The sequence below is a fragment of the Allopusillimonas soli genome (assembly GCF_004153445.1).
GTDB lineage: Bacteria > Pseudomonadota > Gammaproteobacteria > Burkholderiales > Burkholderiaceae_B > Allopusillimonas > Allopusillimonas soli.
In genome coordinates, this window is the sequence record NZ_SDQC01000003.1 from 1 (window position 1) to 54,676 (window position 54,676).

Genomic DNA, 54,676 nt, shown 5'->3' on the forward strand with positions numbered 1-54,676 from the left:
CCGCCCTTGCCACACCGGCGCGCGCCCCCCGGGGCCCGCCCACACGCGCCCCATCGGGCGCCACGCCGCAGGCTGCGCCACACCGCCCGCTACGGCCGGCAAAAAGAAAATTAGATGCGCGCGGGGTCAAATGCCCGCGGGGCGCGGCCCGGCAATGCCCCGCCCGCAGTCGCGGCGCGGGCGCAAGCGCCGCGCTGTCAGGCCTGCTCGGACAATATCCAGCGTGCAGCCTTCTCGGCAATCATCAATGTTGGGCTGTTTGTATTGCCACTGGTAATGGTGGGCATGATGCTGGCATCCACAATACGCAACCCGGTGACACCGATAACGCGCAAATGCGGATCAACCACGGCCATGGGGTCGTCAGCCTTGCCCATTTTCGCCGTACCCACGGGATGGAAAATGGTGGTGGCGATATCTCCCGCCAGCCGGGCCAGTTCCTCCTCTGTTTGATACTGGACACCGGGCTTGTATTCCTGCGGCTGATACTTGGCCAGCGCTGGCTGGGCCACGATATTTCGCGTGACACGCAGGGAATCGGCAGCCACCTTGCGATCCTCGTCCGTGCTCAGATAGTTGGGGCAAATGGCCGGCGCGTCATTATGGCCGGGGCCCTGTATGTGCACCGATCCGCGGCTAGTCGGATTGAGATTGCACACACTGGCTGTAAAGGCATTGAAGGTATGAAGCGGATCGCCGAAAGCCTCGAGGCTGAGCGGCTGCACGTGATACTGAATATTGGGATGCGCCCGGCCGGGGTCGCTGCGCGTGAAAGCGCCCAACTGCGATGGCGCCATGCTCATGGGTCCGGTGCGGCGCAAGGCGTATTCCAGCCCCACCAGCGCCTTGCCCCAAAGACTGCCGACCACGGTATTCAGTGTTTTTACACCGCTGACCTTAAAAACAGTCCGGATTTGCAGATGGTCCTGCAGGTTCGCGCCTACGCCAGGCCTGTCCAGGACGATGGGAATTTCATGCTGGCGCAGGATATCCGCCGGCCCGATGCCCGAACGCTGTAGCAATTGCGGCGTGCCTATGCTGCCGGCGCTGAGAATGACTTCCTTGCGGGCGCGAACCCTGATGCGATGTCCGTCCTTCAGGACGGTAACGCCCGTGCAGGTCATACGGCCATCGGCGCGCGGATTGAAATCCAGCCCGACCACATGCGTGTTCACCCACAACGTGAAATTTGCGCGGCCATTGCAGGCAGGCCTCAGGAACGCCTTGGCGGCATTCCAGCGCCAGCCGTTCTTTTGATTGACTTCAAAATAGCCAACCCCTTCGTTGACGCCCTGGTTGAAATCATCCGTGGCAGGAATGCCCGCTTCCTGGGCCGCCTGGGCGAAGGCGTCAAGAATATCCCAGTGCAGCCGCTGCTTTTCCACACGCCACTCACCCGCCGCACCGTGCGCATGGAAGAATTTTTCGCTTGCCGCATTGGACCGCGCTGCATCCAGCCGGTAATGGCTTTCGTGGGCCTTGAAATCGGGCATACAGTTTTCCCAAGTCCACGCATCGTCGCCGGTTTGGGCCGCCCAGTCGTCGTAGTCGCGCGCCTGTCCGCGCATATAGATCATGCCGTTGATGCTGGAGCAGCCGCCCAGGGTCTTGCCGCGCGGATAGCGAAGCGTGCGGCCGTTCAGTCCCGGATCGGGCATGGTGTTGTACAGCCAGTCGGTTCGGGGGTTTCCTATGCAATACAGATAGCCAACTGGAATGTGGATCCAGTGGTAGTTGTCATTGCCGCCAGCCTCTATAAGCAGCACCCGGTTGCCGGGATCCGCGCTGAGGCGATTGGCCAACAGACAGCCGGCCGTGCCCGCACCGACAATGACATAATCGTAATCCTGGTCCGACATCTTGCTGTCCTTATGTGTCGCGTAATGCATGGTCTCCATGCACCTAGATTATCAGGCGGACCGCCAAAAATCCATGCCGACGCCGGCTATACAGGCACTTCCGCGCGTTCCTTTATGCGCTGCAGTGCGAAGCTGGAACGCATGTCGACCACGGCGGGATGCTGCATGACCTTGTCCATGGCGAAGCGGGAGAATTGGCTGAGATCCTCCACCTGGACGCGCAAAAGGTAATCCATGTCGCCCGACATGGCATAGCACTCGACGACCTCGGGCCATTCCTGCACATCGCGGGCAAAATCCGACATGGAGGCGTGGCTGGACCGCAATACCTTGTTCAGTCGTATGGATACATAGGCCAGCAGCCTCAGCCCTATCTTGTCCGTATCCAACAAGGCGGCATAACGCCGGATATACCCGGCCTCTTCAAGGCGACGCACACGCCGCAGACAGGGGCTGGGCGAAAGCGAAACGCGGTCCGCGAGCTCCTGGTTACTGAGCCGTCCATTGCGCTGCAGCTCGGTCAGAATGCGCCGGTCTGTCCTGTCTAGATCATTTTTCATAATTTCTGACCCTATATTCTGGATAAAAAGCAATAATATTGCCTCACAAGGGTGACAGTAAGCAAGATTTGCAATTTTCTGCTCCGCCATATTCTCTAGAATTCTGTTTTCGGCACCGCCACCCGCCCAGCCTTCGGAACAGGGCTTGCAGGACTGCGCGGCGCATCATTGCAAATACATGCTGGAGCGAGCCATGAACATGAAATTCGAGCCCTGGGAAAATCCCATGGGCACCGCTGGATTTGAATTCATTGAATATGCGGCACCTGACCCCGCGGCACTGGGCAAGGTATTCGAGACTCTTGGCTTCAAGGCAGTGGCCAAGCATAGAAACAAGAATGTCACGCTGTACCGCCAAGGCGGCATTAATTTCATCATCAACGCCGAGCCGGACTCCTTCGGCCAACGTTTTGCGCGCCTGCACGGGCCCTCGATCTGCGCCATTGCATTCCGCGTCCAGGATGCCGCCAAGGCTTATAAACGGGCGCTCGAGCTCGGAGCATGGGGCTTCGACTCCCGCAGCGGACCGATGGAGCTGAATATTCCCGCCATCAAGGGCATCGGCGACTCGCTGATCTATCTGGTCGATCGCTGGCACGGGAAAGACAGCCATGGCGGGATCGGCGACATCAGTATCTATGACGTGGATTTCGAGCCCATCACGCCGGAAACGGCGCAGGCCGACGCTGCGCATCAAGGCGCGGGCCTGGCTCTGGTGGACCATCTGACGCATAACGTGCACAAGGGCCGCATGGCCGAATGGGCGGAGTTCTACGAAAGGCTCTTCAATTTCCGCGAGGTGCGGTACTTCGACATCGAAGGCAAAGTGACGGGTGTCAAATCCAAAGCCATGACTTCCCCTTGCGGCAACATCCGCATCCCCATCAACGAGGAGGGCACCGAAGAAAAAGGCCAGATCCAGGAATATCTGGATCTTTATCGGGGTGAAGGCATACAGCACATTGCACTGGCCACCCAAGACATCTATGGAACGGTGGAGGCGCTGCGCGCAAACGGCCTAAAGTTTCTGGATACGCCCGATACCTATTACGAACTGCTCGAAGGCAGGCTGCCGGGACACGGCGAGGATGTCAGCCGTCTCAAGAAAAATCGCATACTGCTGGATGGCGCACCCGATGGCGGCCTGCTGTTGCAGATATTCACCGAAAATCAGATAGGGCCCATTTTTTTCGAGATTATCCAGCGCAAGGGCAACGAAGGGTTTGGAGAAGGAAACTTCAAGGCGCTGTTCGAATCCATAGAGCTGGACCAGATGCGCCGAGGCGTGCTGAAAAGCGCCGATTAAAGTTCGCCGCGTCGGCCTATAATGGCCGGCTGTCGGGGAAACTTCATGCAATCTTATCCGCTGGCGCTCCTGCGCCGCAGCTGGCGCATGTTCATGGCCGTGGCCAAGGTCATGGTGCCGGTTATGCTCGCCGTGCAAATCGCACAGCAATATGGTCTCGTCCATCATATCGGCGCGCTGATCGCGCCAGCAATGTCGCTGCTGGGCCTGCCCGCCGAGGCGGGCATCATCTGGGTTACCACTGTCTTTACCGGCATCTACGGCGGGCTGGCCACGTTCGCCGGACTGGCGGGTGGCCTGGATATGACTGCCGCGCAGGTAAGCGCCTTATGCGCCATGATGTTGTTCGCCCATTCCATTCCCGTGGAACAAGCCATCGTACGCCGCGCTGGCGCGAGCTTCTGGGCCACCGCCTTGCTGCGGCTGGCGTCCGCCGTGCTCTACGCCGCGCTTGTCACCTGGCTCTGCCGCCTGACCGGCCATCTCTCGGAAAGCGTGTCGTTCGCGTGGCTGACGGGTTCGTCCTTCACCCATGACGGCCAAGGCCAGGGAGCCGTGCAATGGCTGCAGTCCACGGCGTGGTCCATGGGACTGACCTTTCTTATCATTATGGTGCTGGCTGCCGCGCTCGATCTGCTCCAGTACTTGGGCATCACGCGCCGCATTACCGCGCTGCTTATGCCCATACTACGCGTCTCCGGTCTGGACGCCAAGGTTGCGCCCGTTACCACAGTGGGCGTGCTGCTGGGCCTGACCTACGGCGGGGCGCTGATCATCGAAGAATCGGAGAAGCAAAACTTTCCGGCACGAACCCGCTTTCTTGCGCTATCGTGGCTGTCGCTTTCCCACTCGCTTATCGAAGACACCCTGCTCTTGCTGGCGCTGGGTGCAAATATCTGGGTGATTCTGGTCGGCCGCCTGGCGGTGACGCTGCTGATCGTGGCACTGCTGGCCTGGCTGACAAACAGAGGCAACTGGCGCACCGCCGGGCTCGCCGCGCAAAGCTGAACGACCTGACCTCAGGTGCGCAATAGTTCTGCGTATTGTTTGCGGAATTTGGCGAGCTTGGGCGAGATTACGGCCTGGCAATATCCTTGATATGGGTTACGCGCGTAGTAATCATGGTGGTAGGCTTCAGCCTGCCAGAACGGGCCGGCATCAAGCACTTTGGTCACGACAGCTTCGCCCAGCTCGGCCTGCACCTGGTCGATTGTGTCCCGGACCACGGCCTTCTGGCTGTCTGAGCCGCAGAATACCGCCGACGCATATTGCGGCCCCACATCTGCGCCTTGGCGATCAGGCGTGGTGGGGTCATGGGTGGCAAAGAAGACCTGCAGCAGTGTGCGCAGGTCGAGCACTTCGGGATCAAACTCAACCTTCACGACCTCAATGTGTCCGGTCTGCTTGCCGCATACCTGCTCGTAGGAAGGGTTATCGACATGGCCTCCCGCATAACCGGGCACGACCGATACGACACCTCTGAGATTCTTGAAGACCGATTCCGTGCACCAGAAACAGCCACCACCCAGTACGATCGATTCAGACATACATTTCTCCAGAGTTATTTCGCGGTGGCGGCAGGCGCGCCATCGTCCGACGCTTGCGCCAGAGACAGCACCCACGCCGCCAGTTGCTGTGCTTCGGACTCACTGACCTGGGTCTGCGCCGGCATAGGCACTGGCCCCCAGCTGCCTCGACTGCCGCCGCGGATGACGCCGGCAAGATAATCCCGTGCGCCCTGGCTCCCCGCAAAACGCTGCGCGATGACGGTAAAGGCGGGCCCAACCCGCTTGCGGTCCACCTGATGGCAGCCCATGCAGTTGCGGGCCTTGGCCAGATCCATGCCGGTGGTCTGCGCCGCGGCCGGCGCCGCCGCGGCGCAAAGACAGGCCATGGCCAAGCCTGTGAAAAGCGTGTAGCACAATTGTCGAGGCGTCATTCGATTAAGCTGCATCGTCATCATTCATGGAACACGCTATTATCGGCGATATCGAGACAGGACGACACCCATATGCTTCATTATCCCGACTTCAATCCCATCGCGCTTCAGATCGGGCCTCTGGCCGTGCATTGGTACGGCATCATGTATCTGGTCGGATTCGCACTGGTATGGATACTTGGCCGGTGGCGCATACAGCATGGCAAGACGGATCTGTCCACGCGCGATCTGGAAGATATTATTTTCTATTGCGTACTGGGTGTGGTCGTGGGCGGCAGGCTGGGCTATGTGCTCTTCTACAAGCCCGATGAGTATCTTGCACACCCCATCGAGATCTTCTACCTGTGGCAAGGCGGCATGTCGTTTCATGGCGGCCTTATCGGCGTGCTGGTCGTGCTGTTTCTTTTCGCGCGCTCGCGGGGTAGGACGCTGCTCGAAATCGGAGACTTCGTCGCGCCGCTCATCCCCCTGGGCCTGGCCGCCGGACGCCTTGGCAACTTCATCAACGGCGAGCTATGGGGCCGTCCCACCACGCTGCCCTGGGGCATGGTGTTTCCCCAGACGCAGGATGGCATTCCTCGCCATCCCTCGCAGCTTTATGAAATGTGCCTGGAGGGCTTTCTGCTGTTTGCAGTCGTATGGTGGTTTGCCCGCAAACCGCGCCCCACGGGCCAGGTGAGCGCCGTATTCCTGATGGGCTACGGCTTGCTGCGGTTTCTGGTCGAATTCACCCGCCAGCCAGACGCCTTTCTTGGTTTGCTGTTCGCGGACCTTTCCATGGGGCAGCTCCTGTCGCTGCCCATGGTACTGGCCGGCGCGCTTATTTTTTATCTGAGCGCAAGAAAATCGAACCGTTCACCGACACAATAACTTTTTCGGTGCCCGCCTCAAGCGGCACTTTGGCGGCGGCGCCTGCGGCAAAGCTCATGCGCTGCGGCGCTGATGCGACCTCATAGCGCGCGCCTTCCCCGCTCAGGTCGATTTGCCGAATGTCATAGCGATCGTAGCCGAACGCCGTCGCCAATGCCTGGGCCCGGTCTTTGAAGGCCTGGGCAGCCTGTTGAAGCAAAGCGGCTTCCTTTTCCGAACGGGCCTGCGGGGATACGGAAAAATCCAGATTATCAATGGGCATCCTGTCGCTCAGGTGCGATGCAAGATCCGACGCCGCGGCAAAATCGGTGGACTTCAGAATGATTTCCGCGCGGCCGCGCCAGTTGCTGATCTTGCCATCCTTGTCGCTCATGGGCCAGATGCGGTAATTGCCTGAACTTGCCTTGACCTTGTCCTTGCCTTCAGCCTTGGCCTGGGCCATGACATCATCCAGCGCCTTGCTGAGCTGCTGCGCCACAGCGGCCTGAGAGGCATCGCTGATCTCGGTTGCAAGCGTGATCGTGACCGTGTCCTGAGCCACTTCGGCAACCGCCTGCGCCTGCAAGGCTGCCTGCGGCCATTTGTTTTTCTGATGTTCATGGGCATCATGCGCAAGGGCCGGTTGCATCGCAGCGCCAGCGCACAGGAACATGGCCAACAGCCAATTACATTTTCTGCGGGAAAGAAACATATTTGCGCCTTATAAGGAAAAAGCCCGTCCGAAGACGGGCTTTTTGGAATTGCCCCGCGTATGCCGTCTAGGCCGGCATCCTGGAACCTGAGGTTCAAGGTGGTCGCCTTCAGTCAAGCTTCGGGTTCGCCACACGGAGTGGCAATCGCTCCTACTTGTCAATCCAGCAACCTATGCCAAAAGACATTGGTTCAAGGAATGTATGGCCAAGTCACGCGCACGGCAGGGACAAACGGTTGGCAACGCGGCGAACCGCGCATGCCGAAAACAATATACGCAGAACTAACGCTGCGCTTGAACGGGAGGCTGAACCTGATCCAGCAAATCGTTCATGGAGTCAATTTTACGCTTGAAATCGCCAAGCGCAACTCCACCTAGCGGGCCGTCGGGCGCGCGCATGGAGAGCAGTTCGCTGGCAATCTGGATGGCAGCCATGACCGCAATGCGCTCGTTGCTGGAAATTTTCCCGCTGCCCTTGACGCCAAGCATGCGTTGGTCGACAAGACGCACTGCCGCCAGCAGCGCCTCTTTTTCATCGGCGGGACATGCCAGGGAATAATCGCGCCCGAGTATGGAAACATCAATGCGTTCCATGCCTGTTACTCCTGAGGGGCGCCCGGCAGGCGCACAAGAATGGAATCGATCTGTCCGCGCGCATGCTCGGCCGCCTGTCGCAGACGCTGTGTTTCAGCCTGGCTGGCCTCCAACTGCTGGCGGACTGTTTCGTAATCTGTGCGGTAGCGGGATACTTCGGACTGCAGTTGTCCCTGCACGGCCTGCGTCTCCGCACGGAGAGCATCGAATTGCGCTTCGTGTCCGGCACGCTGCTCGGCCATGTCGGCAAACTCAGTTTCGCGTCGATGCAGTTGATCGCGCAACGCATCGCGCTCCTGTTCAAACTGCTTGAGCCGCGCCTGCAAGGTGGCACGCTCGCTTTGCAGCTGCCGCGTGAATTGCACCAGTTGCCCAATACGGGCGGCGAGAGAATCGAGATCTTGCAACATGGGCGTTATCGTAAACCATCCCGGCCGGGCGCGGGGTTAAAAAAACAAGCACCTATCATAACCTTTCACCGGTCTTTCCAGTACCTTTCAATCTTCTTTCAATCTGCACTTCCAAGTCGGTTTATTACCATCTTGTTAGGAAAAAAAAGACAGTTTCTCGGGTAAACCCTAGACCAATGCGGGGAAATCGGGGTTTTCAGGCCACAACCAAAACATTACCATTCCTCACCTTTTGGGGTTAACGACAGCGGCAATGCCGTGGCGTTAGTTGCTTCACGCATCCCGAAAAGTGTAATCGGTCATTCTGCAGAAGAGGGAGATATCATCACCATGCGGATAAAAAATCAGCAGGACTTCTGGTCCGGCATCATGTTCGTGGTACTGGGCGCAGGCTTCGCGCTCGGCGCCACACAGTATTCCATGGGTACCGCCGCCCGCATGGGTCCCGGCTATTTTCCCTTCTGGCTCGGCATCCTGCTGGCCGTGCTGGGGTTGATCATTACCTTCGGCGCCCTGTCTGAAAAAACAGAGGAAACCCAACTCGAGAAGTTCGACTGGATGATCTCCTTGATTGTCATAGGCTCCGTGGCATTGACCGGCATCATTCTCGATTATGTCGGCGTCTATATCTCGGTATTCCTGCTCGTTGTCCTGTCCAGCCTGGCCAGCTATGAACACAGTTGGAAAGTCAGCATCATCAGCGGCCTGTTCATGGTGATCTTTGTCTGGCTGGCCTTCATCAAGGGCCTGGGCCTGATCTTCCCGCTGTGGCCCAGCTTCATCGGAAATTAAAGGGCGCTGAAACAATGGAAATACTCGATCATTTGCTATTGGGCTTCGAAGTCGCCCTGTCGGTCCAGAACCTGGCCTATTGTCTGCTCGGCTGTCTGCTGGGCACCCTGATCGGCGTGCTGCCGGGCATCGGCCCTGTGCCCACCATCGCCATGCTGCTGCCCATCACCTATGTGCTGCCGCCAGTGGCCGGCCTGATCATGCTGGCCGGCATCTACTACGGGGCCGCCTATGGCGGTTCGACCACCGCCATCCTGGTCGCCCTGCCGGGCGAGACCTCGGCCGTGGTCACTGTGCTCGATGGCCACCAGATGGCCCGCAACGGGCGGGCCGGCGCAGCGCTGGCCATCGCAGCCCTGGGTTCCTTCTTCGCAGGCTGTGTGGCGACGCTCGTCATTGCCGGCTTTGCGCCGCCGCTGGCCGAAGTGGCCTTCAAGTTCGGCCCGGCCGAATACTTCTCGCTCATGGTGCTGGGCCTGGTCGGCGCCGTCGTGCTGGCCTCGGGTTCGCTGCCCAAGGCCATCTGCATGATTCTGCTCGGCCTGCTGCTGGGCATGGTCGGCACCGACGTGAACTCGGGCGTGGCCCGCTACGACTTCGGTATCCCCGAACTGCAGGATGGCATCGACTTTGCCGCGGTGGCCATGGGCGTGTTCGGCTTTGCCGAAATCATGAGCAACCTGGAGCTGCGCGACAAGCGCGTGAACCTGACCAGCAAGGTCGGCACCCTGTATCCGAACAAGCAGGAGTTCAAGGAGGCCTGGCCGGCGGTGGTGCGCGGCACGGCCATCGGCTGCTGCCTGGGCATTCTGCCAGGCGGCGGGGCCGTGCTCTCGTCCTTTGCCTCCTACACCATGGAGAAGAAGGTCTCGAAGAATCCCGAGCGCTTCGGCAAGGGCCACCCGGCCGGTCTGGCCGGCCCCGAGTCGGCCAACAACGCCGGGTCGCAGGCGGCCTTCATTCCGCTGCTGACGCTGGGCATTCCGGGCAACGCCGTGACGGCCCTGATGATCGGGGCCATGATGATCCACAACATCCAGCCCGGCCCGCAGGTCATGAGCAGCCACCCGGATCTGTTCTGGGGCATGATCGTGTCCATGTGGATAGGCAACCTGATGCTGGTGATCCTGAACCTGCCGCTGGTCGGTTTGTGGGTCAAGCTGCTGAACGTGCCTTACCGCATTCTGTTCCCGGCCATCCTGGTGTTCTGCACCATCGGTGTGTACACGCTGAACTACAATGTGTTCGACATCTACATGACCGCCGCCTTCGGCCTGGTGGGCTATATCTGGAGCAAGCTCAAGTGCGAGGGCGCACCGCTGCTGCTCGGCCTGGTGCTTGGCCCCATGATGGAAGAGAACTTCCGGCGCGCGCTGCTGCTGGCCCGCGGAGACTTCACCACCTTTGTGACGCGTCCGCTGTCCATGTGGCTGCTGGTGGCCGCGGCCATCCTGATCGTGCTCGTTGCCCTGCCCTCCATCCGCAAGAAGCGCGAAGAGGCCTTCGTCGACGAAGACTGATCCGCCTGAACGCGCCGTCACTGGGGTGCTTCATCACTCCCGTGAAAATGCCAGCCTGCGGGCTGGCATTTTTATATTGCGCCATGCATGCGTTAATCTTGTGGACAACCTCAACACCGCGTGCTCGCGCACAATCTGAACGGAGAACAACGCAATGCCTTCCATCTCAGCCAGGGATTATGATTCTCAACCTGCCCGTCGCGTCGCCTTTTTGGGCCTGGGTGTCATGGGTTTCCCCATGGCAGGCCACCTGGCCGCGGCGGGACACGCTGTCACCGTATATAACCGCACTTTCTCCAAGGCAGAGGACTGGGTCCGGGAATTCGGTGGCAAGGCTGCCCGCACGCCGCGCGAAGCCGCCCAGGAAGCCGAAATCGTCTTCTGCTGCGTCGGAAATGACGACGATCTGCGCAGCGTGGTGCTAGGCGACGAGGGCGCGCTGGCAGGCATGAAGGCAGGTACGATCTTTGTGGATCATACAACCGCATCGGCCGAAGTAGCGCGCGAGCTGTATGCGCAGGCGGCCGGAAAAGAAGTGGGATTTGTGGACGCACCGGTATCCGGCGGCCAGGCCGGCGCTGTCAACGGCGTACTCACTGTCATGTGCGGCGGCGAACAGGCGCACTTCGACGCGATCAGGCCCTTGGCATTGCATTTTGCTCAAGCGGTCACCCTGCTGGGCGAGCCCGGCTCAGGGCAGTTGTGCAAGATGGTGAATCAGATATGCATCGCCGGGTTGGTACAAGGCCTGTCGGAAGCCATCGCATTTGGCAAGGCAGCAGGGCTGGACATGTCGCAAGTGCTGAAGGTCGTCAGCAAAGGTGCCGCGCAGAGCTGGCAAATGGAAAATCGCGGCGTCACCATGGTGGAAGGGAAGTTCGATTTCGGCTTCGCTGTGGACTGGATGCGCAAGGATCTCGGACTGGTGCTGGACGAGGCAAGGCGCAATGGCGCGCGCGTTCCCGTCACGGCGCTCGTGGATCAGTTTTATGCCGACGTGCAGAAAATGGGCGGCAACCGCTGGGATACATCCAGCCTGATCAAGCGGCTAGGCTGACTGGCCAGGCTCTGTGTCCTGCCGCGGCAGGTGCAGCATGGCACAGAGCCCCACGCCGCCCGCTGGAGACGGATCGCCGTCCTTCAGCACTATCGTGCCTCGATTGCGTTGCGCATAGACCAGCGCAATAGCCAACCCCAATCCCGATCCGCTTCCACGTGAACCTTTCCGTGCAGGATCGCCCCGATCAAAACGAACGAATACACTTTCGCGCAATGACGGGTGCAGGCCCACGCCATCGTCGCATACACTGATCCAGGCCTTATCGCCTTCCACGCCCGCGGATACCGTAATCGTGCTGCCGTCCCCCGAATGGTTGATGGCATTGTGCACCAGATTGGCAACGGATTCATGAATTTCCGCGTCATTGGCGAGCACCCATACACCCGACAGGGCTTCGTTCCCCGCCCCGTCCCGACAATCCACCCAACCCAGATCCTGGTGTCTTTCACGCGCCAGAGGCAGGTACTGCAGCACGACCTCTCGCGCCAGCGCGTTCAGGTCGATGCGGTACTGCGGGCCAACATCCGTGCGGCTGGCATGCGCGAGTGACAGCAGCTGCTCAGTCAACCGGGAAGTCTGGCCAAGCTGGCGCACGATGGCGGAAAGGCTTTCACGCACACGATTTATATCCGGCTCGCGCAACGCATATTGCGCCTGCGTACGCATGATGGCCAGCGGCGTACGCAACTGGTGGGACGCATCTGCCAGGAATTGCGCCTGCTTGCCCAGAACCTGGCGATAAAGCTCAATGTGGTGATTCACCGCACGCACTAAAGGAACGATTTCGCGTGGCACCTGCTCGACATCCAGCGGCATCAGGTTATCGACATCCCGCGCCTTGATTTCCCGCCGCAGGTGCAGCAAGGGCCGCAAGGCCCATTCGACGCTGAACCAGACCAGCAGCACCGCGAGCAGAAGCATGCGACCATCCCGAAACAGCCCCTCGCGCCAGACTTCCTGACGCATCCGAAGCCGCATGTCGAGGCTTTCACCCACGAGAACCAACACTTGCCTGTGCTCACCCTCGTAATGCAAATCACGCCAGAGCGCCACCATGCGCAGCTCGTCATTGCGGTACATGCCATTGTAGAAAACAGGCATGCCCTCCTTGCGTGCAAGCGCGTCGGGTCGCGGCAATCCTTCCATGCCAAGCAAGGTCGTACCGTGAATGCTGTTGCCAGAAACACCCGCCAATCTGCTCACCGGTGGCGTGATTTCCTCGACCCGATAATATTTACGATTGCCCGCGCGTGACTCGAGCATCACCTGGGCATAAAAGGGCGGATCCAACCGCAGGGTGCCGTCGGCATTGAACTCGATACTGGTCTCAAGTACGCGGGCGGGTTCCAGCAAGGCGCTATCGTAGACCTGGCGAGTGGCCTTGCTCAATGCTCGATAGTCGTTCCAGCTGTCCACGAGCAGCAGCGTGATGGTTCCTGGAATCAACAACACCAGCAGCCAGAAGTGCATGCTGCCGCGCGGCGTGCGGGACCGTGATGAGATAGGCCGCATGGAAAGCCAGCCTCAGGCGCTCTGGCCGGCGCATTCCAGCATATACCCCAGGCCGCGCACGGTGACGATATGGACATCGCTGCCCGCGAGCTTCTTGCGCAGTCGATGCAGGACGACCTCAATGGCGTCCCGGCTGGTATCACTGTCATGATCGAATACGCGGCTGTAGAGCTGATTCTTCTCCACCGGGGCTCCGCTGCGCGTGATGAGCACGGCCAGCGCGGCGTGCTCGCGCGGAGTCAGGTGCAGCAGCACGCCATCAAGCGAGAAGGCCCGGCTTTCGCTGTCGTAAACCAGGGAGCCGCAGCGCATGTGCGGAGCCTGTCTTCCCCTGCTGCGGCGCACGAGCGCAGCCAAGCGCGCTTCGAGTTCTTCAAGCGCGAAGGGCTTGGTGAGAAAGTCGTCGGCGCCCAGATTCAGTCCACGTACGCGATCCTGCAGCGCGCCCTGCGCCGTCAGGATGAGCACCGGCGTGACATCGCCCCGATTGCGCATCTCCCGCAGCAGCACAAGGCCGTGCTTGTCCGGCAGGCGCAGGTCCATGACGATGGCATCATAATCGTTTGCCGCCATCAGGTTTTCCGCCATCGCAGCGTCATGGGCGTGCTCGGGGAGGAAACCGCTTTGTGCCAGTGCTCTTTCGAGCCATGCCGCCATGTCGCGCTCGTCTTCAACCAACAGTACGCGCATGGCTCTTGCCGGAAAGAGAGGCTGCCGACTGCTTTGTACTACGCTGATCGTCGGCCCGTGCCTCCTGAAGACGATGACCCTGGACGCGCTGACGCAGATAGCGGGATTCATGCCCGCGACGAAACAGAATATTCGACAGTTCGTTCAGTGCCAGGGTGTAGACCTCGCGCTTGAACTCGATGACGACATCCAGAGGAACCCAATACGGACTCCAGCGCCAGGCGTCGAATTCGGGACTGTCGCTCGCGCGCAAGCTGACGTCACAATCGCGCCCCAGCATACGCAGCAAAAACCAGATCTGTTTCTGCCCCTTATAGTGGCCACGCGACTCGCGCCGAATGAAGTTATTCGGTACGTTGTAACGCAGCCATTCTCGTGTCCGGCCTAATATGCGTACGTGCTCCGGCAGCAAGCCAACCTCTTCGTGAAGCTCGCGATACATGGCCTGCACGGGGCTTTCCCCATACTTGATGCCTCCTTGCGGAAACTGCCACGCGTGCTCACGGATGCGTTTACCCCAGAAAACCTCGTTTTTCTGATTTACGAGGATAATGCCGACATTAGGACGGTAGCCTTCACGGTCAAGCATGGGCCACCTCAAAGCGAATTCAATACAATTACCACTGATTATACGTATCTGCAGAGATCCTCACCATGCAAGCAAGCAAGTATCACATCAATACCCTAAAAGAAGCGCCTGCCGAGGCCGAAGTCATCAGCCACCAGCTCATGACGCGCGCCGGCATGATCCGCAAGGCGGCTGGCGGCATATATACCTATATGCCGCTTGGGCTGAGGGTTCTGCACAAGATTGAACGCATAGTCCGGGAGGAAATGGACCGGGCCGACGCCATAGAGCTGCTCATGCCCATGGTTCAGCCCGCTGAGCTCTGGTACGAATCGGGGCGCTGGGAGCAATATGGGCCTGAACTGCTGCGCCTGAAGGACAGACACCAGCGCGATTTCATTCTCCAGCCCACCTCCGAGGAACTGATCACGGATATTGCTCGCAATGAAATTCACAGCTGGCGCCAACTGCCCTTGAACTTCTACCATATTCAGACCAAGTTCCGCGACGAGCGGCGGCCCCGCTTCGGCCTGATGCGCGGCCGGGAGTTCACCATGAAGGACGCCTATTCCTTCGACAGGGATGAAGCGTCCGCACAGGGCAGCTACGATGCCATGTACGACGCCTATATGCGTATTTTCTCCCGGATTGGCCTCGAGTTCCGCGCTGTGGCCGCCGATACGGGATCCATTGGCGGCACGCGCAGCCATGAATTTCAGGTCATTGCCGATACCGGCGAGGATCTGATCGTCTATAACCCCGAATCGCAGTACGCCGCCAATATGGAACTGGCCGAAGCCCCCTGCCTGCTGGCCGAGCGCGCAACGCCACGGGAAGACATGGTCAAGGCGTCCACCCCCGGCGCAGCCAAGTGCGAGCTGGTCGCTCGGCAATTGGACAGGCCGCTAACCGATACGGTCAAGTCTATCGTTCTTGCCACGGAAAACGCCGAGACCCGCGAAACCGCAATCTGGCTGCTGCTGCTGCGCGGCGACCATGAGCTCAACGAGATCAAGGCCAGCAAGGTGCCTGGGCTGGAGGCGGGATTCCGCTTTGCCACCGAAACGGAAATCCAGGAGACTTTCGGCTGCGTTCCCGGTTATCTGGGGCCTGTCAATACGACGCGTCCGGTCAAGGTCATTGCCGACCGCACTGTCGCCAACATGAGCGACTTCATATGCGGCGCCAACGCAGCCGACTATCACTATACCGGCATCAACTGGGGACGCGACCTGCCCGAGCCCGATGAAGTGGCGGATCTGCGCAACGTCGTTGCGGGCGACCCCGATCCGGCCGGCGGCACACTGGCCATACAGCGCGGTATCGAAGTCGGGCATGTCTTTTTTCTTGGGGACAAGTACTCCAAGGCCATGAACGCCACCTTCCTGGAAACCGACGGCAAACCGGCCCTGCTGCAGATGGGCTGCTATGGTATCGGCATCAGCCGGATCGCGGCAGCCGCCATCGAGCAGAACCATGACGGGAAAGGCATTATCTGGCCGCGCGCCATCGCGCCTTTCGAGGTGGTCATCTGTCCAATGGGCTGGCATAAAAGTGAAACGGTTCGCAACACGGCCCAGGCGCTGCATGATGCACTGCAGGAGCGTGGCGTGGATGTCATGCTGGACGACCGCGATACGCGCCCCGGCATTATGTTTGCGGATTGGGAACTGATCGGCGTGCCGCTGCGCATCACCGTGGGGGATCGGGGGCTGAAGGACGGCATCGTGGAGGTCCAGGCACGCCGGGAAGCCGAGGCGAGCAGGATAGCGCCCGACGACGCCGTGGCGCAGGTGATGGCCCGGCTCTCCTCTCTATAGCAATACAATCGCTCCGTGCACGGATGTCACACCACTTAACGAAACTCATGTCGCCTGACACAATCGGGATGCCTGACCACCTGAATATTCGCGTATATTACGAGGATACCGATACAGGCGGCGTCGTCTACTATGCCAACTATCTGAAGTTCTTTGAACGTGCCAGAACAGAATGGCTACGCCGCCTGGGTGTGAACCAATCCGAACTTGCCGCCAGGGAACAGCTTATATTTGTTGTCAAGGACGTTGAATTACACTATCGCAAGCCGGCAAGGCTCGATGATCTGCTTGTCGTACACAGCGCCATCGCGCGCCTTGGCCCTGCCTCGATTCGTTTCCGGCAGAGTGTCATGCGCGGCGGGGAACTGCTGTGCGAGGGCGTCATCCAAGTATGTTGCGTGCGCGCCCAAGACCATCGTCCCGCGGCGTTTACCCGTGAACTCAGATCCATACTGGAAAAGGCCAAGAACTGACCATGCAAGCCACCAGCGACATCTCGTTGCTTTCATTACTGACCAACGCCAGCATTCCCGTCCAGTTTGTCATGCTGGTGCTGCTCGGCATCTCAATACTGTCCTGGACCTATATTTTCAGCAAGCACTCGGCGCTGAAACGCGCTAACGAGCAGACGCGCAGGTTCGAGGACGATTTCTGGGCGGGCGGCGACCTGTCCGTCCTCCAGCAGGCGGTTACGTCGCGACGCGCCGAACATGGTGCGCTGGCCCGTATCTTCGACGCCGGCATGACGGAATTCATCAAGGCGCGGCGCAACCAGGCCAGCAAGGACACGCTGACAGACGCACCCCGCCGCGCCATGCGCGCCGCCTACCAACGCGAAATGGACGGCCTGGAATCGCACCTGAACTTTCTCGCGTCGGCCGGTTCGGTCAGCCCCTACATCGGGCTGCTTGGCACAGTATGGGGCATCATGCATGCGTTCATCGGCCTGTCCTCCATGCAACAGGCCACGCTGGCGGCCGTTGCGCCCGGCATCGCAGAGGCGCTCATCGCCACGGCCATCGGTCTCTTTGCAGCCATCCCCGCAGTGATCGCCTACAACCGCTACACCAATGAAATTGATCGCCTGGCCACCCGCTTCGACAGCTTTGTCGATGAATTCCTGAACATTCTCCAGCGTCAGGTGCAATGATGGCATCGGTACGCGGAGGGCGGCGCGGACGCGGGCGCCGCCTGAACAACGAAATCAACGTCGTCCCGTACATTGACGTCATGCTGGTGCTGCTGGTCATCTTCATGGTGACGGCGCCCATGATCACGCCTGGCCTGATCGAACTCCCCACCGTGGGACAGGCATCCAAGATCGAAGTGCAGCCGGTGGAGGTTCAACTGGACAGAGATGGCGCCATCTCTGTGCGCGTCCGCGAGGCGGGCGCCGAATTCCAACCCGTGGACAGCGCCAATCTCGTGGCTGAGCTGCAGTCAATGACCACACCCGAAACGCCCGTGGTCATTGCGGCGGACGGCCGTGTTCCCTACGAAACCGTCATGAAAGTCATGGACGAGTTGCGCGGCAGCGGCATCACCCGCCTAGGCTTGCTGGTGGACCAGAATCCGGAAGCGGCCAGCGAGGCCGGCACCCAGGATGCGGCAGGCAACGCAGGCGCAGCATCAAGCCAGACTGCGCCGCAGGCCGGCAAGCCCGCTGGACAGCGTTAAGGCGATGAATCTGAAGCGCACACGCAGGCAGCACCTCACCCCGGAGCAGCGCGACGAACGCCGCTCTCTTGGTTATGCGGTAGGCATACATGCCGCCCTTCTCATTTTCATGCTGATCGGGTTCGTGTCCTCACCCAAGACACCCAATCCCGTGCAAGTGGAGCTCTGGGCGCGCGGCACGACGCCCACCTCCGCCGAACCTGAAACACAACCCGAAACACAGCCGGCGCCTGAACAGGCTCAGCCTGAAGAGCCCACGCCGGAACCGGAACCGGAGCCTCAACCGCAACCCGAGCCTGAACCCGAAGTGCAGCCTGAGCCCGAACCCGCGCCGCCGCCCGCACCACCGGCGCCGCCCGAGGCCGCCGAGCCGGCTCCCGAGCCTGAAGTCGACCCTGACATCGCGCTGGAAAAGGCACGCGAAGAGCGCGAGAAAAAAGAAGAGGAAGAACGCAAGGCGCTTGCCGCAGAAAGGGCTGCGGAGCAGAAAGCCAAAGAAGAGGCTGAGAAAAAAGCTGAACAGGAGCGCCTGGCTGCAGAGCAAAAGGCGCGCGAAGAGGCCGAGCTGAAGGCGAAGCAGGAAGCCGAACGCAAGGCCAGGGAAGACGCTGAGAAAAAAGCCAAGGAAGAAGCCGAGAAGAAGGCTGCTGCCGAAAAGAAGGCCAAGGAAGAGGCTGAGAAAAAGGCCGCCGCCGAGAAGAAGGCCAAGGAAGAAGCCGAGAAAAAGGCTGCTGCCGAGAAGAAGGCCAAGGAAGAAGCTGAGAAAAAGGCTGCCGCCGAAAAGAAGGCCAAGGAAGAAGCCGCGCGCAAGGCCGCCGCAGAGAAAAAAGCCAAGGAAGAAGCCGCACGCAAAGCCGCTGCCGAAAAAGCCGCCGCGGAGAAACGCGAAGCGCTGCGTCGAGCCATGCGCAGCGACGCGCTGGGGGCCGCCGGCATACCCACTGGCAACGCAGACCGCAACCAAGCGGGCGGTGGCGGCGGGGATGGCGGTTATGCCGCCAAGGTCCGCGCATGTGTGCGGCCCAATGTCATCTATAACGTACCGCCGCGCCGTGGATCGTCCAACCCGACTGTAAAATACAGGGTACGACTGGCATCGGATGGTACTGTCACGAGCGTGGACATGCGCAGGTCTTCCGGCAACTCTCGCTTCGATGATGCGGTGTTGAAGGGGCTGCGGGCTTGTTCGCCCTTCCCCAAACCATCATCGGGCAAGTATCCTTCGGAGATCGAGGGCGACTACCGCATGTACGATTAACAGGAGATACCCGTTATGGCAGCTGTCATTTCATTTAATCGCGCAACAGTCAGGCAGGGCTGGCGGGCGCTGGCTTGCGGTCTGGTCATGGCTGCGGCGGGCTTGCTTGCCACACGGCCCGTCCAGGCCCAGTTACGCGTGGACATATCGGGCGTGGGGGCGACGCAGTATCCCATCGCCATTGCCGACTTCACCGGCGACCCTCACGGGCAAGCGGTGGGTGAAGTCATCCGCGCCGACCTGACGAGATCCGGGCAGTTCAAGCTCATCAACGCAACCGGAGCCAACCTGGATGTCAACAGCTCCATCGCCTACGACGATTGGCGCAACCGCGGAGCCGACTACCTGGCCTATGGCTCTATTTCCCAGACCGGCGGACAATTCAAGGTGGACTACCGCCTCGTGGACTCCGTGCGCCGTACACAACTCGATGGCGTGGCGTTTGCAGGCAACGAAAAAGAGCTCCGCCGCATTTCTCACCAGATTGCCGACCGCATCTATGAGAAAATCACGGGTGTGCGTGGTGTGTTTTCCACACGGATAGCGTACGTGTTGCAGCGAGGCAACACCTATGAGTTACAAATTGCTGATGCCGACGGCCAGAATCCCCAAGTCATGCTGCGTTCGCAGCAATCCATCATTTCTCCCGCCTGGTCGCCAGACGGGAAACGCCTGGCCTACGTCAGTTTCGAGCTTGGCAAACCCGTCGTCTATGTCCAGACCCTGGCCACGGGAAACCGGGTGCCATTGGCAAACTTCAAGGGCAACAATAGCGCGCCGGCCTGGGCGCCAAACGGCCAGCAGTTGTCCATCGTGCTCTCTCGCGACGGCATATCGCAAATTTACACAATCAATGCCGACGGCTCCAATCTGCGCCGTGTCATGCGCTCCCCTCTCATCGACACTGAACCCGTCTACACGCCCGACGGCGGATCGCTGGTATTTACCAGTGATCGTGGCGGAAATCCGCAGATATACCAGGTTCCCGTCGGCGGCGGCAACGCGCAACGCCTTACTTTCAGCGGCAGTTACAATATCTCACCCGCAGTCTCGCCTGACGGTAACAAGCTGGTGTACGTTACACAAAGAGATGGAGCTTTCCGAATTGCAATGCAGGACATGGGGGCTGGCAACGAACAATTGCTTACCGCCGGACCCGATGACGAGTCACCCAGCTTTGCACCCAACGGAATGCAGGTTCTCTATAGTTCGGTACAAGGAGGCCGCAGTGTACTGGCCGTGACATCGATAGATGGGCGGGTTCGTCAAACGCTTTCCGCCCTGAATGGCAAGGTCCGTGAACCGACATGGGGACCCTTCATCAATTGATTTTTCGTGTGACTCTTTCAAAAGGAACCAAAATGAGCTCGCGCATCGCAAAATGTCTTACCATCGCAGCCTTTGCAGCATCCCTTGCTGCCTGCAGCTCGGTACCACTGGACGAATCCGCGAACGGCTCGGGTACGGGCATGGGTAGTGGATCGGGTGCATCGACCGGACAGGTCATGGATCCGTTCAATCCCCAGAGCCCGCTGGCCCAACAGCGTTCTGTCTACTTCGAGTTTGACAGCTACACAGTGCCCGAGCAGTACCGCAGCATGGTAGAGATGCATTCCTCCTACCTGTCCAGCCATCCGCAACAAAAGGTCCGTGTCGAAGGCAACGCCGACGAGCGGGGCGGCGCGGAATACAACCTGGCGCTCGGCCAGCGCCGTTCGGAGGCCGTCGCCCGCATGATGAGCCTGCTGGGCGTCAACAGCGACCAGGTTGAGGCTGTCAGCTTCGGCGAGGAGCGTCCGCGCGCCACCGGCCACACTGAAGCCGATTATGCCGAAAACCGTCGTGCGGACATCGTCTATCAGCGTTAATATCCATGAGTGGGTAAGCCAGGCCGCGGCGGCGCTCCCGCCGCGGCCTTTTTTAATCTGACGGAACCGATAATGAGCGCCTATTCCCTGCCTTTGCGCACACTTGTGCTGAGCACCGCCTTCTCGCTATCCGCCATGTTCGTGACACCGGCGTTTGCATTTTCCGACGACGAGGCGCGCAGAGCCATCCTCGAGCTGCGTGAACAAGTCAACAAGTTGACTGAGCAAAGCCGACGCGTCCGCTTGCAACAAGCGGACCAGATCGAAATGCTGCAGCAGGAAATGGCAAAGATGCGCGGCCAGCTCGAACAACTGAACTGGCAACAGCAATTGGAGCAGCGCTCCAGCACTGATCAGTCTGGCGGCAATACGCCGCAGGTCGCCGACCCTCAGGAGCAAGCGGCCTTTGAAACGCCTATGGGCCTGTTCCGCGCAGGCAAATACAAGGAAGCCGCAAGCAGCTTCGGCCAATTCCTGCAGGCCTATCCGAACAGCCAGCTTGCCCCCGAGGCCCGCTTCTATCAAGGCAGCAGCCGCTACGCCAGCAAGGATTTCAAGGAATCCATACAAGGCCTGCAGCAAATGGTGCGCGACACGCCCGACGACCCTCGGGCGCCTGACGCCCTGCTGGTCATCGCTGCCAGCCAGATCGAACTGAACGACGTCAAGGGTGCCAAGGCCAGCCTGCAGCGCATCGTCAAGGATTATCCTGACACATCGGCTGCGGAAACCGCAAGAAGCCGGCTGAAGCTGCTGCAATAATGCCGTTTCCCCCCGAGGATCACGTCTGGCCCCAGGAGGGCGGGGGCCAGCACTACGCAGAGTCCGGCCAGGGCGAGATTCTGCTGCTCATCCATGGATCTCTGTGCGATTATCGCTACTGGCGCTGGCAATATCCCGCGCTTGGCGAACGCTATCATGTACTTGCCCCTAGCCTGCGCGGCTACTGGCCGCATGCCCAGGCACATCCAGATCCCGCTTTCAGCATTGCCCGGCATGCTCAGGACATGGTTGCGCTTATCCGGCAGATGGCGCCTGGCGGCAGCGTGCATGTTCTGGGGCACTCCCGCGGCGCGCAGGTGGCGCTGGAGCTTGCCTTCCAGGCTCCCGACCTCGTGCGCAGCCTGGCGCTCGCCGATCCGGGCTTTCGGCTCACCGGTGAAACCCAGCGCGTATCGCTGCATAGCGATGTTGCGGAATGGCTGGAGCGCGGTGAAGTGGAGTCCGCCTTGTCGAATTTTGTTGACGCGGTCAATGGCGCAGGAACATGGCGCCAAATGACATCGTGGTTCAAGTCGATGGCGCGGGACAACGGACCCACCCTGCTGTCGCAGGCCCAGGAAGCCCATCCAGCCGTGAACCCGCAAAGCGTGGCCGCGCTGCCCTGCCCGCTGCTGTTGATCGGGGGAGAACAGAGCCCATCCCGCTACCGCAGCCGCATCGACGCCCTGCAGCAGGCATGTCCGGCCGCCCAACGCGAAACAATACCCATGGCGGCCCACGGCATGAATCTTGCGAACCCGAGAGCCTTCAACAAGACAGTACTTGAATTCCTGTCAAGCGTCCCCGCCATGCGCACGGACGCGCTGATCTGACATTAGGCCGACGAGAGACGGCCACTGTTGCTTGCTGCACGGCATCACGCACGGATACCTGCTACTTCACGCGGGCGTTCGCGGGCCTCACCTCGCACTGGGCGCTGGCCTTCGTGCCGTCATCAAAGAGCAGATCCAGCGTCACTGCATCCCCGACCTTGGGCGCCTGTGTCGCGTCTTCGAGCATGGCATGGTAGCCGCCGGGCTTGAACTCCAGCGAGCCGCCTGCGGGAATGGTGATATCGCCCGCCTCGGACATGCTGCTCATACCGTTCTTTTCGGTTGTCTTGTGCAGCATGACCATGCCGTATGTGGCGGATCTGGCGCCCGTGAGCTTGATGGCCTGTTTGCCATGGTTATGCACCACAAAGTATCCGCCAGAAGGCGCCGGCGCCGGCAGCGCGCGTATCCAGCAGCCGGTTACCTCCACAGTGTCGGAGACCTTGGCGTTCGAATCTTCGGAAGACATGCCATGTTGCATGGATCCGTGCCCCGGCATGGCCTGCATGCCTGCGCCGTCACCATGCGCATGTCCAGCCTGCGCAAGCAGCACCGAGCCTGTGGCACTGAATGCCGCAGGCACAAACAGAAGACTGCCGGCCACAAATAAACCGGCAATGAGCATTTTTCTCATGGAGCGCTCCCAGCAATCCAACAAAATCTTCTCAAGTGTACTATGTCGCATAACGTGTCACTATCGGATTACCCAGCATGACTACCTCCTCGCCCACCGCCCCCGACCCGGCCATTACCGTCGAAGGCTTTCAGGCGCTGCTGCTGTCGCATCATCCGTTTGCCGCGGTGCTTGGTGCAGATATCATGGAGATTGGCCACGGAACCGCAACACTGCGGCTTCCCGAACGCGATACGCATCAACGGCTGGGCGGCATGATTGCTGGCCCCATGCTAATGGGCCTGGCAGACCTTGCCCTGTATGCGGCCGTGGTTGGCGCCACAGGCAATGCTGACGCGGTTACGGCCAGCCTCACCATGAATTTCCTGCGCAAGACGCCGCCTGGCGGCGTGCTGGCCCATGCCCGTATCCTAAAAACCGGCCGGCTTGCCGCCGGCGAAGTCCTACTGACGCCAGCCTCTGGTGGCGACCCCGTAGCCCAGGCAATCAGCACCTGGGCCTTGCCGGCGCGCGGCTGAAACCCGCGGCAGCAAGGCCGGCGCCCGTTCCGGCTCACTCGTCCATACCAGACAGGACGCCGTTTCGTAGGGTATGAATATAAAACAGCTTTGTATGACAGGAAGGAGATAGACCATGCAATACCGCCGTCTGGGCCGCAGTAATCTTCGCGTATCGACCCTGTGTCTCGGCACCATGATGTTCAGCGATCAGACACCTCTGGACGAAGCCCGCAACATGGTGGCTTCGGCGCGCGAGCATGGCATCAATTTCATCGACACCGCCGATGTCTATATGCGCGGCGGGTCGGAGGACATGGTGGGCAGGCTGCTGGCTGATCAGCGAAATGACTGGATCCTGGCCACCAAGCTGGGCAACAGCATGAGCAAGCAGCCCAATCAGAGCCATTACTCCCGCCATTGGATCATGCAGTCGATAAACGACAGCCTGCAGCGCCTGGCCACCGATCATATCGACATTCTGTATCTGCACAGAGATTATCCGGAGGAAAATCTGGAGGAAGCCGTACGCGCCCTTGACGACGTGATCCGGTCGGGAAAAGTGCGCGCATTCGGGCTATCCAATTTTCGCGGCTGGCGCATTGCGGAAATCATGCGCTTGTGCCAGCAGGCCAATGTGCCACAGCCCGTGGTCTGTCAGCCCTACTACAACCTGCTTAACCGTAATCCTGAAGTGGAGATCCTGCCTGCCTGCGGCCACTATGGCCTGGGTGTCGTGCCATACAGCCCTATCGCACGGGGCGTACTTACCGGAAAATACCGCCCAGGCGAAGCGCCAGCGGAGGGTACGCGCGCAGGCCGTGGCGACCGCCGCATGATGCAGACCGAATTCCGGGAAGAATCCTTGCGGATCGCGCAAACACTCCAACATCACTGCGATGGCCGGGGCATCGCGCTGGCGCACTTTGCAACCGCCTGGGTACTGGCCAACCGCCACATAAGCGCCGTGATTGCGGGCCCGCGCACACTGGCGCAGCTTGAGGACTACTATCCCGCGCTTGATGTGGAAATCACATCCGAGGAAGAATCGCTGGTCGACAGCCTGGTTGCCCCGGGGCATCCATCGACCCCGGGCTACAACGATCCAAGCTATCCATTCTATGGGCGATAGCCGAGGAATAGCGCGTTATGGCAGTCTCCTGTTAAACGGAGGCTGCCGGGTTTATTGCGTCGGCAGGCTGCCAGCCACGCCTTGCACGTAGTAATTCATTTTGTTCAGCGCTGCATCGTCCAGCGCGCCGGATGCCAGCAAAGTCTTACCCTTGTTGTCGACCACAGGGGCTGCGAAGGGGTTGAGTTTGCCGGCGATGATTTCCGCCTTCTTCTCCTCAACCAGCTTGCGTACCTCCTCGGGGACGGCGTCGCCGAAGCCCTCTATGGCCGTCATGCCGGTGCCCAAGCCGCCCCAGGTCTGGTCGGATTTCCAGGTGCCGTCAAGCACATCCTGAACTTCCTTGGTGAAATACTTGCCCCAATGATGGGTCACAGCGGCAAGCTGCGCATGGGGGCCGAACTTGCTCATGTCGGAGTGGTAGGCAATGGCGTACTTGCCTTTTTCCTCGGCAGCCTGCACAGTGGCGGTGGAATCTGTGTGATGGGTCACAATGTCCGCGCCCTGGCCCATGAGCGCCAGCGCGGCGTCGCGTTCCTTGCCTGGATCAAACCAGCTGTTAACCCAGATAACATGGACCTGCGCTTTGGGATTGACACTGCGCATGCCGCGCGTGAACGCATTGATGCCCTGCAGGACCTCAGGTATGGGAAAGGCGCCCACGTAGCCGGCGATATTGGTCTTCGTCATCTTGCCTGCCACGATGCCGGCGAGATAGCGAGCCTCATAGAACCGCGCATTGGTGGTGGCCACATTGGGCGCGGTCTTGTAGCCCGTGGAATGCACGAACTTCACGTCGGGAAACTGGCGCGCCACCTTGAGCGTGGGATTCATGAATCCGAAAGACGTAGTAAAAATGAGCTTGTTGCCTTGCTGCGCCAGATCACGGATGACGCGCTCGGCGTCCGCACCCTCAGGCACATCTTCCACGTACTGCGTCACCACCTTGCCCTTCATGGCCTCTTCCATCTGGCGGCGGCCTTCATCCTGCTGCCAGCTCCAACCGGCCTCGCCGACCGGACTGACATAAACAAAACCCACTTTCAACGGAAGCGCCACCCCGCCGGCGGATGTCTCCGCGGCGAAGGCCGCCGCCGAACACGCCAGGGCCGGGGCCAGGGCCGCCCAACACAATGCTTTTCGTAGCCGTTTCGATGACATGATATATACCTCAGGTGTGGGGATTGAAATGCTTGCCGAGTGATGCCGGCATGTTCAGCCTGATCCAGTTTGCGTTTCTGGAGATCAGGACCAGCACCAGTATCGTTGCAAGGTAAGGTAGCATGGAAAGCAGCTGTGACGCGATGGGAACGCCGCGGGCCTGCATGTAGTAAGTGAGTATGGTAATGCCGCCAAACAGATAGGCGCCCGCCAGCACCCGCAGCGGACGCCAGGTTGCGAACGTGGTGAGCGCCAGGGCAATCCACCCGCGCCCTGCCACCATGCCTTCGACCCACATGGGCGTGTAGACCAGCGACATGAATGCTCCGGCCAGGCCACAACAGGCGCCACCGAACAGCAGTGCGGCCAAACGTATGCATCGCACGTTGTAGCCCAGCGCATGCGCGGATGACGGCGATTCGCCTACCGCCCGAAGAATCAGGCCTGCTCGCGTGCGATTCAGGAACCAGGCAATAAGGACACACAGGATGAGCGCCACATAGACCATGGGATGATGCCGAAACAGTGCCTGCCCCAGGAAAGGCAGGTCCTCCAGCACCGGAATGCCGAATTTGCCTGCCTGCAGTGTTTCACCCACATAGGGCAGGCCCAGATAAGCCGAGGCGCCCACGCCGAACAGGGACAGGGCCAGGCCTGTTGCGACCTGGTTTGCGCCCAACCATACAGTCAGCCAGGCAAAGAAAGCGGCCAGTAGCATGCCCGCCACCGCGCCCGCCATGAAACCCAATCCAACGCTGCCGCTGTCCAGGGCGGTGGCGAAACCCGCCACGGCGGCCATGAGCATCATGCCTTCCGAACCGAGATTGATGACGCCGGACTTCTCGTTGACAAGAAGGCCCAGCGCCGCCAACATCAGCGGGGTTCCAGCCACGATGGCGGAAGCGACGAGCGGCGCCAGTGTTTCCATCAGGATCTCCACCGCACACGATTGTGAATGAGCACATCGCACGCCAGCAGCGCAAAAAGCAGAATGCCCTGGAATATGCCTGTTATGGCGCTGGGCATACCAAGGCGACTTTGCGACAATTCGCCGCCGATGTACAGCAGCGCCATCACGAAACTGGAAAATATGACGCCCAGAGGATGCAGGCGCCCAACAAAAGCCACGATGATCGCAGCGAAGCCATAGCCTGGAGAAATCGACGGTGTCAACTGGCCTATGGGCCCCATGATCTCGCAGGCGCCGGCCAGGCCAGCCAGGCCGCCCGACACCAGCATCGCAAGCCACAAGGCACCGCGCGATGAGAAACCCGCATAGCGCGCGGCCAGCGGCGCTATTCCGCCCACTTGCAGCTTGAAACCGGAGAAGCTTCGCATGAGGTATATCCAGCCGCCCAGGGCGGCAAGCAGCGCCAGTACAATGCCCATGTGCAGGCGCGTGCCTTGGATGACGGGCGCCAGCAGCCAGCCTTGGGAGAACAGCTTTGATTGGGGAAAGCCGAAGCCATCCGGGTCGCGCAGCACCCCATGAACGAGATAACTCAGCAAAAGCTCGGCGACGTACACCAGCATCAACGACACCAGTATCTCGTTGGCGTTATAGCGATCACGCAAGAAGGCCGTGATGGCTGCCCAGGCCATGCCGCCCGCAGCGCCGGCCACCATGGCGGCGGCGATGAGCCAGGCGCCGCCGTTCAGCTCGTTGTCCATATGCAGGATAAAGGCACCGGCGGCGATGGCGCCCACCACGAACTGCCCTTCCGCTCCGATATTGAATACGTTGGCGCGAAAACAGAGAGCCAGCCCTACTGCAATCATGAGTAGCGGCGCAACCTTGACGCCCACTTCCGCCCATCCGTTCAATGTGCGCAGCGGCTCCAGAAAGAATATCGACAGGCTCGCGACCGGGTTCTTGCCCACGGCGAGAAACAGCACGAAGCCACAGGCCATGGTGAGCAGCACGGCAAATACCGGCGACAGCCAGCTCATCCAGCGCGAAGGCTGAGCGCGGGGCTCAAGCACAAGCATGGCCGCCCCCTTGCGCAACAGGCGCCGCGCCAGGCCACAGCCCGCTCATCCACAAACCGATCTGATCGCGCGTTGCCTGTGAACGCGGCACAGAAGGTGACAGCCGCCCCTTCGCAATCACGACAATCCGGTCGGAAATCTCGAAGAGTTCGTCGAGTTCTTCTGATATGACCAGCAGTGCGCAGCCCGCATCGCGCAAAGCGACAAGCTCGGCGCGGATGCGCGCAGCCGCCCCCACATCGACGCCCCATGTGGGCTGGGCAACCAGCAATACACGCGGCGACCGCGTGACTTCGCGGCCGATGATGTACTTCTGGAGATTGCCGCCCGAAAGACTGCCCGCAGCCGCCCGCGGCCCAGGGGCGCGCACGCCAAAGCGTTCGATGACGCCCGCCGCAAGGTGTTGCAGGGCGGCGCCTCGTATCATCCCGCCGCGCACGGCCGCAGGCCCCTGATGCGACAACAGCATGTTGTGCGCCAGAGACATCTCGGGCACGGCGCCGCGCCCCAGCCTCTCCTCGGGTACCAGCCCCAAACCGCGGGCACGGCGCCACGCGCTCGAACGCCGCCCGACCGGCCGGCCATCCAGCAACACGGCGTCCGCAGGTGCCCGTGCGTCCTCACCCGAAAGCACGGACAACAGTTCCTGTTGGCCGTTTCCGGAAACACCCGCCACGCCAAGTATTTCACCGGACCGCACGTCGAACGCCATGTCCTTCAGCGCCGTGGCGTAAGGGTGGGCAGGAGGCAAGTCAAGCCCGCGCACCGACAGCCTGACTTCGCCGGGAGGATGATCATGGTGCTGCAGAACCCCGGGGGCATCCCCTATCATCATGCGTGACAAGCTGGCATCGCTCTCGCCCGACGGATCGCATACGCCCACGACTTTTCCGCCCCGCATCACCGTACAGGCACGACACAACCTGCGGATCTCGTCCAGCTTATGACTGATATAAAGAATGCTGCAGCCTTCGCTGGCCAATTGGCGCAAGGTGTCGAACAGGCGGTCGACCGCCTGCGGCGTGAGAACCGATGTGGGCTCGTCAAGGATGAGCAACTGAGGTTTTCCCAGCAAGGCGCGCACGATCTCCACGCGCTGGCGCTCTCCGACCGAAAGCGTATGCACGTGACGCTGCGGCTCGAGGTCGAGCCCGTATTGTGCGGCGATGTCGGCGATGCGCTGCGCCAAGACATCCAGGCGCGTACCGGCAGGCAGGCCCAGCGCAATATTTTCCACGACAGTCAGCGTATCGAACAGCGAGAAATGCTGGAACACCATGCCTATGCCCAGCTCGCGGGCAACTGCAGGGCTGGTGATCGCCGCTTCCCTGCCATTCCAGAACAGACGCCCGGCATCCGGATGCACGACGCCGTAGATAATCTTCATGAGCGTGGACTTGCCTGCACCGTTTTCGCCCAGCACTGCATGGATTTCGCCCGCCTGCACAGTCAGGTCAACGCCATCGTTCGCGACGACGGACGGATAGCGCTTGGTAATGTGCTGCAGGAAAAGGCGAGGGCTCACAGATATGTCGGCGTATTGGTTTTGTTGTCGCGCAGGCGCTGGCATGCATCGCCCGCTGTGCTGGGAAAATTCTAGCCTCAAAGTGGATCGCGGCGAGGCGGGGATTACCCCGAGCCACCTGCTAGCGATCTTGCAGGGCGCGCTCTATTTTCTTGTCGGTCTTGTATTGGCTCAGCGCGTAGACGGCCCATATGGTCGCCGGAAGCCAGCCTATGAGCGTGATCTGCAGGATAAGGCAGATAATGCCGGCGATGGGGCGCCCGATCGTGAAAAAGGTAAGCCAAGGCAGCAACAGGGCAATGATAAGTCGCATGGTGGATACGGATATGTCGGAAAAACCCGCATTCTAACCCGCCCCTGATTCAGGGTTTGGCCTGCGACGAAGGCCAGGACTCGCGTTCCTCCCGTTTTTGCCGCTCGCGGCGTTCCTGCGGCGTCTCGTCACGCTTCGCCTTGCCTTCGCCCGTCTGACGCTTGCCGTCGCTCAGCGAGGTGCAGTGAGTGGCCTCGTCATTGCCCACGTTAAGCAGCGGCAGCAGCGCCGCAAAAGGCGAAGCCAGTACCCCCAGTGCAACGGCCGCCCCGGCCCGCATGGCCAATGGCCCGGGTTCCACGCCAACATCGGGGTTCTTGAACGAGCCCCGCGCGTACAACGGCGAGCGTAGGGTGAAGATTCGCACGGTCTTGTTCTTAGGGCTTATCTTCAAGTCCAGTGTTTCATCCCGCAAGTTGATAGTGCCCGACACATCAACAATGGCGTCGTCGGTTTCCAGGCGGAAAACCCGGGGCGTCATGAGTCCGTTCTTGATGGAAAAGTCGCTGGCCATGCAGTCGAGGATGACCTGCTCATCCCCAAAGAGCTTGAGTAGAACGAGATTGGCCACGTTCAGCCCCGCCGCTTCAAGCAGAAAATGGCTGATGGTGCCGCGGCTGACCAATGCCTGTATATCACCATCCGCGGAGCCCAGCATTCCGGCAATCGAGTTGCCATGTCCTGCAAGATTTGCGTTTCCGTGAAGCTCGCCAAAGCTTGCCTTCATGGACTCAGCGCCCGGGAACAACTGCTTCAGCTTGAGATGGCGCGCCTCGGTCTTGAGCGTGGCCTTTATTTCCTTGCCGCGTCCATCAAGCGATATCTGATTGGACAGCGTGCCGCCCGCCACGCCAAAACTCAGCGGCGTAAAGGACAGAACCTTGTCTTGCAGCATGATCCGCGCGTCGATGTGGTCCAGCGGCAGATCCTTGTCGCGCAGAATCTTCTCGCCGGTGAAATGCACGTTCGCATCCATGACGCTCCAGGCATCCGTGTTGATGACATTATGCGGAAGCACTTTGTCCTTGGGTTGCGTACTTGCCGCCTTCTCGGCTGCGGCTGACTTCACCTCGCTGGTGTCGGCGCCTATGAGAGGCCCGAGGTCCTTGAAACGCAGCAGGCGCGACCGCACCTGCCCCTCAAGCAGCGAACGCGGCTTGCTTCGGGTAAACGTCAACGTCCCTTCCAGGTCGCTCTTGCCCACCTTCCCCGTGAAATCCTCGTAACGCCAGACGTCCTGCTCGCCAGCCAAGCGGGCGGTAAGATGGCCTTTTGTGCTGTAGGGCGGTGTTACCGGAAGCGCCACGCCGATCAGCTCGAGCAAGTCCGACATGCTGTCGCCTGAAAGCTGCATGTTCACATCGAGCGCGGCCAGCGATTGCGGGCGCGTGACGGAACCCTCCAACTCGACCGAAGTTTTGCCGACGGTGGCCTTGCCTTGCACCGGAAAGGGCTTGCCGTCTTCACGCAGGGCCAGAATGGCGCCGGTACGGCCTTCTCCGCTAACATCCACGCCGTTGTAAGTGCCCGATGCCTTCCAGCCGATGCCATAGCTGCCGCCAGGCGAAGCGGCCTGCTCCCCGTCGGGCGGCTGCGCCAGGGATGCCAGTTGCAACTGCAGGTCCAGTCTGGAAGATGCGTCCACTACCTGCGCCTTGACGTTCTTCAACGCGAGGTCCTGGATATCCACCTTCCAGTCGGATGGCTTTTCAGAAGCCGGCTCCGCCCTCTTGAAGGTCCAGTTCGCCTTGCCATCCTTGCCGCGCTCCAGATAGACATCGGCGGTGTCCACCTCCAGGCTCCGGATGCGAACAACATGGCCAAGCAAGGCGATCGGGTCCAGTAGGACTGAGGCATGGGATATCCGGGCCATGCCGCGCTCGCCGGAACGCCACTCTGGGTTGCCAATGAACAGATCGTTGACAATGATGCGCGGCCAGGGAACCCAGCCGCGCCAGCCATCATGCTGCGCCTGCGGACGTAGCCAATCAATATCCAGATCGCCCCTGATCTGCACCTGCCGCCCCGCCATCTCGGTGGCCTGTCGGTTAAGCCAGGGTCGGGCATGGTTCCAGTTGAATGTTGCCAGCAAGGCCGCCGCCAGGCCAAAAACCAAGAGAAGAACCAGAAGAATACTCAGTGTTATTTTCAGGTATCGCGGCATGCTTGCTCCTTCAGGGCCGCCCGCGTGTCCATGACGGGGATCCAAGCCTATTGTATGGGCAACACATGGGCGACACATCGTATGTCACCCACACCGGCTTTTCGCAAGCAAATTGCGGGCCATGCCTCCCGCTGATGGAAATGGTTACCTGGCTTTCAATATGCGCGAGGATAACAGTTTCTCGCCTCCATGCGCCTTGAGCGCCGCCTCCAGCGCCCGTTCATAGTCAGGCTGCGCGCTTTCCAGGTGCTCCCGCCCGCTTTCGGTCAGCACGGTATATACGCCGCGCTTGTCGTCCGGGCATAGATCGCGGATAACAAACCCGGCCCGCTCCAGGCGCTCGACCATTCGCGAAACCGAGCTTTGATTAAGGCGCAGACACGCTGCCAATTCTTGCATACGCAGCTCGGCGTCTTGAGACCTGGCCAGTATTTCCAGCGCCCGATACTCGGACAGGCCGAGCCCATGACTCACCTGCAGCATCTTGCTCAGATCGGCCTCGACATTTGCAATGATTTGTATCACGGTCAGCCATGCATCGCCTCTTCTGGACATTATCAATTCGCACTCCTCTGAACAGCACATGGCTATTTTCTCATATGCATGCCCATGCAAACATATCAGCAAAGGAGCACCTTGCGTGTCTGCGGCACAGTCCGGGCAGGCAGCCGCCAGCTAACGGCTGCCTGCCTGGCGTCGGGTGCTGTCGGCGAGCTTGAGCCAGATGACGCCGGCGATAATGACAGCAAGCCAAAAGGCCTGGATGGGCGTAAGCGGCTGGTCAAGCAGAATACTGCCGAAGACAGCCGCACCCACCGATCCTATGCCGGCCCATACCGCATAGCCGATTCCTACATCTATCTCCCGCAGCGCCACGCTGAGCGCATACAGAGTGAGCAGAAAGAACAAGGCGGCGGATACCGACCAGCCCGGCACCGTGAAAGCCCTGCTGCCTCCAACGCTCAGCGCGTAGCCGATTTCAAATACGCCGGCAAGCAGCAGCATGGTCCATGCGTGCCCTTTGCGCGTGTGTTTTGCACCTGTAGTGGTCATGTCAAACTCCTGTGCTCGAAGATCAGTAATACGATGAATGCGGGAAACGACGGGCATTCAGGCCGCGCCACTCAGCCGCAGGCCGGCAACGCCGCCAATGACCAGCAAAATACCGAGGCCTTTTTGCCAGTTCAGCCGCTGATGAAAGAAGAGGGCACCCACGACGGTGATACCGACCCCCGCGATGGACGTCCATATTGCATATCCCACGCCCACGTCGAAGGTCAGCAGCGCAAGACTGAGGAAGAAGGTTGCGATTGCACCGCTGACGAGGGTGGCAATGGTCCACCAAAGCCGCGTAAATCCCCGCGCGTTACCCGCGGATATGGCGACGACAATTTCGAAGATAACGGCAATGCCAAGGTAAAACCAGTTCATGATGGAGCATCCTTTCCTTGATTGGTCCATGAAGGGCGGCTGGGCTCAACGTGAGTGCCGGAATGGCAGAGACGACAGCGTCGACATCATGCAGGCCGCGTCCTTCTATTTATTTGCATGTGCATGCATATTAATGCTGAAAAACAAATCAGTCAATTAATTTGCATGTACATGCATTAAATTAAGCACAGCATGATGAAACTTGCACTCGCAAGGAGTGCCACCGTGCCCCCATCCAAAAAAAGTGGCACGCGTTATTCGCGTGCCACTTTCCAGGATTACCGGGCGTTCAGAGCAGGATTGCCCGCGGGTCAGGCCGAGACAGCCACTTTGGCCGGCGCATCCAGTTCCTGAGTATCCGACACCGAACTGCGTATCAGGTAATCAAAGGCACCCAATGCCGCCTTGGCGCCGTCACCCGCGGAGATGATGATCTGCTTGTACGGCACCGTCGTGCAGTCGCCTGCGGCGAACACGCCTGCCATGGAGGTCTGGCCTTTTGCATCGATTTCGATCTCGCCGTGCCGGGACAGCGCCAGCGTGCCCTTGAGCCATTCGGTATTGGGCACCAAGCCGATCTGCACAAAAACCCCATCCAGGTCCAGACGCAGCAAGGCATCGGACTTGCGATCTTTATAGGACAGCCCTGTAACCTTGCTGCCGTCGCCATGGATTTCCGTCGTCTGGGCCGATGTGATGATCGTGACATTTTCCAGGCTGAGCAATTTGCGCTGCAGCACAGCATCGGCACGAAGCGCATCGGCAAACTCAATCAGCGTGACGTGCTTCACCAAGCCCGCCAGGTCGATGGCAGCCTCGACGCCGGAGTTGCCGCCACCAATGACGGCAACATCCTTTCCTTTGAACAGCGGACCATCGCAATGCGGGCAATAGGCGACGCCCTTGTTGCGGTATTGCTGTTCGCCGGGCACGTTGACCTCGCGCCAGCGCGCACCTGTGGACAAAATGACACTCTTACCCCTGAGTACGCCGCCGCTGGACAGCACCACCTCGGTGTACCTGCCATTGGCGCGCAGGCTTTCAGCGCTCTGCAGGTTCACGATATCAACGCCGTACTCCTTGACATGCTGCTCGAGCGCCGCGGCAAACTTCGGCCCCTCGGTTTCCGGAATGGAGATGTAGTTCTCGATGGCCATGGTATCCAGTACCTGTCCGCCGAATCGCTCCGCAACCACACCTGTGCGGATGCCCTTGCGGGCGGCGTATACCGCCGCGGCCGCACCGGCAGGTCCGCCGCCGACAATCAGCACGTCGTAGGGCTCTCTCGCACTGAGCTCTTCGGCCTTGCGGCTGGAGACGCCAGTGTCCAGACGCGAAAGAATTTCCTCCACGCCCGAACGCCCTTGCCCAAAGACCTCGCCGTTCAGATACATGGTGGGCACCGACATGATCTGGCGTGCCTCCACTTCGTCTTTGAACAACGCGCCATCGATCGCAGTGTGCCGAATGCGGGGGTTGATGACCGACATGACATTCAGGGCCTGCACCACATCGGGACAGTTCTGGCAGGAAAGCGAGAAGAACGTCTCGAAGTTGTAGTCACCATCGAGATTACGTATCTGTTCTATGACCGCCTCGTCGAGCTTGACGGGGTGGCCGCCCACCTGCAGCAGCGCCAGCACCAGCGAGGTGAACTCGTGGCCCATCGGAATACCTGCAAAACGCACGCCTACATCGGTGCCGCTGCGCTTGATTTCGAATGAAGGCGCACGGACATCGGCATCCCGCTGTTCCGCGAACGTGATCTTGTCCGATGTTTCCTCGATTTCCCGCAGAAGCTCGCGCAGCTCGCCCGATTTGGCGCCATCATCGAGGTTGGCGACCAACTCGATGGGACGCTGCAACATCGCCATATAGGATTTCAATTGAGTCTTGAGGTTATCGTCCAACATAATACGTCCGCCTTCACGAATAAATTATCTGCCGCGTGCCCGCTTTTGGCCGGCACGCGGCCGTTGACACAGGACTGGCTTAGATCTTGCCGACCAGGTCCAGCGAGGGGGTCAGCGTCTTGGCGCCTTCTTCCCACTTGGCGGGGCACACTTCGCCCGGGTGGGCGGCAATGTATTGAGCGGCCCTTACCTTGCGCAGCAGTTCGGATGCATCGCGGCCAATGCCATTGTCATGGATTTCAAGGACCTTGATCTCGCCCTCGGGGTTGACAACAAACGTGCCGCGCAGCGCTACGCCTTCCTCTTCGATGAGGACGCCGAAATTGTTGGCCAGCACATGGGTGGGATCAGCCAGCATGGGGTAGTTGACCTTGCCGATGGCTTCCGATGTGTCATGCCATGCCTTGTGCGAGAAGTGGGTGTCGGTGGACACACTGTAGACTTCCACGCCCAGCTTCTGGAATTCGGCGTAATGCTCGGCCAGGTCTTCCAGCTCGGTGGGGCAAACAAAGGTGAAGTCTGCGGGGTAGAAAACGAACACCGACCACTTGCCAGCAACGGTTTCATCGCTGACATCGACAAACTTGCCGTTATGGTAGGCGGTTGCCTTGAAAGGCTTTATCTTGGTGTTGATAAGGGACATTGCACTTCCTTATGTAAGGGTTGAACAAATCAATCACAAAAACGAGTATAGGAAACCTCTATTGATTTGTAAAATTGATTAATACAATCACTATGATAGCCAACAGCTATGGCGCTGTTGCAATAAAACGAGGCGATGGCCTCGTGGCGCATGGAGCGTGTCCGCCTGCGTGAGCGAACGCTGCGCAGTTGTTATTTTACCCCTGGAGGCACATATGCCAAGGGGCGGGGTTGTAACCGTCCAGGCTCAGCGCTGCCGCCACACAGCAATGGGTGGCAATCGGCTTTATAGTGCAGGACATGATGCGACGCAGCGCCGGAAGCCACACCCCGCACCCCCGGTCGAGCCAGCCAGCAGCGCCCCTCCCGGAGGGGACCCCGCCTGGCCGGCCGACCACGCCGCGCTGGCTGAGCGCGGGACCGGCATTGTTTGTTCTGCTCTGGTCTTTCGGTTTTGTTTTCCTCAAGCTGGGCGTTGCCGACGCGGATCCCCTGACGTTCCTGGCGCTGCGATATGCCTGCGTGGTCGCCATTCTGCTCATTCCTTTCGCATGGCTGCGGCCCCCCTTGCCGCGCGGACGACAGGCTTGGCTGGGAACCGTGGGAACCGGCCTGCTGCTGCAGGCGGGATATTTTTCATTCGCCTACCTCAGCCTCAAGCTAGGCATGTCCGCCGGCGCCTTGGCCTTGATCACCTCCCAGCAACCCATTCTGGTCGGCCTGCTGGCCCCGATGATGGCCGGCGAGCGGGTGGGGACACGGCATTGGGCGGGCCTGACACTGGGCGTAGCGGGCGCGGTGCTCGTCATCACGAGCCAATCCGCCATTGGCCTGGGCTCGGCCTCGGGCATGGCCTGTGCCGCGCTGGCCCTCTTGACGCTGTCCGCCAGTACATTATGGGAGAAGCGCTACGGCGTGACGCTGCATCCAGTATCTGCCAATCTGGTGCAATATGTGGTGGGCCTGGCCGTCACGGCGCCGCTGGCCATGCTACTGGAGCCCATGCACATACATTGGACGCCGGGCTTGCTTGCCTCGTTGGCCTACCTGGTACTGGGTAATTCTCTGGTTGCCATCTCGCTGCTGCTGGCGATGATACGGTACGGTGAAGCGGCTCGCGTGTCCGCCCTGTTTTTCCTGGTGCCTCCGGTCACCGCCCTGCTGGCCTTTCTCATGCTGGGTGAGTCCCTTGCCGCGCACGCCTGGGCAGGCATTGCGCTGGCAGCCGCAGGCATATATCTGGTCATGCGCCCTGGACCGCGCCGGACCAGCTAGGCGAAGCAATCCGTCAGCGCATGGCGCCATCGGGCAACAGGGCAACTTTAACCAGCGACGCACGGCCCGCGCCCCAGCCATTGACGGCGGTGGCCAGCCCCAGGAAGGCAAAGACCCACGCGGACGACGCATAGCTTCCAGTCCAGCTGTGCAGCACGCCTATAAGCAAGGGACCCACCGCGGCCAGCACGTAGCCGAAGCCCTGGGCCATGCCTGAAAGATGGGCTGCCACCAGCGAGTCTGGCGAACGCAGCACAATGACCGTCATGGCCATGGCAAACAGGCCGCCCTGACCTATGCCCTGTACCACAGCCCATAGCCACAAAGTGGACAGCGGCGCAAACAACAGGCCAGTCAAGGCGGCCGCCGCGGTAAGCGCCAGGATGCAATTGATGAGCCGCTGATCACGGAAACGAACAGCAACGGGCGGCACAAGCACGCAGGTCACAACCTGCACCATGACTGACACAGAGACAATGACGCCGCTGTCCACGCCATCGAGCCCGCGGTCCCGCAACAGGGGCGCCATCCATCCCAGCACGCAATACGCCAGCGCCGATTGCAAACCCATGAAAAACGTAACCTGCCAGGCAAGCGGATCCTTGGCCAGGCCCTTGATGCGCCTGCGCCCTTGCGCTGCGGGCCGGCTGGAGCGCAATGCCTGGGGAGCCCACAATACAAAGACTATGGCCGCCGGAATCGCCCATATACCCAACCCCCAAGCCCAGGCATCGCCAAAATAATGCGCGAGCGGCAAGGTGAAAGCCGCAGCCAGGGCCGCGCCGCCGCACAGGGCCATGGTGAAGAGACCCGTCATGACGGCCGGGCTGCCTGGAAAATCGCGCTTGACGACACTGGGCAATAAAACATTGCCGATGGCGATGGCCGCGCCCGCTAGTGCCGAGCCGATGAAGAGCGAATACAGATCGCCCAGGCCGCGCATCGCCGTACCGGCAGCCAGCAGCAGCAGCGCGAACAGCAGGCTGCGCTCCGGCCCCACCTGCTGCGACAAGCGTGGCGCAAGCGGCGCAAACACGCCCAGGCAAAGCACGGGCAAGGTCGTGAGATACCCCGCACTCGCCGAGCTAAGCGGCGTGGCGGCAATGATGTCGGGAAGCAGCACGGACAGGCTGGCAAACAAAGGACGTAGGTTTACCGCAATAAGCATCAGGCTCAGGCCAAGCATCCACCCCCCTGCAGGCTGCCTGCCCGAATCGTGAGCGGGCGTGAGAGGGATATTGGCTTCAGAAGAGGGCATGGTGCGGCCGGGCTGCGAATTCAAGGTATAGCGATGATAACCTTGCGTCGTTTCCCGCGCCAAAATCCGCTGGCTCTGCTAACGCCTGAGCAGACTGTCCTTGCGGAACCGGGAGGGCGAAACGCCCACATGCTGACGGAAAGCGGTCGAAAAATTAGCCGCGCTCGAGTATCCCAGTTCCTGCGCGATACTGAGGATGCTTAGCGAGGTGTGGACAAGCAGATGACGCGCCTTGCGCATTCGCGCATCCCGCACAAACTGGAACAGCGTGCAGTTCAGGCACTGCTCGAAGGTGGATGCAAGCCGCCGCTCGGAAACACCCACCATGCGTGCGATGGCGGCCGAATCGGGCGGATCATGAAGCTGTCCCCATATGAGACGGCGCGCGGCCCGCACGATGATGCGGTCCCCATGCATCGCCTGCGCGCCATCTTTCCGCTCTCCCCGCTCCCCTTCTCCGCCACGAGAGCCGCGGCGTGCCAGCGCAAGATGGATGCGCACCCTTTCCAGCACTTCGGCGGGCTGGAAAGGCTTGGTAATGTAGTCTGCCGCACCTGCGCGCAGGCCGGTGAGCCTGTCCTCCGCCTCCGCGGACGACGACAGAAACAGAATGGGGATGTGCTCCGTCGCCGGATTGGCCTTGAGCATGCGGGTCAATGCAAACCCGCTCATCCCTGGTATGCAGACATCCAGGAGAATCAGATCCGGCACAACGGAAAGCGCCCTCGCGTATCCTTGCGCGCCATCGAAGGCGAGCGTGAGCCGATAGCCATGTCCCCGCAAAGTCTCCATCAACAGCCTGAGCTGTTCTGGCCCGTCATCCACAATAAGGATGTGAGCAGGAGCATACGGATGCCGGCTCATGATCTATCCCTGATCTACTCCAGACCGTGCCGCGGCGCGAAAGCCACCCGTGTCATGAGGCTTTCAGCGGGGCGCCGCCGGGATCTGTTCAACGAAATGAGACATCAATGGTCGCGGTCGCCTGGAATGGGCCGATTTTGGGGTGATCGCTGAGCCATTTCAACGAGGCTACGAACTCGTGCTGCACCACCGAACCGTTGACTACCCCAAGCGGAACCGCCGTCCTCATCGGAATCGCCGGATTGGCCGCATCGGACAGCACGATGCCAAAGCCGCTGTCGCTTTCGGGCAGGATCACGGTACGATCCTCGACGGGATGTGATGTGCTGAAGCTGCCAACCAGCGCCTTGCCTTCGCACTGATTGCCAGCATTGGGACCGCTCATGTTCACTTCCACGGAAAAGGGAACCGCGCGGGCAATGTCTCCGGGCCTTGCCGTGTTCGATGGGATTCGCCCGAAATCGACGGCGTTCCCGCCGTTGGCCCGAACATTGATCTGAGGATTGCAGGCAATGAAATGGATGCGCCCCAAGCCTGAAATGGCGGCGCGATAGTTCGAGTTCGGCGTGCTGTTCAAGCCGTTTACGCCATCGATCTGGAACAGATCGAATGCGCCGTTCTCATTGATCTGTCCATTTGACGGTGGCGGCATACCGGTTGCCTTGATATATACGGAGAAGGTGACGGTCACCTCCAGAGATCGCGCGCACTCATCCGCTCTGGATCTGTTCCAGTACATGGTGCAATAGGACCTCCTGGGCGGGGGCGCAGTGCCCTGGCCGATGCGCCGCTGTTGCCCGTAGACGGGCCTGTAATCTATCGACTGATAGGTAACGCCAACTTCGATGGAGTCATGAATGCGAGTGAGAGACCTGGCTGGATCCCAGTAGAAAAAGACGTCTTCGCCGGACGGATAGTTTTCTGAATCGACACAGCGAAAAGTGACCGTATAGTTCTGCGATCTCCACAGCAGCTTTCCCGGCACAATATCCGCCGTCGATACATAAACGTCCTGATCCAAGGCTATGACCTGCCGCGCATTCCACGTGCTCGCTTCCTTGCATGACACGGCCAGTGCCAGATGGGGCAGTCCAAGCAAAGCCCCCCATACGATGACATGTCTGAAAAACTGGAGAAACATAGGGTGCCTCTTGGTTTCTAAGAAAGTGAGTGACAGTTCAGCGCGACGCGCGCATAGCCCGCCTTGGCTGGTTCGAGATCCCCGACGGGAATCTCTTTCGTATCGAGCGTACATTGCTGGCCGGCATCCTGCCCCCACTTCACAAGCAATTGTTCGCCCGGCTTCACGCCGCTCACAAATATCTTTCCATTGGGGCCTGCCACGCCACGAACCTGACCTTGCGTGTTGTAGGCGGTAGCGCCGATGGGTACCATCGAGCCATCCTCCCGGCGACTGCGTATCATCACACTCGCGCCGCGGCGCGCATCGAATTCAACCAGCGTCAAGGCCCCTTCGGTCGGAACAACCCGCGCCGCGACCTTGCTTGCTTCGATGCCGGCGCCAAGATCATCCGTTCTGAGCGCCACCCGGTTGAAGCGGTAAGGGCTAAGTCCTGAAACCACCGCATAGCCGTTGGCGTCCAGCCTGACTCCGGGTTGGTTTTCCACGCCGACGCCCTCGCCGTCTGGCGCATGCACGAGCACAGATGTGCGCTGCAACGGTTGGGAAAGTGTTATTCCGCCACCATGTGCCACCACACCGCCGCGTACACCCCAGCCGAACTGGCTGTAGCGCTCGGATGCCGTAACGCCGGCGCTCACTGCCCCCTTGCTGCCCAGATAGTCCAGATTGGCGGTGCCTGTGGCGCCCGCCCCTTCCGAATGGCCGACATTCACGCCATACCCCAGCCGCCCATCATCGAGCGCCGTTCCATAAACCCCTGTTTGCAAGGTGTTTCCGGATTCACGGGAATGCGTGAAGGACGAACTCGAGCTCATTCCGCTCGAAGACGATTTGCCCAGCGGAATAGACAACGTAAGGCCGATCATGCGGTCGCTGTAGCCGTACTGGCTGCGTGTGTCCCGGAAAAAGAGGCCATAGCTCACCGACTTCACCCGGCCATTCAGGCCGATCTGAATATTGCGCTCGCTGTCGTCCGAGCCCCAGAAATTCTGCTTGTAGAAGTTGGCATACATGGACAGCTTGTCAGTCACTCTTTGATTCAGGATGACCTCCAGTCGACTGCGCTTGTTGTAATAACGATTGCTGGTCACTCGCCGGTCAAGCGCGGACGACCAGTCCGGCGTGCCGTCAAAACGAGTCTCGGGATCGCGGTAGGTGGTTTCGTAATGCCCATTGCGCCAACGATCTCGCTCTGCCGCCGCGTCGTTGAAATCGTAGTAGCCCGATGTCGAATAACGATGGCCCACCAGGCGAAACTCGGTGCCCAGATCATTCAGGGACTTCGAATAAAGAAAGCGGTAGCTGTTGCCGCGCTGGGTCTCGCCGTTGGCAAGCTCGGTGCGCGCCGTGGTCACATCCAGCGCGAGCGAGCCAAAGCGTCCCAGGCTTTGCACCACACCCAGGCCCGCCGCGGCGTAATGTTCCGCAACCAGAATGCCGCCGTAAGGCGTGGTATTGCTCGCAAGACCATGGGCCACAGTTGCCAGCGCAAAGCGGGGACGATAGTCAGTGTTGCCGTTTCGAAGCTGGCCCGCACTCAGCTCATAGCGCCACATCCCTGGGCGCAGCATGGATTCAACCCCCGAGAAGGCCTGGCTGTATCGCTGCACGGATCCGTCGGCCTCTATCACCGAGACATCAAGATCGCCGCTCATGCGATTGGGAACAATGTCGCGGATTTCGAATGGACCCGGCGCAACGTTGATGGCATAGATCAGCACATTGTCCTGCCTGATCTCGACGCGGGCGTTTGTGGCCGCCACGCCCCGCACGACAGGCGCGTAGCCCTGCTGGCTGAATGGCAGCATGCTGTCGTCGGAAGCGAGCTGGACGCCGCGGAACTGGACGCTATCGAACACCGAGTTTCCAGAATAAGTGTCGCCTAGCTTCAGTCGGCTACGAATTGGCTGCAGGTCGCGCTCCAGGCTGATGCTCTGGGAACGCCAATGGACCTCCCTATCGTTATCCTTGTGCACTACGGCGTTCTGGCGCAGGCGCCAGGCGCCCAGATTCAGGCCGCTCATCAGCGAGGCAAAATAATAATCGCTATTGCCGTAGCCGTTCTGATGGTTGTGCGTTCCCGTCAGCGAATAATTGAGGAATGCGGCATTGATGCCCTGGTCGCGCAGCGCAGGCTGTACATAACCGCGTGGCCGAAGGACCAGGTAGCGCTGAGGTATGCTCAGATCCAGTCTTTGCTGGTTACCGTTGTAGGAGACTGTGGATTCGGGCACAAGGGCCGGGACATCCACGCACTGATCCGTGGATGTCCCAACTTGGGGATCATCCGGCAAAACGATATCCCAAGCAATGAGTTGCTCACGATGCAGACACGGTATTGTTGCCTGCCCGAATGATTGCCTGATATCGATATGCTCGCGGCCGACCTCCTGGCCATTGACATAGACGGTAAACAGATAGCTGCCAGGCAGCACGGCGCCCGGTGTAGACAGCGCTGAAAGACTTTCCTTCTGTATGTTGCCTTTCAAGAACTCCAGGTTGAACTCCGGCTGCGCGGACGCAGGCAGCCACATGCCAGCCAGAACGCAGGTCAGCGCAAACCGCGCCAGCCTTCCCGCTCGCGGCTCCCGGCTCATGCCGGATAAGCGTATTCTGTTGGTATACATGTTGGGCATGTTGGCTCCTGAGCCGTCATTTGCGCTCAAGCAGCGCGTCCCTCACCTCGGACACACCCCCGTAATCATTGATGTACCCAAAGGCAAGCTGACCGCTCTTACCCAGGTCCAGGCCTCTTGCGGGTACTGCCAATGTCTCTCCGGGCTTGATCATGTCGATGGCGCTGGCCGCTTCAGCCTTGCCAGCCTGTCTGTTCTGGATATAGGCGAAAGTGATATGCAGCGGACTGGGGTTTCGGATAATCAGCGAAGGGCCATCCATGTGCCATTTCAGCGAGCGCGCCGCCTCGTCGAGCGACATCTTCAGTTGAGAAGGCCTGTAGAACAGCTTGATGCGCGTACGAATGGCAATCTGCAAAGCATTCGTGGCGCTCGATGCAGGCGGGATCTCCTGGATATTGATCCAGAACAGCGACTCTTTGTCTTGTGGAAGCCCCGAGCCGGAATATATGGCCCGCACAACCGCCTCTTCGCCGGGCGCCAGCCGCATCAGGGGAGGCGTAAGCGTCATGGGCAGGTTCTCGGGCATGGACGATGCATCGCCGGTATCCAGCCAGGTTTGCACCAGATAGGGCAATGTGCTGTTGTTCCGGAGCGCAACGGAAGCGGACGCATCGTCGCCGCTATATATGACACGCGTCGCCTGCACATGGACGGCCGCACGGGCCTGTCCGAACACCATCAAGCCTGTGATTGCTAGCCAGAACGCGACGCAAAGCCGCACCACCGCATTGAAGCGGACTTGATTTTGAGTCATGGAAGTGTCTATCTGGAGGAATAAAGCACGTGTAGGCAAAGGGGCTTTGAAACGCCTGCCCGATGCACTCAAAAATGCACTGAAAAATGAGCCGCCAAGAGGACGAGTTCGCCCCCTTGGCTGGCGATCAGCGGTACTCGATCGAGAAGGTGGAGTCCGCGTTGGCCTCACCGGCACCGACAGTCGATGCAAAAGACTTGTAGCGCGCCTTCAGATCCACGGTTGCAGTCCCGTCGGCGGCCACTTCCACAAGCGCCGGATCGGTGACGTCCTGCCCAATGGGAAATACCTTGCCGTTGTTGTCGAGGATTTCAATCCCGACGCCCGTCGCTTGGCTGACCGCCAGCAATTCGGGGTGGCCGGCAGGCGCGTTGCCGTCAAACCGGATGGTGTAGGTGCCGGCATCGCAATTCTGCAGTCCAATCTGAAAAGCCTTGGAAGAAGACACGTCACCCACATTGGCAAACAGACTGGTCGGATACGTGCCGATCACCACTGTCTGGTCCTTGGTGGCCGTCGTGACATCGCAGGTGGACTGCACAATCTCACCCTGGAATTTCACCGTCCCGGTCGCCGCCTGCGCGCCAATGGGAAAGATTGCCGCCACGGCTGCCGCCGCCGCAAGGCTTTTTAGAACAGGTACAAATTTTGTGGTCATAAGTTTTGCCCAGAAAGAAAAGAACTGAATCCATAAATAGATTTGCAATCACGAACGACCTGGCAGGCGCACCATCCAATGCTGATGGTTACGCTACGCCAAATCATCCATTCAACATGCTAGGAGGTTGTCTTTCAGCGGGCTTTTGATAAATCTGCTGATATCTTTGATAAATCAGCATCAATTAGCAAAATTTTGTAAAGTCTTTCTTGATTGTCCACAGACTGGCGTGTTTCAAACGCTACGCACCTACTGGGCAATAGCCGCAATCTGCTCGGGATAAGGCAGTTGCCTGAATGACCAGGGCGTAATACCGACCAGCTCACGGAAGAAAGTGGCGAATGCAGAGGGATGGTTGAATCCCAGGCGCCTGGCGATTTCGGGAAGGCCCTGCGATGTCTGGACCAGCAGCCGCTGGGCCATCTTCAATTTTTCCCGCATGATGCAGGCATCCACCGCCATGCCGTATTTGGCGTGAAAAGCAGTGGCCAGCGCATTTCGCTCCACGTTGAGCATGGCGGCCAGCTCATCCAGGCCGCCTAGCCGCACAAAGTGCCGCGCCACAAGGGTTCTGGCCACGCGCGCGAGCGAGTCGTCGTCCAGATTCCTGGCTTCCGGCACGCCATAGCCCAGACGGCTTCCCGTGGAGAGACCATAAATACCGTCGATGCCATAAATGCCGCCCGCATTGCAGGCGTTTTGCGAGAACATCATATACATAGGATTTTGTAACTTGAGAAACGCATGGACACATGATTCCACGTCCTCCGGCGGGGATCTTTTGATTTATCTTCACATCTTTTTGATTCAGCGAGTTTCTTCCGCCGCCCGGGCGTTTTTGCGGAATACCGAGGGCGTCTTGCCCCAGAATTCCTTGAATGCGGTCGAGAAATTGGCCGCGCTTGAGTAGCCTACCTCCGCGGCCACATCCAGAATCGTGAGTGTTGTCTGGGAAAGCAGCCGTGCCGCCTTATGCATGCGCGCACTGCGCACGAACTCGAAAAGGCTCTGGTCAAGGCAGTTGTCAAATGCGCGCATCAGACGCCTTTCCGACACGCTCACCATGCTCGCAAGCTCGGCCGTTCCAGGCGGGTTGTCGAGCTGCCCAAGAACAATCCGGCTGGCGGCGCGCACCACTATCTGATCCCCCGGGGTGGCCAAACCGGCTGCGGTGCGGCGCCTGCCCTCCCTGGCGGCGCTGATGTCATTGTCGTTCGCCGCATGGCCATCCACTGCACGCAGTGCATGATCCGCCCTTCGCTCCACAGCCGCGCCGTTAGGCCAAGCAGGCGCACTCCCGACGAATTGTGCATCCAGATCGGCCTCCATGGCGTCCCTGGGACGCGTCGCCCAATGGCTGGTCAGTTCCAGATGAATGCGCACCCTTTCCAGTATCTCCGCCGCCTGAAACGGTTTGACGATGTAGTCCGCCGCACCCGACCTCAGGCCTTTCAGCCGGTCTTCCAGGTCGATGGACGAAGACAGGAATAGAATGGGAATCTGCTCCGTAGCCGGATTGGCCTTGAGCAGCCGCGCGACGGCAAAGCCGTCCATGCCCGGCATGCGCACGTCCAACAGAATAAGATCAGGTAGAACGGACAGTGCCCGCGCATGCCCCTGAATTCCGTCAAATGCGACAGTCAGCCGGTATCCGTGCCCCCTGAGCATCTCCATCAGCAGTCGCAACTGCTCGGGCTCATCATCCACAAGCAGGATGTGAGCGGGAGAATGCGGATAGCGGCTCATAAATCTTCTGGGACTGTAAACGAAGGAAGCGAAACGCCCAGCTTGGGCGCTTGCTTAAATTAGTGTGCGCGCCCTGTCTTGTCGAATGAAGAAAGGAAAACTTTACAAGCCTTGACGATTGCCAATCCGCCTGCGCGGGCCGGCCTAGCCCAGCCTCAGGACCAATGCAAGCAAGGCGCAGAGCAATACCGGGAGCGTCAGTATCAGGCCGACACGGAAGTAATAAGCCCAACTGATTCTCACGCCTTTTCCTTGCAGCACATGCAACCACAGCAAGGTGGCCAGACTGCCTATAGGCGTGATTTTGGGCCCCAAATCGTTGCCGATCACATTGGCGAATACCATGGTCTCGCGAATGAGGCCGTGGGCATGGCTCGCATCAATGGCCAAAGTGCCAAGCAGCGTGGCAGGCAGATTGTTCATGGCCGAGGACAGGAAGGCGGCGAGAAACCCAGTGCCCAGCGCAGCCCCCCACACGCCCCAACCTGCCATGATATTCATCCACTGGGCAACATACCCGGCAAGCCCCGCATTGCGCAGGCCGTACACCACCAGGTACATCCCAAGCGAAAAGACCACGATGCCCCATGGCGCGCCGCGCAGGACCTTGCGCGTGTCCACAGCCGAGCCGCGCCTCGCAACGACAGTGAGCCCCGCGGCGCCCGCCACGGCAACCAAGCTAACGGGAATGCCCAGTCGCTCCAGCCCGAGGAACCCGGCCAGGAGCAGCGCCAGCACCCACCAGCCCGCCAGGAAGGTGGCCCGATCCCGGATCGCGCGCGACGGCTGGCGCAGCAGAGACACGTCATAGCGCGCCGGAATATCACGCCGAAAAAACAAATAGAGCACGCACAGTGCCGCGCCGACCGAGACAAGGTCGACCGGGATCATGACAGAAGCGTAGCGCGTAAAGCCGATGCTGAAATAATCTGCTGTCACGATGTTGACGAGGTTGGACACAACAAGAGGCAGGCTGGCGGCATCGGCAATGAAGCCGGTTGCCATGACAAAAGCCAGAATGGTGCTCGGCCGCAAGCGCAACGCGTTCAACATTGCCATGACAATGGGCGTAAGGATCAGGGCAGCGCCATCATTGGTGAAAACCGCCGATACAAGCGCTCCCAGCAGAATGACGGCGACAAAGAGACGCCGGCCGTTACCTCTTCCCCAGCGGCCCACATGCAAGGCGGCCCAAGCGAAGAAGCCCGCCTCGTCCAGCAGAATACTGATGACAATAATGGCCACGAACGTGATCGTCGCATTCCAGACGATATGCCACACAGTGGCGATATCGCCGATATGCACGACGCCGAAGACCAGCGCCAGCAAAGCGCCGACGCTGGCGCTCCAGCCCACGCCCAGCCCCCTGGGCTGCCAGATGACAAGTACAAGCGTAACGATGAAAATGGCGGCGGCGATCATGCTGCACAGTGGCAAGAGAACAGGGCCAGGGCATGGCGGAGGGCAACCCCAGCATCATACGCCGCACCCAGCACAGCAGCCCCTACGGATGCCATCGCTTGTGGCGAAGCCGCATCAAAATGCGTCACAGATGTTACGCAACTGCATCGGAACCAATACAGAACCATTACAAAAAACGCGTTCGGGCGGGCAATTATTTCAATAGGCTGCAAGGGCGCCATTTCGCTTTGCACGGGCGCACGCCGATGACTATGCTGGGTTCATCAATATAAACGCAGGAGCATGAAATGAAGATCTATCGCCATACCGCACGCACCGCCCTGATAGCAATCGTCATCGCCACCCTGGCGGGCTGCGCCACCTATGATCGGCGCACCACCAATACCATGGCGGGTGCCGGCCTGGGCGCAGCGGCCGGCGCAGTAGTGTCGGGCGGAAATCCCGTCTACACCCTGGGTGGCGCCGCTGCAGGCGGGCTGCTGGGCAATATCCTGACCGAAGACCGCGACTATCGCCGCGGCCGGGGGTGGGATCGCGGCGGTGGTCGCCGCGACTGGCATGGTCGCAGGCACCACTACCGATAGTCCCACTAACGACGCCCCTCGCGGCGGATGCGTGGCTATTTGAACAGGTTGTTGTAGTCCTCGTCCGACGTGCCGCCATCGGCCGCATCCTGCCCGCCGACACCCGGCACGGGGTCGACCTGCACATCGCTGTATAGGCCCTGTCCCGCGTTATAGCCGCCAGCTGCCCCATAGGCCTTGCCCAGGTCTATGGTGACCGATTCCACATTGACCTTGTCCCGGCCCGCCTTGTAATGCGTGACCACTGAGGGCACCAGCAACACGATGGCCACCATGACCAGTTGGATGAGAATAAACGGTATCGATCCGCGATAGATGTCGCCGGTCGTCACCTTGGCGACAATCTTTCCGGTGATCTTGTCCCGATAGTCTTCCTTGGGCGCCACCGAACGCAGATAGAACAGCGCGAAGCCGAAAGGCGGATGCATGAATGATGTCTGCATGTTCACGGCAAGCAGCACGCCGAACCAGATCAAATCGATGCCCATTTTGTCGGCGACCGGCCCCAGCAGTGGCACGATGATAAATGACAGCTCGAAGAAATCCAGGAAAAAGGCCAACACGAAGGTCAGCAGGCTGACGACTATCAGGAAGCCCAGTTCGCCGCCCGGCAATCCGATCAGCAGGTGCTCGACCCACAGATCGCCGTTGACGCCCCGGAAGCTCAGGCTGAACACCGTGGAGCCTATCAGGATGAACACCACGAAGCAGGACAGTGTTGCCGTTGTGTCCATGGCCTGGCGCAGCAGCGTCAGGGACAACCTGCGACGCAGCAGCGCCATGATGATTGCGCCGCAGGCACCCATCGCGCCGCCCTCTGTTGGCGTGGCCACGCCGATGAAGATGGTGCCCAGAACCAGGAAGATCAGCGCAAGAGGCGGGATAAGCACGAACGTAACCCGCTCCGCGATCTGCGACAGCAGCTTCAGCCTGAAGATCTTGTTGCTCAAAGCCAGTACGAATGCCACCAGACCCCAGATCAGGATGCCCAATACAATGCGTTCGTCCACCGGCGCATCATCCCGCATGAAGAACGTCAGGTATGTCAGCGAGGCGGACAGCGCAATGAGCATCAGCACCGCCAACGAACGCAGACCGCGCCCGCCATTGGGCTCGACAAACGTGCGCGCTTCCTCGGGCAGCGCCGGCGCCATTTTCGGACGGACCCAGGAAACGACGACCACATAAAGAATGTAGGCCCCGCAAAGCATGAAGCCCGGCACAATGGCGCCCCGGTACATATCGCCGATGGACCGCCCCAATTGATCGGCCAGAATGATCAGAACCAGTGAGGGCGGGATGATCTGCGACAAGGTGCCCGAGGCGGCAATGACGCCCGTCGCCAACCGCCTGTCGTAGCCGTACCGCAGCATGATGGGCAGGGAAATCAGCCCCATGGAAATGACCGATGCCGACACGACGCCTGTGGTGGCAGCCAGCATGGCGCCAACCACCACGACTGCGATGGCCAGGCCTCCGCGCAGTGGCCCGAACAGTTGGCCTATGGTCTCGAGCAGATCCTCGGCCATGCCGGATCGCTCGAGTATCAGTCCCATGAAAGTGAAGAAGGGTACCGCAAGCAACGAGTCGTTGGCCATGATGCCAAAGATGCGTTGGGGCAGCGCCTGGAACAGCGATGGATGAAACAGGCCCAGCTCAATGCCGACCAAGCCGTAGAAGATGCCGTTCGCAGCCAGGGCGAAGGCGACAGGAAAGCCCAGCAGCAGGAACACCACCAGCGTGGCGAACATGATGGGCGCCATATTGGCCAGAAGGAAATCCATGGTCAGTGCCCCGCCTTGTCTTGTTCGTCGTGCTGGCTGCGCGCCTCGCGTTCGCGTGCCTCGTTTGCAATCTCCTCGGCCAGCAATTCCTCGGCCGATTTCTCAGACAGCTTGTCCATTGGATCGGGCCCGTCGCCCGTCAGAAAAGCGATGCACTTGATAAGGTGTGAAATACCCGCGGCGATGAGCAGGGCGAAGCCGACAGGAATCAACAACTTGGCCGGCCAGCGTATGAGTCCGCCGGAGTTGGAGGACATCTCCTGGGTGACCCAAGAATCCGCAAACATGAACCAGGACAGATAGGCAATGACCAGGCAGGCTGGCATCATGAAGAAGAGGATGCCGAAAATCTCGATCTTGATCTGCGTGCGGCGAGACAGCCGCTGTGCAATCACGTCGACGCGCACATGCTCGTTCTTGAGCAGCGTATAGCCTGCGCACAACAGGAAGATGGCGCCGAACAGATACCATTGCAGTTCAAGCCAAGCATTTGAGCTGACGCTGAAAAGCTTGCGAACGACCGCGTTGGTTGCGCTGATGACGACCACAATCAGGATCAGCCAGGTAACCGCTTGACCGACGCGCCGGTTCACGGCGTCGATCCAGCGCGACAGGGCGAGCAGGAATTTCATAATGGACTTGTGCCGCCGGCACAGGAAAAAGGCAAATTGCATGTGCCCACCGCGTACAGAGACGCAGTGGGCACAGGGAGGCAGGCTACTACTTGCGTGTTACCGCAGCCATGAACTGGTCGAAGCTGCCTTCGCCGACACGCAGCCAAGGTACGGTTTCGTTGCGGAAAGACATGAAGCTGTCGAGCAGCGTCTTGAACTGCGGATCCTTGGCGGACATCTCCGCATAGACCTTGTTCGCCTCGTTGTACGATGCTTCCATGACCTCCTTGGGGAAGGCGCGCAGCTTGGCACCCTCGCCAATGAGCCGCTTGAGCGCCTTGGGATTCTCGGCGTCATACGTCGCAATCATCTGGTTCGTGGCCATGGCGCTGGCCTGGGCCAGAACGTTCTGATAGCTCTTGGGCAAGGCGTTGAACTTATCCTGGTTGAGATAGAGAGACACCTGCAGCGTGCCTTCCCACCATCCCGGAAAATAGTAGTAGGGCGCCACCCGATGAAAGCCCTGCTTCTCATCGTCGTATGGTCCTATCCATTCGGCGGCGTCGATGGTGCCTTTTTCAAGCGACGGATAGATATCCCCGCCCGCAATCTGCTGGGGCACCACGCCCAGGCGGGAAAGCACCTCGCCCGCAAAGGCGCTGCAGCGGAACTTGAGCCCGTCCAGATCCGCTACCGTCTTGATTTCCTTGCGGAACCAGCCGCCCATCTGCGTGCCGGTGTAGCCGCAGGGGAAATTGACGATGTTGTACTTCTTGTACATGGCCCGCAGCAAATCCATGCCGCCGCCATGGTTGACCCATGCATTCATCTGGCGTGTATTCAGGCCAAAGGGCACGGCGCTGTCAAAGCACAGAGCAGGATCCTTACCAAAGTAATAGTAGGAAGCCGTATGGCCGGCCTCAACGGTGCCGTTCTGCACGCTGTCCAGCACAGCCAGCGCCGGCACGATCTCACCCGCGGGAAAGGCACGAATCGAAAACTTTCCACCTGTGGCTTCCGACACATATTTGGCCAGATTCTCGCCGCCGCTGTATATCGCATCGGCGCTACGCGGAAAACTGGACGCAAGGCGCCAGGAGAGGGTGGGAGCATCCTGCGCGAAAACAGGCGCAGCCAGCGTTGCACCTCCGGCGGCCGCACCCAGGGCGGCATTCTTCAAAAATGAGCGTCGCTGCATGAGTATTGTTCCTCCTTATGGAATCCATGCTTGATCTACGCTGTGCCATATCCGTGTGGGAAGGGCAAGGCGGCAGACCGCGGAGCGGGTGCCGGGTAACGGCACAGCCGCGTAACAATATCCATAAAAACTGACGAAATGCTTACACGCCGATACGACTGGGGGATTTATGGGGTAATCCCCTAACCGAAGTGCTGTCAATGTGCCACACTCGTCGTCCGCATAATCGCCTGTTGTTATATGTATATGTAATTTCCGCCTGTATGCGAGCCCTCGCCGCCGCCTGCGCAGTGCTCGAAATCCTGCTACCCTTGCACCATGATGTCCGGCCCGAACTCCGTCTGTACCGTATCTTTTTCAGTCATTCCCGGCCCCGTCGCCGCGCTGGCGCACCGCACAACGCGACTCACATGGCTATTGTTGCTTGGCGCCATGCTCTGCCTGCTGGCGGCCTGCGGCACCACGCAAAAGGTGGGGCCCGGATACTACCGCGTACAGTCCGGCGACACGCTAACTCAGATCGCGCGCGAACATGGCCAGACAGTGCATTCGCTGATGCGCATGAACGACATTCGCAACGCCAACGTGCTGCGGGTGGGCCAGGTCCTGAAGGTGGGCACAGGCGGCGCTTCTGCCACCTCGAGCAGCAGCAGCACCAGTACAAGCGCACCCTCCCCCGTCCTGCCTCGCCCCGCCAACGCCATCGACATGATCTGGCCGGCGGACGGCAGCGTGGATGCCCGGGCAAAGAAGCCCAGTCCGCACGGAATCGTCATTACCAACCGCGCCGGCACCCCCATCAAGGCCGTCGCCGACGGCAAGGTCGTCTACGCAGGAGACGCCTTGCGCGGGTACGGCAATCTGGTCATCGTGGATCACGCATCCGGATTCCTGACCGTGTACGCGCATAACCAGTCTCTCGACGTCAAGGAGGGGCAGCGTGTCAAGCAAGGCCAGAGGATCGCAGCCATGGGCAGCAGCGCAAGCAATCAGGTTGGGCTGTACTTCGAGGTCCGCTACCAGGGCAAGGCGGTGGATGCGCTGCGCTATTTGCCCAGGCGCTAGGCAACCGGCACGACAAGGCCTGAAACGCAAGCACGGCCGGCGGCATCTAATGCATGTGGAAATGAGCAACATGTGGAGTCATGTATATGCATGCGGTAGCCCCCGAGTCTCGCCGAGCGGACGAATGCGAATATGAACTGGTCCGGCAGGTCGCCGCTGGCGACGCGCATGCCTTCGAAACCATGATGCGCCGATACAACCAGCGCCTGTACCGCGCGGCCCGCAGCATTCTCAAGAACGATGCCGACGCGCAGGAAGCCGTACAGGAAGCGTATTGGAAGGCCTACTGCAACATGGGGCAGTTTCGCGCCCAGGCGCGCCTGTCCACCTGGCTGACGCGCATCGCCGTCAACGAGGCCTTGATGCGGCTGCGGCAAAAGACGCGCCAGGAAGCCCTCCTGGCCAATATGGCCAGGGACGTCGTGAACAGGAGCGAAGACCTCATGCAAACGCCCGAACGTGCCCAGGACGCGCCCGATGCCCAGCTCTGGCGCTCGGAATTGCGGCACCTTATCGAACACCACATCGATGCGCTACCCGCCGGATATCGCAGCGTGTTTCTGCTGCGTGCAGTGGAGGACATGTCGACGCTCGAAGTTGCGCAAGCCCTGGACATGCCTGAAGCCACCGTGCGGACCCGCTTCTTCCGGGCCAGAGGCCTGCTGCAGGCGGCGCTGGGCAAAGAGATCGAGCTGCGCAGCAGGGAGGCTTTCTCTTTCGACGGCCTCCGTTGCGACGCCATTGTGCACAATGTGCTTGCACGGCTGGCCGCAAGCCGGCATGGGCACTGAAACTAAAGCCTGCACCCGCTGGTTTCAGTCCACCCGCCCTTCCTCAAGGATGCGGGCCACATCCACGAAAGCATCGCGCGCCGCCCTGGGCAATTGCGCATCGTTTGCGTTGCGCTGGGCCCGGGCCCCGGAATCGGGCGCCTGCACAACGATGCGCCCGACCATGCCCGCATGCTCATGGGGCTTGCAGAAGTAATCGTAGACGCCGGGCACACGGAATGTATACGAGAACGACTGCCCCGGCATCAGGTAATCCGAGTCCCAGGCAAGCGCACCGTGCGGAATCCGCAGCGGCTTGCCATTGTCCGGATGGTAGGCAGTGGCGGTATGGACGTTCCCTGTATCGCGATTGACCCACCGGACCGTCTGCCCAAGCGGCACGAGCAGGCCACGGGGCCGAAACCACACTTCGGCCCCATTGGCGGTGCCGGCCATGTCGATGTCAATGGCATCGGCCGCCAGGGCCAAGCGCTGGCCCGCCAACGCAGCCAAAGCGCACAGCCCGCCACCTTGCAGGAGAAGGCGGCGACGCAAGCTGGTCGGTACAACCCGACGCGCTGCCATGCCGGGCACGTTGTCTGGGCGGGTCGTCATTTTGCCACCCTGGCCTCTTCGTCAACCGGCACATGCCACAGCACCACATGAATATGCGGTTCCTCCACGCCCGGGTGGCCTGCGTTGTAAACCACGTCAACATGATCCACCGCGCCGCCCGGGGACGCCAGGTTATCGAGATCCATGCCTGGCTTCATTTCTGAAAGAGGCAGCATATAGATCGTGCTGACGAGTTTGCCCTTGCGATCGTAAGCAAGAAAGGGGCCGGCCGGCAGTGTTGCCGGATCGACAAACAACTGGCCCATGCCCGGTATGAAGTCGGGCAGTTTGACCAG

At 60.2% G+C, this 54,676-nt stretch carries 57 protein-coding genes and 1 other RNA gene (1 of these 58 cut by a window edge); 21 read left to right on the plus strand and 37 right to left on the minus strand.

Features of this window, described 5'->3' with window-relative positions; translation table 11 throughout:
- Positions 1 to 197: 197 nt before the first annotated feature.
- Both ERD78_RS09790 and ERD78_RS09795 read right to left on the minus strand, forming a co-directional pair.
- Entirely contained in the window at positions 198 to 1,859 is a 1,662-nt protein-coding gene (locus tag ERD78_RS09790) for a GMC family oxidoreductase (RefSeq protein WP_129969140.1), read from the minus strand.
- Positions 1,860 to 1,945: 86 nt separating this feature from the next.
- The gene (locus tag ERD78_RS09795) at positions 1,946 to 2,419 is read right to left on the minus strand and encodes an Lrp/AsnC family transcriptional regulator (RefSeq protein ID WP_257216532.1); all 474 of its coding nucleotides are present in this window, start codon (positions 2,417 to 2,419) and stop codon (positions 1,946 to 1,948) included.
- Between the two features lie 193 nt (positions 2,420 to 2,612).
- On the opposite strand from ERD78_RS09795, the gene hppD reads away from it, so the two are divergent.
- Both hppD and ERD78_RS09805 read left to right on the plus strand, forming a co-directional pair.
- On the plus strand, positions 2,613 to 3,725 hold the full coding sequence (gene hppD, locus ERD78_RS09800; RefSeq protein WP_129969141.1) for a 4-hydroxyphenylpyruvate dioxygenase: 1,113 nt from the start codon (positions 2,613 to 2,615) through the stop codon (positions 3,723 to 3,725).
- 45 nt (positions 3,726 to 3,770) lie between these two features.
- Positions 3,771 to 4,733, plus strand: coding sequence for a nucleoside recognition domain-containing protein (locus ERD78_RS09805; RefSeq protein WP_129969142.1), 963 nt, complete (start codon positions 3,771 to 3,773; stop codon positions 4,731 to 4,733).
- A gap of 11 nt (positions 4,734 to 4,744) precedes the next feature.
- Here ERD78_RS09805 and msrA read toward each other — a convergent pair whose 3' ends face one another.
- Complete coding sequence (gene msrA / locus ERD78_RS09810) at positions 4,745 to 5,272, minus strand: peptide-methionine (S)-S-oxide reductase MsrA (protein ID WP_129969143.1); 528 nt, start codon at positions 5,270 to 5,272, stop codon at positions 4,745 to 4,747.
- Positions 5,273 to 5,286: 14 nt separating this feature from the next.
- Positions 5,287 to 5,619: a c-type cytochrome gene (locus tag ERD78_RS09815; protein WP_129969668.1), complete on the minus strand. Its 333-nt coding sequence runs from the start codon at positions 5,617 to 5,619 to the stop codon at positions 5,287 to 5,289.
- 117 nt (positions 5,620 to 5,736) lie between these two features.
- On the opposite strand from ERD78_RS09815, the gene lgt reads away from it, so the two are divergent.
- Entirely contained in the window at positions 5,737 to 6,534 is a 798-nt protein-coding gene (gene lgt, locus ERD78_RS09820) for a prolipoprotein diacylglyceryl transferase (protein ID WP_129969144.1), read from the plus strand.
- Here the strand turns inward: lgt and ERD78_RS09825 are convergent.
- From ERD78_RS09825 to ERD78_RS09840, 4 genes are all read right to left on the minus strand, one after another.
- Complete coding sequence (locus ERD78_RS09825; protein WP_245152417.1) at positions 6,485 to 7,162, minus strand: SIMPL domain-containing protein; 678 nt, start codon at positions 7,160 to 7,162, stop codon at positions 6,485 to 6,487. The two genes, lgt and ERD78_RS09825, sit on opposite strands and share 50 nt — an antisense overlap.
- A 110-nt stretch (positions 7,163 to 7,272) precedes the next feature.
- Positions 7,273 to 7,457: non-coding RNA, 6S RNA (gene ssrS, locus ERD78_RS09830), on the minus strand.
- A 50-nt stretch (positions 7,458 to 7,507) separates the two neighbouring features.
- Positions 7,508 to 7,819, minus strand: a complete 312-nt coding sequence (locus ERD78_RS09835) for a cell division protein ZapA (RefSeq protein ID WP_129969146.1) — start codon at positions 7,817 to 7,819, stop codon at positions 7,508 to 7,510.
- A 5-nt stretch (positions 7,820 to 7,824) separates the two neighbouring features.
- A complete protein-coding gene (locus tag ERD78_RS09840; protein ID WP_129969147.1) occupies positions 7,825 to 8,229 on the minus strand; it encodes a hypothetical protein in 405 nt (134 codons plus the stop codon).
- Between the two features lie 330 nt (positions 8,230 to 8,559).
- Here ERD78_RS09840 and ERD78_RS09845 point away from each other — a divergent pair, with 330 nt between their 5' ends.
- The 3 genes from ERD78_RS09845 to ERD78_RS09855 all read left to right on the plus strand — a co-directional run bounded on the left by ERD78_RS09845 (position 8,560) and on the right by ERD78_RS09855 (position 11,598).
- A complete protein-coding gene (locus ERD78_RS09845) occupies positions 8,560 to 9,021 on the plus strand; it encodes a tripartite tricarboxylate transporter TctB family protein (protein ID WP_129969148.1) in 462 nt (153 codons plus the stop codon).
- Between the two features lie 14 nt (positions 9,022 to 9,035).
- Positions 9,036 to 10,541 carry a tripartite tricarboxylate transporter permease gene (locus ERD78_RS09850; protein ID WP_129969149.1) on the plus strand — a complete coding sequence of 502 codons (1,506 nt, stop codon included), beginning with the start codon at positions 9,036 to 9,038 and terminating at the stop codon, positions 10,539 to 10,541.
- A 154-nt stretch (positions 10,542 to 10,695) separates the two neighbouring features.
- Positions 10,696 to 11,598 (plus strand): NAD(P)-dependent oxidoreductase, encoded by a 903-nt coding sequence (locus ERD78_RS09855; protein WP_129969150.1) that lies wholly within the window; start codon positions 10,696 to 10,698, stop codon positions 11,596 to 11,598.
- Here the strand turns inward: ERD78_RS09855 and ERD78_RS09860 are convergent.
- The 3 genes from ERD78_RS09860 to ERD78_RS09870 are packed head-to-tail and all read right to left on the minus strand — an operon-like array spanning position 11,590 to position 14,392.
- Positions 11,590 to 13,113: a sensor histidine kinase gene (locus tag ERD78_RS09860; RefSeq protein WP_129969151.1), complete on the minus strand. Its 1,524-nt coding sequence runs from the start codon at positions 13,111 to 13,113 to the stop codon at positions 11,590 to 11,592. The genes ERD78_RS09855 and ERD78_RS09860 overlap by 9 nt on opposite strands.
- Before the next feature lie 12 nt (positions 13,114 to 13,125).
- Positions 13,126 to 13,803 (minus strand): response regulator, encoded by a 678-nt coding sequence (locus ERD78_RS09865; RefSeq protein WP_129969152.1) that lies wholly within the window; start codon positions 13,801 to 13,803, stop codon positions 13,126 to 13,128.
- On the minus strand, positions 13,784 to 14,392 hold the full coding sequence (locus ERD78_RS09870; RefSeq protein ID WP_167668902.1) for an RNA pyrophosphohydrolase: 609 nt from the start codon (positions 14,390 to 14,392) through the stop codon (positions 13,784 to 13,786). Before ERD78_RS09870 ends, ERD78_RS09865 begins: the two co-directional genes overlap by 20 nt.
- Positions 14,393 to 14,457: 65 nt before the next feature.
- Between ERD78_RS09870 and ERD78_RS09875 the strand changes: the two genes are divergently transcribed.
- The 9 genes from ERD78_RS09875 to ERD78_RS09915 all read left to right on the plus strand — a co-directional run bounded on the left by ERD78_RS09875 (position 14,458) and on the right by ERD78_RS09915 (position 22,589).
- Positions 14,458 to 16,191: a proline--tRNA ligase gene (locus ERD78_RS09875; RefSeq protein ID WP_129969153.1), complete on the plus strand. Its 1,734-nt coding sequence runs from the start codon at positions 14,458 to 14,460 to the stop codon at positions 16,189 to 16,191.
- 47 nt (positions 16,192 to 16,238) lie between these two features.
- A complete protein-coding gene (gene ybgC / locus ERD78_RS09880) occupies positions 16,239 to 16,664 on the plus strand; it encodes a tol-pal system-associated acyl-CoA thioesterase (protein ID WP_245152418.1) in 426 nt (141 codons plus the stop codon).
- 2 nt (positions 16,665 to 16,666) lie between these two features.
- Entirely contained in the window at positions 16,667 to 17,341 is a 675-nt protein-coding gene (gene tolQ, locus ERD78_RS09885) for a protein TolQ (protein ID WP_129969154.1), read from the plus strand.
- On the plus strand, positions 17,341 to 17,868 hold the full coding sequence (locus tag ERD78_RS09890) for an ExbD/TolR family protein (protein ID WP_129969670.1): 528 nt from the start codon (positions 17,341 to 17,343) through the stop codon (positions 17,866 to 17,868). The genes tolQ and ERD78_RS09890 overlap by 1 nt, the downstream gene beginning before the upstream one ends.
- Before the next feature lie 4 nt (positions 17,869 to 17,872).
- Positions 17,873 to 19,126 carry a cell envelope integrity protein TolA gene (gene tolA, locus ERD78_RS09895; RefSeq protein WP_129969155.1) on the plus strand — a complete coding sequence of 418 codons (1,254 nt, stop codon included), beginning with the start codon at positions 17,873 to 17,875 and terminating at the stop codon, positions 19,124 to 19,126.
- Positions 19,127 to 19,213: 87 nt separating this feature from the next.
- Entirely contained in the window at positions 19,214 to 20,455 is a 1,242-nt protein-coding gene (gene tolB, locus ERD78_RS09900) for a Tol-Pal system beta propeller repeat protein TolB (RefSeq protein ID WP_245152457.1), read from the plus strand.
- Positions 20,456 to 20,487: 32 nt separating this feature from the next.
- A complete protein-coding gene (gene pal / locus ERD78_RS09905; protein ID WP_129969157.1) occupies positions 20,488 to 20,994 on the plus strand; it encodes a peptidoglycan-associated lipoprotein Pal in 507 nt (168 codons plus the stop codon).
- Between the two features lie 72 nt (positions 20,995 to 21,066).
- Entirely contained in the window at positions 21,067 to 21,756 is a 690-nt protein-coding gene (gene ybgF / locus ERD78_RS09910) for a tol-pal system protein YbgF (protein ID WP_129969158.1), read from the plus strand.
- On the plus strand, positions 21,756 to 22,589 hold the full coding sequence (locus ERD78_RS09915; protein ID WP_129969159.1) for an alpha/beta fold hydrolase: 834 nt from the start codon (positions 21,756 to 21,758) through the stop codon (positions 22,587 to 22,589). Before ybgF ends, ERD78_RS09915 begins: the two co-directional genes overlap by 1 nt.
- 61 nt (positions 22,590 to 22,650) lie before the next feature.
- Here ERD78_RS09915 and ERD78_RS09920 read toward each other — a convergent pair whose 3' ends face one another.
- Complete coding sequence (locus ERD78_RS09920) at positions 22,651 to 23,223, minus strand: copper chaperone PCu(A)C (protein WP_167668903.1); 573 nt, start codon at positions 23,221 to 23,223, stop codon at positions 22,651 to 22,653.
- A 77-nt stretch (positions 23,224 to 23,300) separates the two neighbouring features.
- Here ERD78_RS09920 and ERD78_RS09925 point away from each other — a divergent pair, with 77 nt between their 5' ends.
- Entirely contained in the window at positions 23,301 to 23,741 is a 441-nt protein-coding gene (locus ERD78_RS09925) for a PaaI family thioesterase (RefSeq protein ID WP_129969161.1), read from the plus strand.
- Between the two features lie 115 nt (positions 23,742 to 23,856).
- Complete coding sequence (locus tag ERD78_RS09930; RefSeq protein WP_129969162.1) at positions 23,857 to 24,852, plus strand: aldo/keto reductase; 996 nt, start codon at positions 23,857 to 23,859, stop codon at positions 24,850 to 24,852.
- Between the two features lie 51 nt (positions 24,853 to 24,903).
- On the opposite strand, the gene ERD78_RS09935 is transcribed toward ERD78_RS09930, so the two are convergent.
- From ERD78_RS09935 to ahpC, 11 genes are all read right to left on the minus strand, one after another.
- A complete protein-coding gene (locus ERD78_RS09935) occupies positions 24,904 to 26,013 on the minus strand; it encodes a BMP family ABC transporter substrate-binding protein (RefSeq protein ID WP_129969163.1) in 1,110 nt (369 codons plus the stop codon).
- Positions 26,014 to 26,023: 10 nt separating this feature from the next.
- The gene (locus ERD78_RS09940) at positions 26,024 to 26,941 is read right to left on the minus strand and encodes an ABC transporter permease (protein ID WP_129969164.1); all 918 of its coding nucleotides are present in this window, start codon (positions 26,939 to 26,941) and stop codon (positions 26,024 to 26,026) included.
- The gene (locus ERD78_RS09945; protein ID WP_129969165.1) at positions 26,941 to 28,002 is read right to left on the minus strand and encodes an ABC transporter permease; all 1,062 of its coding nucleotides are present in this window, start codon (positions 28,000 to 28,002) and stop codon (positions 26,941 to 26,943) included. The genes ERD78_RS09940 and ERD78_RS09945 overlap by 1 nt, the downstream gene beginning before the upstream one ends.
- A complete protein-coding gene (locus ERD78_RS09950) occupies positions 27,989 to 29,572 on the minus strand; it encodes an ABC transporter ATP-binding protein (RefSeq protein ID WP_129969166.1) in 1,584 nt (527 codons plus the stop codon). The genes ERD78_RS09945 and ERD78_RS09950 overlap by 14 nt, the downstream gene beginning before the upstream one ends.
- A 76-nt stretch (positions 29,573 to 29,648) precedes the next feature.
- The gene (locus tag ERD78_RS09955) at positions 29,649 to 29,840 is read right to left on the minus strand and encodes a YqaE/Pmp3 family membrane protein (RefSeq protein ID WP_129969167.1); all 192 of its coding nucleotides are present in this window, start codon (positions 29,838 to 29,840) and stop codon (positions 29,649 to 29,651) included.
- 49 nt (positions 29,841 to 29,889) lie between these two features.
- A complete protein-coding gene (locus ERD78_RS09960) occupies positions 29,890 to 32,004 on the minus strand; it encodes an AsmA family protein (RefSeq protein ID WP_129969168.1) in 2,115 nt (704 codons plus the stop codon).
- Between the two features lie 144 nt (positions 32,005 to 32,148).
- On the minus strand, positions 32,149 to 32,559 hold the full coding sequence (locus ERD78_RS09965) for a MarR family winged helix-turn-helix transcriptional regulator (protein WP_180029208.1): 411 nt from the start codon (positions 32,557 to 32,559) through the stop codon (positions 32,149 to 32,151).
- Between the two features lie 120 nt (positions 32,560 to 32,679).
- Positions 32,680 to 33,057, minus strand: a complete 378-nt coding sequence (locus ERD78_RS09970; protein ID WP_129969169.1) for a DMT family transporter — start codon at positions 33,055 to 33,057, stop codon at positions 32,680 to 32,682.
- 57 nt (positions 33,058 to 33,114) lie between these two features.
- Complete coding sequence (locus ERD78_RS09975) at positions 33,115 to 33,435, minus strand: DMT family transporter (protein ID WP_129969170.1); 321 nt, start codon at positions 33,433 to 33,435, stop codon at positions 33,115 to 33,117.
- Between the two features lie 311 nt (positions 33,436 to 33,746).
- On the minus strand, positions 33,747 to 35,348 hold the full coding sequence (gene ahpF, locus ERD78_RS09980; protein WP_129969171.1) for an alkyl hydroperoxide reductase subunit F: 1,602 nt from the start codon (positions 35,346 to 35,348) through the stop codon (positions 33,747 to 33,749).
- A gap of 79 nt (positions 35,349 to 35,427) precedes the next feature.
- A complete protein-coding gene (gene ahpC / locus ERD78_RS09985) occupies positions 35,428 to 35,991 on the minus strand; it encodes an alkyl hydroperoxide reductase subunit C (RefSeq protein ID WP_129969172.1) in 564 nt (187 codons plus the stop codon).
- A 425-nt stretch (positions 35,992 to 36,416) separates the two neighbouring features.
- On the opposite strand from ahpC, the gene ERD78_RS09990 reads away from it, so the two are divergent.
- Complete coding sequence (locus ERD78_RS09990; RefSeq protein WP_245152419.1) at positions 36,417 to 37,265, plus strand: DMT family transporter; 849 nt, start codon at positions 36,417 to 36,419, stop codon at positions 37,263 to 37,265.
- Between the two features lie 13 nt (positions 37,266 to 37,278).
- Here the strand turns inward: ERD78_RS09990 and ERD78_RS09995 are convergent, their stop codons facing one another.
- The 9 genes from ERD78_RS09995 to ERD78_RS10035 form a co-directional block, all read right to left on the minus strand.
- Positions 37,279 to 38,523, minus strand: coding sequence for a CynX/NimT family MFS transporter (locus ERD78_RS09995; RefSeq protein WP_245152420.1), 1,245 nt, complete (start codon positions 38,521 to 38,523; stop codon positions 37,279 to 37,281).
- 78 nt (positions 38,524 to 38,601) lie between these two features.
- On the minus strand, positions 38,602 to 39,387 hold the full coding sequence (locus tag ERD78_RS10000; protein ID WP_129969173.1) for a response regulator transcription factor: 786 nt from the start codon (positions 39,385 to 39,387) through the stop codon (positions 38,602 to 38,604).
- 88 nt (positions 39,388 to 39,475) lie between these two features.
- Positions 39,476 to 40,528 (minus strand): fimbrial protein, encoded by a 1,053-nt coding sequence (locus ERD78_RS10005; RefSeq protein WP_129969174.1) that lies wholly within the window; start codon positions 40,526 to 40,528, stop codon positions 39,476 to 39,478.
- 17 nt (positions 40,529 to 40,545) lie between these two features.
- Positions 40,546 to 43,167 carry a fimbria/pilus outer membrane usher protein gene (locus ERD78_RS10010; protein ID WP_129969175.1) on the minus strand — a complete coding sequence of 874 codons (2,622 nt, stop codon included), beginning with the start codon at positions 43,165 to 43,167 and terminating at the stop codon, positions 40,546 to 40,548.
- A gap of 16 nt (positions 43,168 to 43,183) precedes the next feature.
- On the minus strand, positions 43,184 to 43,924 hold the full coding sequence (locus tag ERD78_RS10015; RefSeq protein WP_209019975.1) for a fimbrial biogenesis chaperone: 741 nt from the start codon (positions 43,922 to 43,924) through the stop codon (positions 43,184 to 43,186).
- A 127-nt stretch (positions 43,925 to 44,051) separates the two neighbouring features.
- Positions 44,052 to 44,582, minus strand: a complete 531-nt coding sequence (locus ERD78_RS10020; protein WP_129969176.1) for a fimbrial protein — start codon at positions 44,580 to 44,582, stop codon at positions 44,052 to 44,054.
- A 249-nt stretch (positions 44,583 to 44,831) separates the two neighbouring features.
- A complete protein-coding gene (locus tag ERD78_RS10025) occupies positions 44,832 to 45,296 on the minus strand; it encodes a helix-turn-helix transcriptional regulator (protein ID WP_167668904.1) in 465 nt (154 codons plus the stop codon).
- 93 nt (positions 45,297 to 45,389) lie between these two features.
- Entirely contained in the window at positions 45,390 to 46,328 is a 939-nt protein-coding gene (locus tag ERD78_RS10030) for a response regulator transcription factor (protein WP_129969178.1), read from the minus strand.
- A gap of 144 nt (positions 46,329 to 46,472) precedes the next feature.
- Positions 46,473 to 47,750 (minus strand): arsenic transporter, encoded by a 1,278-nt coding sequence (locus ERD78_RS10035; RefSeq protein WP_129969179.1) that lies wholly within the window; start codon positions 47,748 to 47,750, stop codon positions 46,473 to 46,475.
- A 287-nt stretch (positions 47,751 to 48,037) separates the two neighbouring features.
- On the opposite strand from ERD78_RS10035, the gene ERD78_RS10040 reads away from it, so the two are divergent.
- A complete protein-coding gene (locus tag ERD78_RS10040) occupies positions 48,038 to 48,334 on the plus strand; it encodes a hypothetical protein (protein ID WP_129969180.1) in 297 nt (98 codons plus the stop codon).
- Positions 48,335 to 48,369: 35 nt separating this feature from the next.
- Here the strand turns inward: ERD78_RS10040 and ERD78_RS10045 are convergent, their stop codons facing one another.
- The 3 genes from ERD78_RS10045 to ERD78_RS10055 all read right to left on the minus strand — a co-directional run bounded on the left by ERD78_RS10045 (position 48,370) and on the right by ERD78_RS10055 (position 51,930).
- Positions 48,370 to 50,118: a TRAP transporter large permease gene (locus ERD78_RS10045; protein ID WP_129969181.1), complete on the minus strand. Its 1,749-nt coding sequence runs from the start codon at positions 50,116 to 50,118 to the stop codon at positions 48,370 to 48,372.
- 2 nt (positions 50,119 to 50,120) lie between these two features.
- Positions 50,121 to 50,750 carry a TRAP transporter small permease subunit gene (locus tag ERD78_RS10050; protein ID WP_129969675.1) on the minus strand — a complete coding sequence of 210 codons (630 nt, stop codon included), beginning with the start codon at positions 50,748 to 50,750 and terminating at the stop codon, positions 50,121 to 50,123.
- 88 nt (positions 50,751 to 50,838) lie between these two features.
- Positions 50,839 to 51,930, minus strand: coding sequence for a TRAP transporter substrate-binding protein (locus tag ERD78_RS10055; protein WP_129969182.1), 1,092 nt, complete (start codon positions 51,928 to 51,930; stop codon positions 50,839 to 50,841).
- 318 nt (positions 51,931 to 52,248) lie between these two features.
- Here ERD78_RS10055 and ERD78_RS10060 point away from each other — a divergent pair, with 318 nt between their 5' ends.
- Complete coding sequence (locus tag ERD78_RS10060; protein ID WP_245152421.1) at positions 52,249 to 52,995, plus strand: peptidoglycan DD-metalloendopeptidase family protein; 747 nt, start codon at positions 52,249 to 52,251, stop codon at positions 52,993 to 52,995.
- A gap of 86 nt (positions 52,996 to 53,081) precedes the next feature.
- A complete protein-coding gene (locus ERD78_RS10065) occupies positions 53,082 to 53,786 on the plus strand; it encodes an RNA polymerase sigma factor (RefSeq protein ID WP_129969183.1) in 705 nt (234 codons plus the stop codon).
- A 24-nt stretch (positions 53,787 to 53,810) separates the two neighbouring features.
- On the opposite strand, the gene ERD78_RS10070 is transcribed toward ERD78_RS10065, so the two are convergent.
- Together ERD78_RS10070 and ERD78_RS10075 are read right to left on the minus strand one after the other, a co-directional pair.
- The gene (locus tag ERD78_RS10070) at positions 53,811 to 54,380 is read right to left on the minus strand and encodes a plastocyanin/azurin family copper-binding protein (RefSeq protein ID WP_245152422.1); all 570 of its coding nucleotides are present in this window, start codon (positions 54,378 to 54,380) and stop codon (positions 53,811 to 53,813) included.
- Positions 54,377 to 54,676, minus strand: partial view of a DUF5602 domain-containing protein gene (locus tag ERD78_RS10075; protein ID WP_167668905.1) — the 3' portion only. 138 nt of this gene lie beyond the right edge of the window; only the last 300 of its 438 coding nucleotides appear in the window; its start codon lies off the right edge, out of view; it ends in the stop codon at positions 54,377 to 54,379. Before ERD78_RS10075 ends, ERD78_RS10070 begins: the two co-directional genes overlap by 4 nt.

What these genes read in the sequence shown, in the direction of transcription:
- ERD78_RS09790 (WP_129969140.1), bottom strand. Translation starts at nt 1,859, where the DNA reads ATGTCGGACCAGGATTACGATTATGTCATTGTCGGTGCGGGCACGGCC.
- ERD78_RS09795 (WP_257216532.1), bottom strand. Translation starts at nt 2,419, where the DNA reads ATGAAAAATGATCTAGACAGGACAGACCGGCGCATTCTGACCGAGCTG.
- hppD (WP_129969141.1), top strand. Translation starts at nt 2,613, where the DNA reads ATGAACATGAAATTCGAGCCCTGGGAAAATCCCATGGGCACCGCTGGA.
- ERD78_RS09805 (WP_129969142.1), top strand. Translation starts at nt 3,771, where the DNA reads ATGCAATCTTATCCGCTGGCGCTCCTGCGCCGCAGCTGGCGCATGTTC.
- msrA (WP_129969143.1), bottom strand. Translation starts at nt 5,272, where the DNA reads ATGTCTGAATCGATCGTACTGGGTGGTGGCTGTTTCTGGTGCACGGAA.
- ERD78_RS09815 (WP_129969668.1), bottom strand. Translation starts at nt 5,619, where the DNA reads ATGGCCTGTCTTTGCGCCGCGGCGGCGCCGGCCGCGGCGCAGACCACC.
- lgt (WP_129969144.1), top strand. Translation starts at nt 5,737, where the DNA reads ATGCTTCATTATCCCGACTTCAATCCCATCGCGCTTCAGATCGGGCCT.
- ERD78_RS09825 (WP_245152417.1), bottom strand. Translation starts at nt 7,162, where the DNA reads ATGCAACCGGCCCTTGCGCATGATGCCCATGAACATCAGAAAAACAAA.
- ERD78_RS09835 (WP_129969146.1), bottom strand. Translation starts at nt 7,819, where the DNA reads ATGGAACGCATTGATGTTTCCATACTCGGGCGCGATTATTCCCTGGCA.
- ERD78_RS09840 (WP_129969147.1), bottom strand. Translation starts at nt 8,229, where the DNA reads ATGTTGCAAGATCTCGATTCTCTCGCCGCCCGTATTGGGCAACTGGTG.
- ERD78_RS09845 (WP_129969148.1), top strand. Translation starts at nt 8,560, where the DNA reads ATGCGGATAAAAAATCAGCAGGACTTCTGGTCCGGCATCATGTTCGTG.
- ERD78_RS09850 (WP_129969149.1), top strand. Translation starts at nt 9,036, where the DNA reads ATGGAAATACTCGATCATTTGCTATTGGGCTTCGAAGTCGCCCTGTCG.
- ERD78_RS09855 (WP_129969150.1), top strand. Translation starts at nt 10,696, where the DNA reads ATGCCTTCCATCTCAGCCAGGGATTATGATTCTCAACCTGCCCGTCGC.
- ERD78_RS09860 (WP_129969151.1), bottom strand. Translation starts at nt 13,113, where the DNA reads ATGCGGCCTATCTCATCACGGTCCCGCACGCCGCGCGGCAGCATGCAC.
- ERD78_RS09865 (WP_129969152.1), bottom strand. Translation starts at nt 13,803, where the DNA reads ATGCGCGTACTGTTGGTTGAAGACGAGCGCGACATGGCGGCATGGCTC.
- ERD78_RS09870 (WP_167668902.1), bottom strand. Translation starts at nt 14,392, where the DNA reads ATGCTTGACCGTGAAGGCTACCGTCCTAATGTCGGCATTATCCTCGTA.
- ERD78_RS09875 (WP_129969153.1), top strand. Translation starts at nt 14,458, where the DNA reads ATGCAAGCAAGCAAGTATCACATCAATACCCTAAAAGAAGCGCCTGCC.
- ybgC (WP_245152418.1), top strand. Translation starts at nt 16,239, where the DNA reads ATGTCGCCTGACACAATCGGGATGCCTGACCACCTGAATATTCGCGTA.
- tolQ (WP_129969154.1), top strand. Translation starts at nt 16,667, where the DNA reads ATGCAAGCCACCAGCGACATCTCGTTGCTTTCATTACTGACCAACGCC.
- ERD78_RS09890 (WP_129969670.1), top strand. Translation starts at nt 17,341, where the DNA reads ATGGCATCGGTACGCGGAGGGCGGCGCGGACGCGGGCGCCGCCTGAAC.
- tolA (WP_129969155.1), top strand. Translation starts at nt 17,873, where the DNA reads ATGAATCTGAAGCGCACACGCAGGCAGCACCTCACCCCGGAGCAGCGC.
- tolB (WP_245152457.1), top strand. Translation starts at nt 19,214, where the DNA reads ATGGCTGCGGCGGGCTTGCTTGCCACACGGCCCGTCCAGGCCCAGTTA.
- pal (WP_129969157.1), top strand. Translation starts at nt 20,488, where the DNA reads ATGAGCTCGCGCATCGCAAAATGTCTTACCATCGCAGCCTTTGCAGCA.
- ybgF (WP_129969158.1), top strand. Translation starts at nt 21,067, where the DNA reads ATGAGCGCCTATTCCCTGCCTTTGCGCACACTTGTGCTGAGCACCGCC.
- ERD78_RS09915 (WP_129969159.1), top strand. Translation starts at nt 21,756, where the DNA reads ATGCCGTTTCCCCCCGAGGATCACGTCTGGCCCCAGGAGGGCGGGGGC.
- ERD78_RS09920 (WP_167668903.1), bottom strand. Translation starts at nt 23,223, where the DNA reads ATGAGAAAAATGCTCATTGCCGGTTTATTTGTGGCCGGCAGTCTTCTG.
- ERD78_RS09925 (WP_129969161.1), top strand. Translation starts at nt 23,301, where the DNA reads ATGACTACCTCCTCGCCCACCGCCCCCGACCCGGCCATTACCGTCGAA.
- ERD78_RS09930 (WP_129969162.1), top strand. Translation starts at nt 23,857, where the DNA reads ATGCAATACCGCCGTCTGGGCCGCAGTAATCTTCGCGTATCGACCCTG.
- ERD78_RS09935 (WP_129969163.1), bottom strand. Translation starts at nt 26,013, where the DNA reads ATGTCATCGAAACGGCTACGAAAAGCATTGTGTTGGGCGGCCCTGGCC.
- ERD78_RS09940 (WP_129969164.1), bottom strand. Translation starts at nt 26,941, where the DNA reads ATGGAAACACTGGCGCCGCTCGTCGCTTCCGCCATCGTGGCTGGAACC.
- ERD78_RS09945 (WP_129969165.1), bottom strand. Translation starts at nt 28,002, where the DNA reads ATGCTTGTGCTTGAGCCCCGCGCTCAGCCTTCGCGCTGGATGAGCTGG.
- ERD78_RS09950 (WP_129969166.1), bottom strand. Translation starts at nt 29,572, where the DNA reads ATGCCAGCGCCTGCGCGACAACAAAACCAATACGCCGACATATCTGTG.
- ERD78_RS09955 (WP_129969167.1), bottom strand. Translation starts at nt 29,840, where the DNA reads ATGCGACTTATCATTGCCCTGTTGCTGCCTTGGCTTACCTTTTTCACG.
- ERD78_RS09960 (WP_129969168.1), bottom strand. Translation starts at nt 32,004, where the DNA reads ATGCCGCGATACCTGAAAATAACACTGAGTATTCTTCTGGTTCTTCTC.
- ERD78_RS09965 (WP_180029208.1), bottom strand. Translation starts at nt 32,559, where the DNA reads ATGTCCAGAAGAGGCGATGCATGGCTGACCGTGATACAAATCATTGCA.
- ERD78_RS09970 (WP_129969169.1), bottom strand. Translation starts at nt 33,057, where the DNA reads ATGACCACTACAGGTGCAAAACACACGCGCAAAGGGCACGCATGGACC.
- ERD78_RS09975 (WP_129969170.1), bottom strand. Translation starts at nt 33,435, where the DNA reads ATGAACTGGTTTTACCTTGGCATTGCCGTTATCTTCGAAATTGTCGTC.
- ahpF (WP_129969171.1), bottom strand. Translation starts at nt 35,348, where the DNA reads ATGTTGGACGATAACCTCAAGACTCAATTGAAATCCTATATGGCGATG.
- ahpC (WP_129969172.1), bottom strand. Translation starts at nt 35,991, where the DNA reads ATGTCCCTTATCAACACCAAGATAAAGCCTTTCAAGGCAACCGCCTAC.
- ERD78_RS09995 (WP_245152420.1), bottom strand. Translation starts at nt 38,523, where the DNA reads ATGCCCTCTTCTGAAGCCAATATCCCTCTCACGCCCGCTCACGATTCG.
- ERD78_RS10000 (WP_129969173.1), bottom strand. Translation starts at nt 39,387, where the DNA reads ATGAGCCGGCATCCGTATGCTCCTGCTCACATCCTTATTGTGGATGAC.
- ERD78_RS10005 (WP_129969174.1), bottom strand. Translation starts at nt 40,528, where the DNA reads ATGTTTCTCCAGTTTTTCAGACATGTCATCGTATGGGGGGCTTTGCTT.
- ERD78_RS10010 (WP_129969175.1), bottom strand. Translation starts at nt 43,167, where the DNA reads ATGCCCAACATGTATACCAACAGAATACGCTTATCCGGCATGAGCCGG.
- ERD78_RS10015 (WP_209019975.1), bottom strand. Translation starts at nt 43,924, where the DNA reads ATGACTCAAAATCAAGTCCGCTTCAATGCGGTGGTGCGGCTTTGCGTC.
- ERD78_RS10020 (WP_129969176.1), bottom strand. Translation starts at nt 44,582, where the DNA reads ATGACCACAAAATTTGTACCTGTTCTAAAAAGCCTTGCGGCGGCGGCA.
- ERD78_RS10025 (WP_167668904.1), bottom strand. Translation starts at nt 45,296, where the DNA reads ATGATGTTCTCGCAAAACGCCTGCAATGCGGGCGGCATTTATGGCATC.
- ERD78_RS10030 (WP_129969178.1), bottom strand. Translation starts at nt 46,328, where the DNA reads ATGAGCCGCTATCCGCATTCTCCCGCTCACATCCTGCTTGTGGATGAT.
- ERD78_RS10035 (WP_129969179.1), bottom strand. Translation starts at nt 47,750, where the DNA reads ATGATCGCCGCCGCCATTTTCATCGTTACGCTTGTACTTGTCATCTGG.
- ERD78_RS10040 (WP_129969180.1), top strand. Translation starts at nt 48,038, where the DNA reads ATGAAGATCTATCGCCATACCGCACGCACCGCCCTGATAGCAATCGTC.
- ERD78_RS10045 (WP_129969181.1), bottom strand. Translation starts at nt 50,118, where the DNA reads ATGGATTTCCTTCTGGCCAATATGGCGCCCATCATGTTCGCCACGCTG.
- ERD78_RS10050 (WP_129969675.1), bottom strand. Translation starts at nt 50,750, where the DNA reads ATGAAATTCCTGCTCGCCCTGTCGCGCTGGATCGACGCCGTGAACCGG.
- ERD78_RS10055 (WP_129969182.1), bottom strand. Translation starts at nt 51,930, where the DNA reads ATGCAGCGACGCTCATTTTTGAAGAATGCCGCCCTGGGTGCGGCCGCC.
- ERD78_RS10060 (WP_245152421.1), top strand. Translation starts at nt 52,249, where the DNA reads ATGATGTCCGGCCCGAACTCCGTCTGTACCGTATCTTTTTCAGTCATT.
- ERD78_RS10065 (WP_129969183.1), top strand. Translation starts at nt 53,082, where the DNA reads ATGCATGCGGTAGCCCCCGAGTCTCGCCGAGCGGACGAATGCGAATAT.
- ERD78_RS10070 (WP_245152422.1), bottom strand. Translation starts at nt 54,380, where the DNA reads ATGACGACCCGCCCAGACAACGTGCCCGGCATGGCAGCGCGTCGGGTT.